Source organism: Pseudanabaena sp. CCNP1317, from assembly GCF_034931345.1.
In the GTDB taxonomy this organism is placed as follows: Bacteria; Cyanobacteriota; Cyanobacteriia; order Pseudanabaenales; family Pseudanabaenaceae; genus Pseudanabaena; species Pseudanabaena galeata.
The window spans coordinates 1-40,958 of the sequence record NZ_JAYGIF010000018.1 but is presented as its reverse complement, the minus strand read 5'-3'; the positions used below and the strand labels follow the sequence as shown (position 1 = coordinate 40,958).

Genomic DNA, 40,958 nt, shown 5'->3' with positions numbered 1-40,958 from the left:
TTATGTGTGAGAATATTAGCTACTTACATTGGTTTAGGAGGATAGTGATTTTAAGCTGAAATCACTATTTTGATAGGTGTAGTGTATCCATTTTTGGTGTTTCTTCACTTTTGATTCAACACTTCTGCTTCTGGGTATTATGTCCTAAGCAAAACTTACATTGCTATAGCCACCTGTATCAGGACAAATCAAAACCCAGATAGTGTGAGGCGGCGCGAAGCGCCGCCTCACACTATCTGGGTTTTATGTCCTAACAAGAATGGCGACAGCTATATATGGAAATCCTATTTTATTTTTGAGATTAAATAGTTTGAGAGAGTGCGTCCCTGCGGGGCGCACTCTCTCAAACTATTTAGGATTGCTATAGCCTGTTTAATGTTGAGAGATCACTGTTAGTTAATGATCTAGATCGGTGATTGTTGTAATTGCAATCTTGATTTTGAGTGTTGGAGATCGTTAATTTTGTATTGTTTGAATCACCAACAGATTTAGCGATTTCCATGATACTTAGTAACTGATGTTACGTAGAACAAAGATCGCCATACTGTTTCTATATCATCTTAAAAGAGGATTTGGAGACCAAATCCCTACATATTGGTTGTAGGGGCTTGGTCTCCAAGCCCGATTCTCAGCGTTCCACGTAACATCAGTTAGTAATGTCCAGAATTGAGATGCGAACTCAGGGGGCTTTTATGACACCTATACAAATAACCAGAACCCAAGAATTACTGAGCGATCGCCAGTTCCAGCTTTTCTTTCAACTTAGTAAAATTCGTGGATGGATGGGAGAACTCTATTTAGAATTAGTGTTATCCGATGAAGAGGTGGAATATATCTATCGCTCAGAAACCGATATCTGCAATTATAAAGATGATCAAAAAGTCCTGAAATCTCCCTATCTAATGCGCTGAAATTATCCATCAAACGAGCCAAAGGAGATTTATAAAAAGGCTGATAACACTTTCACGTTCACACAAGAGTCCATACATTTTTATGAATTAAAAACCAAGCCCAATAAGGGTTGTAAAAGCACAAAATGGCTAAGCCATTTTGTGCTTTGCTATGGGTTACGGTAATTTGAGGTGGAATATACATGATATATTTAGGTGAAAGCATTAAATTTTCTTAAATCAAGGATTTGCTTGCATGACACTCACCACTCTTTTTCCACAATGTCAAGACTTACAAGCGCAGGTTGAAGCGATCTTACAACTTTTGCAACAGGAGCCGAATCTGCGATCGCAGCAGGATGGCAGTATTGTTCAGGCTTCGCTGAGAAAAGCGATCGCACCAACCTTTGAGATTGTATTTGCGGGGGCTTTTAGTGCGGGTAAATCAATGTTGATTAATGCACTGTTAGAGAGGGAATTGCTATACAGTGCTGAAGGACATGCGACGGGGACGGAATGCAAAATTGCCTTTGCGAAAACTGGGGAAGAACGGGTTGTATTAACTTTCTTGAGTGAAGTGGAAGTCCGTGAACAGGTACAAGCACTGTCTCAACTGATTGGACAGGTTGCACCGATGAATATTAATCAACCTGAAGCACTCAAACAGTTGCAAACCTTAGCCCTAAGTGTAATCGAACAAGAAGGTGGTAAGAGCAAATCCAAACGCGCCAAGGATGCAGATGCCTTGAATCTATTGCTTGAAGGATTTACAAATAATCGCGATCGCATTAGTTCGACAGCCAATGCAACCTACTCAATGGAACAGTTTGGTTTTGACAATCTCAAAAAAGCTGCCGACTACGCAAGACGGGGAGCTAATAGCGCTGTTCTCAAACGGGTGGAATATTATTGCAATCATCCCCTTTTACAAGATGGCAATGTGATCATCGACACCCCTGGAATTGATGCACCTGTTAAGAAAGATGCGGCGTTAACTTTTGATAAAATTGAGCATCCCGATACTTCGGCAGTAGTATTTGTACTCAAGACCGCAGCTACTGGCGAAATGACTTCCGAAGAAACAGAACTGAGCGAAAAAATGCAAGGTAATGCGGGAATTCGCGATCGCGTTTTCTATGTATTCAATCGCATTGATGAGACTTGGACAAATGATCAATTGCGTGATCGCCTCAATCACACAATTTCCAGCCAGTTTCGCAATAGTTCAAAAATCTATAAAACCAGTGGATTGCTGGGTTTCTATGGCAGTCAACTCAAAAATACAAGTATTAGCGATCGCTTTGGTTTGGACTCAGTATTTGCTGAAAGTGTTAAATCTGTGGGCGGCGAAGAAGGCACACCACAATTTGTAAATGAATTTAACAGCTATTGTTTAGTTTCTGGCAAACTGGACATTTCTAAGTTTCCAATTCCCTACAGCGTTTTGGAAACCAATGTTAAGAATGAGAAGTATGTACGCTTGCTCAGTCATTCGGGAACAGGACTAATCGAGCAACTGATTAAGGATAGCGGCATTGAAGAGTTTCGCACCGCGATTACCCGCTATTTGACCATTGAGAAGCGTCCATTACTGTTTGCCGATCTAGCTGATGATTTGCAACCAATTTGTATTGCCCTGCGCCAGTCCTATCTCGAAGCATGGCTGAAACTGGAAAGTCAACCTCGCGATATTGAAGCAATCAAGTCTCAAGAATTGCAGAAACTCAGTCAAGATTTGAAACAAATTGGCGATCGCTTGCGCGATCATATTGCTCAAGAAGTAAATGTAGTAGTTGCTAGCGATCGCAATGAACTTTTAGAAGCTGATTATCTGAAGCTAAAAACCAAGATGGTTAGACGTTTAGACGAACTGATTGTCAGTTTCTCTGTTGCCATGGTGCATCAACGCGCCCAAGCTAGCCATCGTCGTAACTCTGTAGTTCCTGTAATGGGGATTTTGACTGAGGGCTTCTATTTCTTGGCAAATGAGCTAGAGGATGTGTTGGTGGAATGCTCTAAAGAAATCATTGCCAACTTCTTCCAAAATATGATTGAACAAATTAAAAAAGCAGACTATTATCGCGAACTCTATCGCTTACTAGGTAATGATGGCGAGACAGAGAGTTATCTCCAAGGTGTGATGGTCAAAGCATCGGAGGCTTTGGTCAATGAGGCTAAAACTGAATGCGATCGCTATGTGCGTGAGCGTCCAGAATTCTATGCAGAGGGCAATGTGGTTTTCTGGCAATTGCAACAAGCTTTACACCAAGCCTGTCGTGGTTACGATTATCAAAGCATGATCGATTCTGAGCCAGCAATTCGTCAGTTTTTAAAATTAGATTTTGAGTACAAAGTCAAAGACACCGTAATTCGCACTTTCCGTCAGACAATTAATCAAACTCTAAATACTCATTTACTCGGTGGCGCAGACAATCAAGCAGATAAAATTTTGCAGCAATACGATCGCGCCCGTGAGTATCTCGCTCAAACTCTTGAGAAAGAAGCTCAATCCAAGGTTGATAATAATCGTCGCTTGCAAGGCGAGGTAAAACAAAATATTGATGCCTATAATGCCGCAGTTTCAAATATTAATCAGTGTTTAGAAGCAATGCAATTGACCCGTAAGAAGTTGCCAATTATCAGTGAGTCTGATCTCCTAATGCCAACAGCGATCGCTGAGACAATTGATACAGAGTCTTCTGTCGTTGATGAAGTGGAAGATACAGAAGTATAGAAAAATTTTAAAAGTGTTGCAATAATAAACAAAAATTTAAAACAACATTTGGAAGCACTTACAGCGTTTTGCCCTTAAGAGCGTGTTTGAGAATTCTCTTATTTAGCGTAAATTTCTGTTTTTACCCCCCTTAATCCCCCCTTGCAAAGGGGGGAAACTCAGATTCTCCCCCTTGTAAAGGGGGAGTTAGAGGGGGTAAAAACTTCTCAAACACGCTTTAAACCCAAACTAAGAAAAAAAGAAAGCGTTGCAAAGCAGCGCTTTCTTTTTTTTCTTGTGGCTCGTTTGATCGGCAATTGCTGTAATAGGTAATACCAAACCACAAAATGGCGTAGCCATTTTGTGGTTTGGTATAAGGATGGGCGGAGTGAATCGCCGCCCATCCTCACCATGATCAATCCTTATTTGATGAAATGACCGCGTATGGATACAGTGTTATTCGATTTAGATGGAACTTTGACTGATCCTAAAATTGGGATTACTACCTGCATTCTATATGCACTAAATCAACTTGGCTACGAATTACCAGAAACAGATCAACTGCTTTGGTGCATTGGCCCCCCATTAACAGTTAGTTTTACGAAGTTACTGCAAACTACAGATAAAGTCTTAATCGATCGCGCCATTACCCTTTATCGCGATCGCTTTGCCACCGTGGGCTTATTTGAAAATGCTCTCTATCCCCAAATCCCTGAAACTCTAAACTCGATTCGTACCGCAGGTTATCAAACCTACATTGCCACATCCAAGCCCCATGTGTTTGCTAAACGGATTATTGAACATTTTGATCTGAATTCTCTATTTGATGGCATTTATGGCAGTGAACTAGATGGCACTCGTAGTGATAAGGCAGAGCTAATCCGCCATATTCTGCTCACTGAAAATCTGATTCCTGCTAAAACAGTGATGATAGGCGATCGCTCCCATGATGCGATCGGGGCGAAGAAAAATCAACTCTTAGCGATCGGTGTGACCTATGGTTATGGCACTGAAGAAGAGCTAAAACTTCATGGTGTCGATTTGATCGCTAACTCTCCTCAGGAGATTACCCAATATTTGTGCTAAACCAAAACGCAAGAGAGAGTGGCGGCGTGAAACGCTGCCACTCTCTCTTGCGTTTTTAACTATATTTATAGATGACGATATGCGATGATTTATAGCGTTATCGCATTTATTCCGAGGTTGTCCTATGCCCAAAGCGATCGCCGAAGCGGATACTTTTCTCAAAAAGAAACTGCTTGGCTCAACCGATTTAGCCGATTCCGAGAAAATCTTTATCAAAAAAGGGAGAACATTTTTTGTTACTGAATATAGTCCCGATCGCAATCAACATCTTTTCCTAACTCTAGCCTCACCCTTTCCAGCACTGGATGGCAAATCCCAACTCCAAAAGGTCTATGCCTACGATCCTCATGTCAAAATTGAAGGGGAGGATGTCAATCAACTCATCAAGTTACCAGTTAAATATTGTTCTCAACTAGACAACGATCAGGCGATTTTTGGACCTGGTTGGCGGCAGTGCAACACTACTAGTAATGCGATGCTAGCCGACTTTGTGCTAAATGGAGCCTTAACAACGATGGCGAAAGCACAGGGATTTCCAGAACCAGAGTCAGTCTATATGCGACTGGTGGGTAAGTTTGGCGATACCACAGACCATGATGCTCAAACATGGGCTTTGAGAGAACTTGGTATTAACTCTTACTTTAGCTATTCTCTTTCAGCAAAAGATGTGTTGCTTTCACTAAAAGCAAATATTCCTGTAGTTGTGGGATTTGCATACAAAGGAAGCGGTCATATTTGCGTAATCGTGGGGCATGATCCTGTTAAAAAAGTCTGGCTTGTTCACGATCCTTATGGGACGCGTCATGGTGCTAGTGATAGTTATGACGTTGGTGTTGGCGGTGCTTATGATCCCTATAGCTATACTGTCATGCAGCAAATTTTTTGGGATGGTGGTGGTGAAGCGGGCTGGGGCAGGATTGTCACCAGTGTTAAGGGTAAACCCACAGGTTTACCTACAGGACTGTAAATAACCTCAGTTTGGGTTACAGCAATTACCGATCAAACGAACCACAAAAAAATTGAAAGCGTAGCAAAGCAACGCTTTCAATTTTTTTGGTTTGGGCTTGAGCGCAAAGCGCTGTAAGAAATAGCGTAGCCATTTCTTAATTTGATGTCAGTTCGACGAAAGCGAAAAATGGTAAGAATCGCTAAGCGATTCTTACCATTTTTCGCCATTTGCGGCGTGCGAAGCACGCCGCAAATGGCTATATCGAACTCACGTTAATTTGGTATTACTCCAGAGTAAAGCTTTTTAGATTTGGTGAGTGCAGAGGAATTGTGATCGCAGTCTCAGTAAACTCGTTTAGTTTACTGCTAATCTTCAATGAGCCTTGATGTTGCTTAACTATAATGTCATGGGTAAGTGAAAGCCCCAATCCAGTCCCTGATCCAGGTGGTTTAGTCGTGAAGAAAGGATCAAGGATTTTAGATTGAATCTGTGGGGGAATACCACAACCATTATCACGAATACAAATTTGTACTGTTTCTCCCACAAGCTGAGTGGAAACTCTCAGGCTGGGCGTATATGCACTGATTGATGTCTCATCTAAAGATAATTGAGCTTGTTTAGACCGCATCGCATCGCAGGCATTATCTATTAAGTTGATAAAAGCTCGCGTTAAAGTATTAGGAATTACATCAACTAGACTTACTTTTGGATCATAGTCGGTATGAATACTGACATTAAAGTTGAAATCCTGTGGTTTTTTGCCATAACAGGCTAGTTTCATCGCTTCATGCAGCAAGCTATTAAGGGGGGTAGGCTGCATCGAAGCAGGTTGGCTACGGGCATGTTCCATCATGCTACTAATGATTTCTGCGGCACGGAGGCTATGGCGATGGATGGTAGAGGCGTTCTCTTGCAAATCGATGATGGTCGTTTCGACAAAAGATGCGGTTTGTGATTCTTGGGATGCAAGAATTGGTTGCAGCGTATCTAACAATTCCTGAATCAGTTCGATAGAGCCTTCAGCATAGTTTTTGACAAAGTTAAGAGGGTTACGGAGTTCATGGGCGATGCCTGCGGTGAGAGTTCCTAATGAAGCCAGCTTTTCTTGAGCAACTATGCGCTCTTGAGCATTTTTAAGTTCATTGGTTCTTTCTTCTACACGCTGTTCGAGGGTTAGTGAGTATTCTTCAAGTTGATGGTTGGCTTGTTCAAGTTCGCTATTCAGTTGGGAGAGTTCCTGTAATAGTTGATCGCGTTCTAGTTCTGCTTGCTTGCGATCGCTGATATCCGCAATAACACCAATAAGTAGTCGATCCGAAATTGAATTGTTCTGGGGAATGATGCCCCAAACGGCAACCCAACGGATCTGCCCGTCTAACCTCTGGATTCTATACTCAATTTGATAGGGGGCTGATGTCTCAAAGGTTCTAGAGATCGCTTGCAGTACCTGATCTCTGTCTTCGGGATAAATCATCGAGATAAATGTATCGCGATCGCCAGAAAAAGTTCCAGCTATAAAGCCAAAGATTTCTTGAGCGCGATCTGACCAGAATAGTTGTCCTGTTTGAAGGTTGCAACTCCAACTACCCATTGTGGCGGCATCTAGAGCTAGTTGTAATCGGGAGCGCTCAGCCTGAAGATTTTCTTCAGCTATTTTGCGATCGCTAATATCGGTATGTGTTCCCAACATCCGCAGAGGTTGTCCAGCCTCATCCCATTCCACAAATTTACCGATAGAGAGAATCCACTTCCATTCACCATTTTTAGTGCGTTGACGAAATTCCACCTTGTAAATACTAATTTCTCCATTGACATAGGCGCGATAAGTGGCTGCCACTCGCTCTATATCATCGGGATGAAGTCGCTCTTTCCACTTAGTATTAGTTTCTGCAAATTCCTCATCAGGACTATATCCCAGCATCGTGGCATATTCAGGGCTAACAATAGCAATTCCAGTCTGTGGGTTCAGGTCATAGAGTCCCTGATTTGCGGCGGTTAGGGCTAGACGTAATCGTTCTTCGCTGTCCTGTAGCAACAATTCGGCTTTTCGCCGTTCAGTCACCTCTCGGTTAATGATCACTACTCCTGTAATCGTGCCATCAATTTCAAAATAGGGAAAGTAGGTGGCATTGACAAAGCGATTACCTGCTTTCTCAAAATAGAACCATTCTCCATAATCGATGGTTTCACCAGCAAGACATCGATCAAACCTTGGTTTAACAACTGTCTTAAATGTATGCTCACCCATGACATCTTGAATCGATATCCCAACCATCTCCTCCCATGTCCGTTCGTTGTGTTCTAAATAGGCTTGATTGAGCAAACGATAGGTATAGTTACGGTCAACTAGTGCTATACCGTCTGGAGCAATCTCTACCATCCGTTGATACTGTCGTAAGATAATTTCAGCTTGTTTGCGATCGGTGATGTCACGCGCTACACCCACCATCCGTAAGCCAATCCCATTCTTGTTCTCAACTACTTTCCCATTCACTGCTACCCAACGCATTTCTCCATCTTGACGATTAATACGGTATTCAATGTTGTAAGGGGATTGTGTGGTAAAACTATGGGAAAGAGCTTGAAATACTTGTTCTTGATCGTCGAGATGAACCAGTTTCAAAAAGGCTTCGCGATCGCCAGGAAATGTTCCAGCAGCGTAGCCAAAAATAGCTTCTGTTTTTGCTGACCAAATCCCTGTTTCGAGATTTGATTCCCAAGTTCCCATCTCAGAAGACTCAAGGGCTAGCTGTAAACGCATTCTCTCTGACTGAAGTTGCGTCTCAGACCGTTTGCGATCGCTAATATCTTGAACGACACCAATCACATACTGCGGTTCTCCAAGAAAGTCTCGCGCCAGAGACACTGCTAAATTAGCCCAAACGATCTCACCATCTTTACGGATATAGCGCTTTTCCATCGTAAAGGTTTGCAACTCTCCTGAGAACAAAAGTTTAGTATTTTCATTGTCCTTTTCTCTATCCTCAGGGTGGGTTATGTCTGCAAAAGATTTTAGTAGCAGTTCGGCTTCTGAGTAACCCATAATGTCGCAATATTTTTGATTGGCTCGCACAAATTTGCCATCAAGGCTATTTTGGGCAATCCCCACAGCAGCTTGTTCAAAGGTAGCCCGAAACCTTTCATTGATTTCTTGTAAAGCCATTTCAGCTTGTTTGCGATCGGTGATATCTTCCGAAATACATACCAAATAATCAGGGTTGCCATGCTCATCAAACATAGGAACTTTGATCGTATGTAAAATTCTTCTGCCAAGCGATCGGCTATCGATAAATTCCTCAGCAATATCCTCTCTCTTACGCCCTTTAAAGGAAGAATGATCTTTTTGCTTAAAGAAATCAGATTGCTCCTTAGGAAAGTAGTCATAAAGAGTCTTCCCAATTGCTTGCTCCTTAGTAAATCCAAACATTCTCTCGCTAGTATTATTCCATAGCATAAATTCGCCAAATCTTTCTTCTCTACCGTTTTTGACAAATAGAGCCACTGGTAAATTTTCGATAATTGCTTCGAGAAAATTGTGGGTTTCTGACAACTCCTGTGTCCGTTTTTGCACTCGATGTTCTAGTTCCTCATTTAGCTTTTGTAAATCTTCAAGTACCTGCATTCTCTCTATTTCGGCGATCGCTCGCGCCCCAAAAATATGTAGCAACATTTCCGCACGGTCTGGGTTGGCTAAGGGTTGGCGATTTAATACACAAAGCAGACCAATCTTTTTCCCTGCGGAATTCTGTAAGGCAACACCAAGATAACTATCGACATCTACTCCCACTAAATTTTGATCATGGGGAAAAGTTTGTTTCACGCTAGAACAGTAATATTTACCTTCGCTTAACGTTAGTTCGCATGGAGTATCAGCAATTTGGTATACAAAATTGGTCTGTAGTTGACGATTGGCATACCATGCAATCGTTTCCAACCTATCTCCAACCTGTTGGGCAAGATAAACATGGGAAACATCGAGGGCGATCGCAATTTGTCGGACTAGCTCAGGAAAGAATTCTTGACCAGTAACCGAGGCAGTGCTATGCATCAATCCTTGGAAAGCTAGTTCTGCTTGCTTGCGATCGGTAATATCCATCGCAATTCCAGCCGTACCAATTGACTCGTTAAAATCGTTGATAACTGGAGACTTAATTGTTTCTATCCATCGATATGTGCCATCCGCAGTAAGGAGATGTTCCTCAACATGTTTTTGTTTCCCTAAATTTATAACCTCGCGATCGTCACGCCTATATGCTTCAGCTAGCTCGTGAGGCCAGATATCCAAGTCAGTCAATCCAATTAATTGAGAAGATGGATAACCACAGGCTTGAGCAAATGGCTCATTAACTGCCAGAAATCGACCATCACGATCCTTGAGCCATGCAATATGAGGGATATTGTTCAGCAGCGATGATAACTGTTGTTCACGTTCTTTAGCTATTTCTTCACTTTTTTTGAGAGCTTGTTCAGCTTGTTTGCGATCGCTAATATCGCGTCCCACAATCAGTACATCATCTTCACCATAGGCAACCACACGACATTCTTCTGCTTGTAAAACACCGTCAACCCAAAGCTCTTGTTCATAAATTTGTATTTCCCTAGTTTGGAGCGCATCATGTACAGCTTTCATCCTTCTCGCTGCCAAATCAGGCGGCAAGGTGTCCTCTACCCTCGTTCCAATTAGTGCTTGAGCATCACCAAGTAATGGAAAGGTTGTGGGTACGATAAAATCAAGGTACATTCCCTTACGGTTAACTCGCATAATCAAGTCGGGTAAAGTATTGATCAGTGCGCGTTGTTGGGCTTCGCCAAGTAGTTGCTTTTCGTTCTGCCGTAGTTGTTGGGTATGTTCTTGAATATGTTGCTCCAAACTACTATGCAGTCTTTCTAATTCGCGCTTAGCTTGTTCTAGTTCTAGTTTTTGGGTGATCAGTTGCCGATCTTGTTGGTAGCGACGCAGGGCTTCTGTAACTGTGAGTTGTAAATCGATCGCATTCCAAGGCTTTGGTAGGAAACGATAGAGATTCACCCGATCTATCAAATTACTAACATCTTCATTGCTTGCTTGACTGGTGAGCATGATTTTTAAGATTTCGGGATGCCGACCATGAAGTTCTATTAAAACTTGCTCGCCACTCATGTCAGGCACTAGCTGATCTACAATCACCAGAGGTATTTCTATACCATTAGCTAATAAATTTTTCACCAGTGTTATTGCCTCAGCCCCACTTTCAGCAATGGCGATCGCATAGTTAGGGAAATATCGCTTTAATTGAGTTCTCATCTCAAGTAGAACACTATACTCATCGTCAACACAAACAATCGTGGGGCTACTCATTAATTATCTCCGATGGGGCTGATTTGGTCTTTGAGAGGTAAAATTCGCAAATTCTTGGGATTGCTGTTCTACTTGTTGTTCTAGGCTTCTGTAGATTTGAGCATATTTAATCGATATAGCTGCTTGGTTGCAAAGCAAATTTAACACTTCAAGATGTTCATCGGTAAATGCGCCCACGATCAAATTATTTTCCAAATATAAAACCCCTAACACTTGTCCTTGATTAATTATAGGACTACAGAAAATACTCTTAGGTTGTTGTTGCTCAATATAGCGATCGCCTGCAAATTGAGAACTTTCCCGCGCATCTCCTAGTACTAGAGGTTCAAAACTCCGCTTGACCCGATTTATGACAGTAGTTGCGACTTCTTCACTGAGTTCTAGAGGAATAGGATGAGTGAATATCTGTGGTGATTGTCCAGATTTTGCCATAGCGACGATCTGTAATTCCTGTTCTGCTTGTAGTAATAAAATACATTTATCAGCACCAGCATTGACGATCATCGTATTTAAAATTGTTGTGAAGAGTTGATCGAGTTGAATTTCTTCAGAAATTGATTGAGATGCTTTGATGAGAGCAGTAAGCGCGATCGCTTGAGAGTTGGTACTGGAGATACGGGTGGATGATGGAGCCGCCAAACTAGAGCAATTGGCTTGCTGAAGTACAAAACTGAGCAGTTGTGGATATTGTGTTTCTAAATCAAGGACTTTGGCGGTCGCACCCCAGCGCACATAGCCATAGTAAGCTTCAGTCATATAAACTTGAGCGATTTTATCTTTTCCCAAATCAAGATAGAACCTAGCGGCAAGCTCATTAGCTAAGGCTTCCTCTTGGATATACTTATGTTCCTTGGCTCCCGTAATGGCGCGATCGTATAAATCTGCTGCTTGACTAGATTTGCCCAATACCCTGAAGTATTCAGCTTCCAATAGCCAAACCTTATGCTGATAATTCATGGGAGCTGATTTGGCGAGTTTGGTAAGACGTTGAAGATCTGCCTTGATTTTAGTGAAATAGATTTTTTTCTGTTGCTTTGACAAGGAGGGATATTGAGCCAATCTGACCAGAGCGGCATAAAAATGGCATAGAGTTTTGACAAAGGTTCCCTCAACCAATTGCTGCATTACTTCAATAATCGCCATCTGCTCCAAGGCAACGGGATAGCGCTGAAATAAAAATGCAATCTGAAGTTTGCGGAAGCTGGTATAAAGTCTCAATTGCTTATCTCTATCACTGATGGTCGTTTCATCAAAAAAGCGACCCACTAGTTTACATGGATCGTCAGTGATGGTGGTGAGGTTAGCGATCGCTTGGCAGTTGACATCAATCAGAGCGGACATAGCCCGTTGCTTAAGTTTCTGCAAAGTCGGACGGGCAGCGATCGCCTCTCTTTGCAAGTCCCCCAAATTTTTGCCCGTTAAATAGTCTTGCAAATAGTAAACAGCAAGGCTGTAGGCGGCATACTCGACATCTCCAACCTCCAGACTGACTTGATAAGCTTCTAACAATAGCGGTAACGTGGTACGTAGAGATTCCTTACGATAGGCGATGAAGCGATTCCAGAGAAAGAGAGTGGGAGCTAGCGCCGCCTTAGAGGAAGTCTTGTGACAGAGAGCGATCGCGGCTTTGCCGATCGCATATCCCGCATCAACGCGATTAAGTTTCTCGCACAGCAAAAACGCATAGATCGTATAGGCCATCGATGATTTAGGGATATTGCCATAACGCAGGTACAGAGCGATTCCTGTAAAGGTGATGAATGGTAAAATCTCAGGCATTTCCCTTTCTGAGGCAGCACCAATGGCATTGAAGAGATGGCAAGCTGCTAATTTGTAGGGATTAGACATCATAGGCAGATCGAGTAAATCCTTGGGCTTTTTGCCGATCATCCGATAAAGGGTGGCAAAAAATCCTAAGATTGTTCGCAATTTCGATAATTTCTGGGGAAGATGTACCCCAAAGATCGGCAAAATTTTACGAGTATAGTCAACGGCTGCTCTGGTCTGATTTTGCGCTACTAGGGCAAGAATCTGAATTTCATGGAACTTGACGCGATCTAAATGATTTTTAGTGTTTTGGAAACTGACTTGCATCAGCGAATTCATCTGGGCGTATGCACCCAAAATATAGGCGACTTCCACCGCAAGTTGATGCAGAGATAGGCTCAGGTCGTAATGGGTGTGCCAAGATTGAGCCGATAGCAGCTTTAACCCTGTATTCAGATAATCCATCGCCGCCTCGTAAGCAGCCGAATTTTTGGCTTTTTCGCCAGCTTGCCTGTTTAATTGCGCTAGTTCCTCCCGCTCTCTTTGACCATAAATGTGGGATATACCCATATTGAGATGATTGACAATCTGGAAGAGGTGTAACTCACGCTCCTCCTTGGATAGGCGTTCCCAAAGCCCTCGACCGATATTTAAGTGGACGATTTCTTTTTGAGATTCGGGAATCAGCGAATAAGCAGCCTGCTGTACTCGATCATGGAGAAAGCGGTAAATCGGAATAGATGGCAATGCATCCCGATCATCAAAATCCAATTCATTATCCAATTCATTTTGAAAAAATTTATAAATTTGATTGAGAGGAATAATTAAGCCATTCTCTAAAGCTTTCCACAGGGCTGTCGCAGTTTGTGAAGGCGATCGCTCAGCAATAATCGCTAATGTCTGCAAATCAAACTCTGCTCCAATACAGGCTGCTAATTTCAGTGCTTCTTGGGTCGCAGGAGGAAGTTTCTGCAACTGGTGCGCCATGAAATCTACAACATTTTCCGTTAGGCTTTGTAGTCTAATTTGGCTAATATCACATTGCCAGCCTTGACTTGTATCTTCACCAGAGATGAACTGGATCATTTTATCTTCATGCAAAGCCTTGAGAAATTGAGTCGTAAAGAACGGATTACCTTGAGCCTTTTGATAGACCAACTCAGTGAGGGGCTGAGCCAGAAGGCGATCGCAACTTAAGGTGTCTGCTACTAATTGATTAATATCTTCCTGAATTAATGGTTGTAAAATAATTGTCTTGACAGTCACTTCCGTCTTGATAATCTCATTCACCGTCAACATCAATGGATGCACCGATGATATTTCGTTATCGCGATAGGCTCCCAAGATCAATAGGTAGCCTGTCTCCTGCATCAAGAGTTGCAATAACTGTAGAGAAGCAGAATCAGCCCACTGCAAGTCATCAAGGAAGATCACTAAAGGATGTTGAGGAGCAGAGAAGACTTGAATAAATTTCTGGAATAATAGATTGAATCGATTTTGAGCAGCATTTCCTGTCAATTTATGAACATTTGGTTGGCTACCAATAATTTTCTCTAGTTCTGGAATCACATCCATCACTACTTGTCCATTTTCACCTAGTGCTTCAAGGATTTTATTTTTCCATACCAGCAATTGAGTGTCGCTTTCGCTCAGCAGTTGCCCAATCAAATCACGGAAAGCTTGTACAAATGCCGAAAAAGGGATATTGCGATTTAATTGATCAAATTTGCCTTTGATGAAGTAGCCGCGTTTACGGACAATTGGTTTATGCACTTCGTTGATCACTGCGGTTTTGCCAACACCAGAAAAACCAGCTACCAACATCAGTTGCGTACTACCTTGGGCAACTTGCTTAAACACATTGAGCAATATCTGAATTTCAAGGCTACGTCCATAGATCTTTTCGGGGATCAAAAAGCGATCGCTGAGATCTCTAGTAGCGATCGCAAAGGGAGCAATGGTTCCAGTTTCCCTAAGCTGCTGAAGAGAAATTTCGAGATCATGCTTCAAACCCAAGGCACTCTGATAGCGCTCCTCTACATTTTTTGCCATGAGTTTCGCCACGATCTGTCCAATGACCAAGGGCAACTCTGGCTTGAGTTCACATACTAGGGGCGCAGGCACAGCTAGATGAAAATGGATCTGTTCCAAGGGATCATCCGATGAACAAGGTAGCTGTCCTGTTAACAATTCAAAAAAAGTCACCCCTAGGGCATAAAAGTCACTGCGGTAATCAATTCCACAGTTCATCCTTCCAGTCTGCTCTGGAGCCATATAAGCAAGGGTTCCTTCCAAAACATTGATGTTGACAATGGTCTGAATCTCATGGGGTAGTCTTGTCGCTAGCTCAAAATCAGTAATCTTTACCTGCTGACTCACAGGATCAATCAAAATATTGCTAGGGTTAATATCCTTATGGATCACCCGCTGTTGATACAGGTCATGGAGAATCGTCGCCAGCTGCATAGCGATCGCCAAAAATCTTCTCAGATTGAGTGGCTGCGTCTTGGCGTAATCAGCAAGTGAGATATATCCCTCATCAGCCATGACAATCACAAACCCATTGCCATAGGTTTCTAAACTGAGCGGCTGGACTATTCCTGCCAAGCTGAGATCTTTGGAAATCGTGTACTGGTTACGCAGTTGCAATAGGTCATCAACTGAGGGGCGATCGCTTCTCAGCATTTTCAAGATTACCGTTAGTCCATCCGCTAGCCTTATGCCTCGATAAACAAGAGTTCGCGCACCCTCAAAAAGTGGCGCAGTTAATTGATAACCATCAATGTGAGGAAGGCGATCGCTGGTGCTGGTTGGACGCATAGATGTTTGCCTATTGTTGTCCCATTGGACAAAGCTTTATATAAATCTCTTAAATCCTTTGAGCAATGCGTAACTTAGCAGAACGCGCTCTAGGGTTTGCTCTAGTTTCCTCATCAGTAGCGATGATGACTTTTTTGGTTAGTACTTGTAAGCGATCGTCCTCGCGAAAAGTATGCTTAACAATTCGATCCTCAAGACTATGAAATGTAATCACAGCAATTTTACCGCTAGTCTTTAACCAATTGGGAGCAATGGCTAACCATTTTTCGAGACTTTCTAATTCTCGATTAACGGCGATTCGCAAAGCTTGAAAAGTTCTGGTGGCGGGATGAATTCTACCGTGACGATAACTGGAGGGAACGCAGGCAGAAATTGCATTAGCGAGTTCCAATGTAGTCTTAAAGGGGCGCTTCTCGACAATTTGACGGGCAATCCGCCGCGACAGTCTTTCTTCACCAAGTTTAAAAAAGATATCAGCAAGTTCTACTTCTTTATAGTGATTGATGATTTCGGCGGCAGTGAGAGTTTGGCGATTATCCATTCGCATATCAAGATCGCCTGACTCTCGGAAACTAAATCCCCGCTCGGCAACATCAAACTGAGTCGAACTCACACCCAGATCCGCTAGAATACCATCAAATTTCAATTCCGATGATGGCTGATATTCACAAAAGTTACCGCGCCAAAAACTAACCCGATCTGCATAATCTTTGAGGGTGTCACTTGCGGCGGCGATCGCCATTTCATCCCGATCAATCCCTACTAAACTTACATTCTCTGCTGCTTGCAAAATTAACGCGCTATGTCCACCACCGCCCACAGTGCAGTCCAGATATACCCCACCTGCAACAATTTCTAAGCCTGCGATCGTGGGTTCGGCAAGCACGGGAACATGATGAAACTGGGCAGTCATATTTTTTGAGGTTTGAATAGATAAACTAGGTGGGGCTTTGTGTCCCTTTTAGGTTTGTAAACTCAGCAATTCTAATTATAAAAATCGGTTTTTTGAAAGCCCGCCAACGGCGGGCTTTCAAAAAACCGATTTTGGTGTTTACAGCGCCTTCGGCGCTGTAAACACCAAAATCGGTTTCATAATGAGAATTGCTGTTGAAAACCAAGCACCTTAATCGCTATCAATATGTATCTTGATAATCGCAATAAGGTAACCAAAGTCATTAATATAGTCTACTGTGCTGTTTATTTGCCGAATTTGTCACCATGAAACATACTCTCTCCGTTGTCGTCCAAGATGAGGCAGGCGTGCTGACCCGCATTGCTAGCTTGTTCGCCCGCCGAGGTTTTAATATCGAGAGCCTTGCGGTTGGGACTGCTGAGCAAGATGGATTTACGCGCATTACGATGGTTGTCTCAGGCGACGATCACACGATTGAGCAAATCACTAAGCAGTTGCATAAACTGATCAATGTGATCACAATTCTTGATTTTACTGATATTCCCTGTGTTGAGCGCGAGTTGATGCTCGTCAAGGTGAACGCCGCCCCGAATGTGCGATCGGAAATTATTGAAATATCCCAAATTTTCCGCGCCCGTATTGTTGATGTAGCTGATGATTTCCTAACGATCGAAGTGGTGGGCGACCCTGGAAAGATGGTGGCGATTTTGAAGATGTTAAACAAGTTTGGCATTCGCGAAATTGCCCGTACTGGTAAAGTTTCGCTGACCCGTGAATCAGGTGTAAATACGGAATATCTCAAAATTTCTAAAAATAGCCTAGGTAGTGCGGTCTCTAATTTCTGATTTTTTAGCGATCGCTATTTGTCACAGTCCTAAGTTATTTCTCGTTAAGGATGTGCGGCGCTAAGCGCCGCACTGCACTAACCAATTAAAACTAAAAAGTTGCACCTCTGCGAGGTGCAACTTTTTTTTGGAGTAGTGATATAGATTAGAGATCGCCTAATGTAAGCGCGATCTCTAATTTTAAAGCCTTGGTTATAACTCTAATAGCTAACTAATGTCAGTTCGATATAGCCATTTGCGGCGTGCTTTGCACGCCGCAAATGGCTATATCGAACTCACGTTAATTAATACTCAATCAACATCCTTCAGATCGTTTATTGGTGATGGCGGGATTGATGATTGGTGTGGATTGCGATCTGCAATCTGTCGATGTGGTTTCTGAAGCTATCGAATTAAATGATGTTGATGTTTTAGTTGTATTGGTTTTGGCTTGATACACACGCTGAGTATGAACGTCTCATTGGGAAGTAATAATATTTGGGCGATCGCCTCTAATCCTATAACGTTACAAATCACTGCCAATGTTAGCTAGAATGTTGCAAGGCTACAATTTATTGGCGATCGCTCCAATTACCAACGCATACGATTATTTTTTATAGAACTCTAAAACGATGACTATTCAACAAATTGAGTCGGCTATATTAGAACTTCCTCCTAGCGAATTTCGCAAAGTTATTGATTGGCTGTTGGATTTAGATTATCAACGTTGGGATAAGGAGTTAGAGAGTGATATTGAGTCGGGGAAGTTAGATTTTTTAGCACAGGAAGCGATCGAGGATTTTGAAAATGGATTTTGCAAGCAAATCTAATGCATTTCACAACCAGACGATTTTGGGAATACTACAAAGCTTTACCTGAGACTATTCAGGAGATTGCCGATCAAAGTTATGAGTTACTAAAAACGAATCCATCGAATCCATCTTTGCACTTAAAGAGAGTTGGGAAGTATTGGTCAGTAAGAATTAGTAAGGAATATCGGGCAGTGGGCATTGAAGTTGAAAAGGGTATTTCTTGGTTTTGGATTGGTACACACGCTGAGTATGAACGTCTCATTGGGAAGTAATAATTTTGGGCGATCGCCTCTAATCACATCACAAATCACTGTCATTATTAGCTAAAATGTTGTGGTGCTACAATTGATTGGCGATCGCTCCAATTAACCAACGCAAACGATTATGTTACAGACAATCCAAGGCATAATCATTTTAAATTTGTATTGTAAAATATACTAAATTAAACTCTAAGTGTATGAATATCAAGCTAGATTTACCTAATCCATTAGATCAAGAGCTGTCTTTGGAAGCTACAAGGCTAAATGTGTCTCTTCCAGATTATATTCTCAAGGTGTTGATGCTGAGACGCGATTGGTTAGAGGAAGTGGAAGATGCTGAAGATCTTGCCGATGCGAGAATTGCTTTACTGGAAGATGGCTTTATCCCTTTGATGGATGTAAAAAGGGAACTAGGAATTAGTTAGATGGCTACGAAGTTGGGTTTAAGCCTTCTGCTTTGCGAGAGATTCGGAAGTTGGATGAGGTTACACGCAAGGCTATTGTTTCAGAAGTTGAGTTGCTTGCGGATAATCCTCGTCCTGATGGTTGTAAGAAGCTAAAGGGAGAAAGTAATTTATATAGAATTCGGGTTTTGAGTGATTATCGTGTTGTTTATGAAATACAGGATCGGCGGTTGATTGTGACTGTGGTTAAGGTTGGTCATCGGCGAGATGTGTATCGATAGCGATCATCTCTAATCCCATAAAGTCAGATCGCTTTACCAGTATTAGCTAAAATGTTGTAGTGCTACAATTGATTGGTGATCGCTCAAATTAACCAGCGCAAACGATTATGTTACAGACAATCCAAGGAATATATCGGAACGGAAAGATCGAATTAGCAGAAGTTCCTCAAGATATCACGGAGAGTCAAGTTTTTGTGACTTTCTTTAAGCCTGAGTCAGTTAGTCTTGCTAGTCAGTTTATGTCGTTTGGGATGTTTTCAGGTTCTCAACAATCGACTGAAGCTGATTTTAGAGATGCTGAGTTTAATGGCAATGTTGACGAGGATTTTGGCTGGGTGTGATTCTCGCAATTATGAAATATATTCTTGATACCCATGCTTTAATCTGGTTTCTGGAAGGTAATCCTCGTTTAGGTTTAACTGCTAAAGAAATTCTTTCGGATTCAAGTAGTGAATTGATTTTACCTGCGATCGCTTTGGCGGAATCAGTATGGATTGTGAGTCGTGGCAAAACTTCGATTCCTTCTGTTGATGCTTTGTTAAAGGTAGTGAAGCAAGATAAACGAGTCGCCATCTATTCACTCGATTCTGAGGTAATTGAGAAAAGTGTCAGCCTCATTTCTATCAATGAGATGCACGATCGTCAAATTGTATCAACTGCCTTGGTAGTAGAGGAGCAAGGAAATCAAGTAGCTCTTTTGAGTTGTGACCAGAATATTTGTGCTGCGAATTTAGCTAGGATTATTTGGTAGTTTGATCGCCATGTGCCTTCTAGGGAAAGAGTCTGTCCTGCTTGATTGGCAAAGTTACCGACTACGGTGATTAGGTCTTGAGCCTTTGGTACTTTTAGCCGCGCTACGGTATAGCCTGTCTCTTCGGAGTGAAAGGTTAGTCGTTCGATGATGCCTTGGAGGTAGTCGATGTTGTCAGGCATAAGCCATAAGGACGGATAAATTATGACCAGTCATCAATAGACAACTCTACAATTTGTCCAAAATCTGATTTGTTACGAGTGATTAAAGTTGCATTGTTTGTCAAGGCGATCGCGGCAATTTTGAGATCCATATTTCCTAGACGGGGATAGGCTTTGCGTAAGCGTTGATGTTCTAGGGCAGATGCGCGGCTAAAAGGGATAATGGCGATCGCTTGGTAATTGATTGCTAGTTGTTGTAATCCTTGATAGGCAAAGATTTGTTCATCTAATGTTTTTGCTTTAGCTAAAAAAGCGAGTCTTCCTCTAATCTGCTCTTCGTAGGTAATGACGGTAACGGCAACATCAGGATCTTCTATCTCTGAAAGTTTGGCTAAGATTCGCTTTCCTTCTTGTCCATTGCGCTGAATCAGGCTGAGATGATCGGTGTCAAAAATATACATGATGCTCTATTCAGCAGTTTTGCGCCATTCTTGTCCGAGACGACTTGCTTCGTCAAAGGTAGGATCGTTTTCAAAGCTACCTGCGACTTTTAACCACCAAGGTGTTTTCTTCTGCACAAATACAGATAGCACCTGTCGCATTTGCGCGAGTTCTATTTCTAATGCGGCAACTCTATTTTCTAGATGTTGTGATTTGTCTTCAAGCTGTGGAGAAAGCATAGAAGTCTTTGGTTTGCTAAGGTTATGGGGCTATTATAGCAAGATGCTTGCAAGTGTAAATTTACGCGATTGCCTAACTAATCGTCCCTAATCGCACAACGTCATAAATCATTGCGAATATTAGCTAAACCAAAATGTTGTTTGGTAATCGCCTGACTAATCGCCACCTCCTGTTCCTTAACCGCAGTCTCGCGCAGAGTCGCCAGACTGCAAGGGAACTTTTGGATATTAGAATGGAAATTTTAATTTAAAATGTTGAGAGCATGGTTAAAAAATAGAATGGAACTAGTAATTCTTTTGTATTGATAAAGATAGACAAATGGAAGTTCAATAATCTATCACCAGTTTAGACTCATTTAATTTTGTAGTATTTCTTCAAGCAATCAGCGTATATTCTAGGAAAGAGTTTTAGGGAATTAATTTGGATAACTACAAGCAACTTATTACTGAAATTGATGCGATTAACCAAGCTTGGCACGCTATGCAAAAGCTATTAACCAAAGAATCACCAATTACAACATCTTTGCGAGATATTAAAGGGCGATTACAGTTAAGGTTGCTGCGTGAATTTTCAGATCGCGTTTATCTCGCTCCAGATCCAGATCCAACTCACCCGTCAGAAGAGCCTCTCTATAGCGTTAAATTACGGATTCCAGTAACTATTAGTATTGAGGGCAATGCTAAAAAGTTTGACGATGCCAAGCATTTGCCAGAGCGAAAAGTTGAAATTTGGTTAAAAAAAGGCTTGGTAACAGAATCAGAATTACGAAATTGGCTCAATATTAGCTAAAAAAATTAAGTTTAGGAATTCAAATAAATGCTAGAATTTTGAAGAAAATTGTTGGGGGTATTTCGATGCAATGGGATTTGGGCAAAATTTGGGGGGATGGTTGGGTTTTTTATGTCCCAACGATTGCAATTTTTTTGGGTGGATGTTGTTGGGAATGGTTCAAGTCATACCAACCTAAAAAGAAAGAGTTTGATGTCTTGGAAGACAATCTAAAAATCCTCAAAGACAATAAGAATGAAGGTATCTCGTTCAAAGATCACGAAAAATGGTTTAAAGAACATCTCTTATCTGAAAAAGCTGATCCAAATGATCACAAATTTCGTTTACAGCAGTACCCAAGAGAGATTGTAGTTATACCACGTACTTCCCTGCGATTTCTTCCACCGATTTTGACAGCGCTCGGTGTTTTGGGGACTTTTTATGGAATGTCTGTAGGTTTGATGGGAGTCAAAATTGATGCTGGCAATGTTGAGAAATCTTTGAATAGTGCCATCACCTTAATTGAAGGCATGAAAACAGCTTTCTTTACTTCATTACTTGGTTTAGGTACTAGCACTATTTTGTCCGCTATTTTGGCGTATACAGACAAATTGAGAAGATATAAATGCTACAACCTTCGTAATCAACTGGACAAGATTGCTGTTTTAGAGACTCCTGAAAGAGCGATGTCTCGCCTTAATTTTGACTCAACAGCAGAGGCGGCAAAACAACTGTCAGGGCTGGCAAGTCAGTTTAATGCAGAGGCAATTGGTGCAGCCGTTGGTAAAGCGATCGCTGAAAAGTTTGATGATATCGTTGAGTTACGTCTAGCACCAACATTTACTCAAATTGCTGACTCACAATTGCGACTAGAAAAGCTTACTAATGATCAACGTGAAGTTCTTGCTAATCTAATTGGCAATATGAGAACAGAGCTAATTGTTCCCGTCACAGAAAGATTAGATCAAAGTTCTAGCCTATTAAATCGTAGTGCGGAAGTTTTAGAATCAGCATCAAATGCTATTCAAGTCTTAAATGAAGATTTAGCAGGAATTGCACTTAGATTGGCGGAGGCTTCAGTAACTCTTGAAGGTTTTCAAAGGCAAACTCTTGTTCAATTAATGCAGTTCGCTAACAGTCTTCAAGATACACTTACTCAATTTCAAACCGCTACCCGTGATGTTTTGGTGGATACAGCTACAGAAATTCGTGAAGGAACCAACGCTATTTTGACTCAAGCGCAAATGACTTTTCAAGAGCAAAATGACATTTTGCGAACAGTAGGACAAGAAACTTCTGGCTTAATGATTAGCGCTAGAAAGTCTTTGGAATCAAGTCTTACTAATATTGATACTCGCTTACAGCAGATGAGTGACACTACACAGCAACAGTTAGAAACTTTTCAAGTTGCCTATCAGCGCAATTTACAAGAGTTTTTTGACCGTCAAAATAATCTACTGGAAGAGTCACTGGGTAAACAACGCGATGGTTTAGCTGGTGTTGTGAATAACTTAAATGTTGTGTTTCAAGAAGAATATCAGCGTAGAAATGAAATTTCAGAAGATTTGTCTCTTAAAGTAAAAGAAATTCAGAATGCCACCACATCTGTATCCCAATTAGTTGACTCAATGGAGGTATCTTATCCCATCAAAATGTCTCAGTTAGAATCAATTTCCCGCATTGTTGGTAGTCAACTTGAACAGTTGGAAATTAGCAATAATAAATTACATGATGGCTACCAAGTATCAATGGAATCTTTAGGGAAAATGCTGCAAGAGATGATTGATGGTGAGCAGAATTTCTTTAAAAAAGCTGATTCATCAATGGCGAAAGTATCTAGTGGTTTGCTAGAGGCTGCCAATGTTTTAGTGGAAGTAAACCGCGAGGCTAGAGGGAAATAGGTTATGGACGATCGCAAATTCCAGTTAGAACTTCCGCAAGAAGAAGAAGAAAATAGTGTCATGCTATCGATCGGTGATTTGATGTCAGGGTTGCTAATGGTGTTTGCCTTGTTGTTTATCATTGTGTTTGTCCAGTATCAGGTTGCTCTAGAAAAATCTAAGGAGTTAGAGAAGAAAATTCAAAAATATGAAGAGGCATTTAAAAATTTGCCTGAATTAGTTCGTAGTCGATTAGAAGACGCTATTGGTAAGGGTTCTTTTGCAGTCGATCCAAAAACAGGCGATTTGCAAATTGGTGATCGCATTCTTTTTGATGAAGATAGCGCAACACTAAATGCAAATGGCAAAATATTTCTGAAACAGTTTATTCCTGCCTATAGCAAGATTATTTTTACATTACCACCAGAATTAGAAAGTCAAGTTACAAGGATTTCTGTTGAGGGATCGACAAGTTCTTCAGGTAGCGATCGTGACAATATGGATCTGAGCTTACGCCGTGCTTCGGCAGTGTATCAATATATTTTTAATGATGCTAGTTTCCCAAGATTTGACACTAAAGATCGCTTGCGTGAAAGAATGCTTGTTGCAGGTAGAGGTGCATTAGATGCTAATAAAACTACAGTTGATCCTAAAGATCGACGTGTTACCTTTCGCTTTCAAGTGCGCCGTCCAAATTTCTTAGAGTCTGAAAAGCCATGAATCTCCGTTTGCAATTAATTCCCAAATCTTCTCCTATTGAGTTGGCTAAATTGGCTGATGACCTTCCACCAAGTTCTCAAAATATCCCAAGAATTGACCAAATTCTTGAAAAAATTAACAACGGACTATCTAATACTCTGTCGGCTGTTGATTGTTTTTGGTGTGTTTTTGACAAAACTTCTTGGGATAATGAGCGATCGCCACAAGAAGCAATTAATTCATCTAAGCAATTATGGGTTGCAGCAACACAGAATAAATTACTTAAATATTATTTATTGAGAGGTTATTTACGTTCTTATCTAGAAAATCAACCATTTTCTTCATCTCTTAAAGAAACTTTCGACAGTTTTGAAAATGCTTTGACTGAAAATGATGTCATTATTAAAGCAATTGCATTAATACCTATGATGGGCATTTCCTCAGTTGTATCTAATTCAGTAAAAGCCCAATGGGGGAAGTATGAAATTATAGGATTTATCCAAGAACATACTGGTTTAGTCACAATTGATTTATCAGAATTTACACTAGAAGTTGCAAAATACTTTTCAATAAAGTCCCAAAATGCTGCATTTAAGTTAGATGTTGAAAATGCCAACATGAGTAGTTGGCTGGTAAAATGCCTCAATCAAGAAACAGATATTCTTGGTAAACAAGCAGAAGCGGTTAAACTAATTTTAAATAAAGTTCGTAAAGAAGATGGAAGTGAATATCCAGAATTTGTCGAATGGCTAAAGCAAAATTATCAAAAAGGTGATCAGGCAAAACATCTCAATGAAGATGCAAGGCGTAAGTTAAGAGATTGGATCGGTGCAGTTAACTTTGCAGATTTTGAAAAACTAGTTGATATCATTTTGTATGGTGAATTTGTTGATGGTAAACTAGTTGTTAATACTAATAAATTTATATCTAAAGGCAATAGTAATCGTAAGTTGAAAAGCCGCAAAGATTTTTGGTCAAATTATAGAGATCGCTTCGAGGATATACGAATTTTTATACCAGAATTATCTAGAGAAAAAACAAGTAATATCCTTCATAACGGGGTAACAATTATTCGACCTGATGAGACTGGACTTATTACAGAGATTTGTATTTTTGATTTTAACAAACTGATTGTTGCTGAGTTTTTTAGGGGCAAAGGGAAAGATAGTGAGATGAGATTATTCCGTGATGAAGAACAAACCAGACAAATATTATTTAATTCTCCAACACTTTGCGTAAAGGATATTCGAGATCTTGGCGGAGAAGAAAAATACCATACTGGAGAGTGGCAGAAAGAATGCGAACGAACTCTGGCAGGGTATGGAATTTATCCTAATGATGGATTGACTGAGTTCACAATTTCTGGAAAAGATAAACGATTTTATAATAGAGATGGAGGGATATTATCGAAAACAAACAAAGTAATCCCTAATCGCAAAGTAATCCCTAACCCAGAACTTATACTTAGAAAGTCACCAAATATGTAAGAGATCTTTTATGGTTAATTTTTTGGAGATCGAGATTTTCTGTTGAGTATGGTGAGATCTAGCGGTAAGTATCCTTAATTGATGTACTGAAAACTCAAATAACGAGTACGCTAAAATTCTGTTTTAATCAACCGTCAAGTTTTGTAGAGCGGTTAGAGACTGATGATTTAGGCGATATCACTACACATCCTCAAAATCAGACCACTCAATCCCCAACTGTTTAATCGCCGCTCGTAAAGTTCCCAACTTTAAATCTCGACCACTCCAATCAGGAATAACAGTCGCTTTTTGCGTAACAGGATTAAACCACTTACGATGGAAACCACCACCACGCCTAGAAAGCTCCTCACATCCCAGTTTAGATAGCTTTTTCGCAACCTCTCTATAATTCATTATGCTGAAATAACAGTTTCTATCAGGGCTGGAGAATCTTGATCGGCAAATAGCAGATTATGAGGTAATTTTTTACCTAGATCATCATAAAGCTCCCGAATAGCCTCAAACGCATCGCGCACATTGACTAACACCTCATCAATAGATTCACCCTCAGTAACTAACTCTGGCAAAAGTGGCGAAGTCACCGTAAAACCACCCTCAGGCTGTGGAGTTAATAATAACGGGATTTTGTAGAGCATAGTCATAACGAGATTTGCCTAAATCTTAATTTGCAAAACTGCTATTAGGTTAGCATTTTAGGCTTGACTAGTAAAAGGCGTTAATTTCCCAAAAACTAAAACATCGCCTACACCAAACTCGTCTCAAGGCGCGATCGCTGAAAACTTAATTTCAACTTTTTGATTGAGAGCGCCAGCAATTTTCTGTAACATTGACAGCGAATGCCCATCATAATCAGCAGCATCAAGCAAGGGCGAATCACTGATTGTTTAGTACCAAAGCGATCGTTGTACAATGTTAGCAGTATCCAAATGCTAATGATTTTTTGTAGGACGGCAAAAATGAATGTGTCCATCTCCATAGACTTTTCCCAACTTAAAACAGTAATCTCGCAATGCAATCTACAAGAAAAGCTGGAATTATTGCAGTTGCTAGAAAAAGACACATTTTCAGTGAGATTCAATAAATTTTTAAGTTCAGTACAAACTAATGAGCTAAGTTTAGAAGATATTACTCAAGAAGTTGAAGCCGTAAGGCAAGCAAATTATCATGCAAGGTAATCCACTTCGCCTTGTTATCGACACGAATATTTGGATTAGCTTTCTCATTGGCAAATCACTTACAGGTCTTAGCCAAGCCATTATTAGCGATCAAGTAATCGTTCTATTTAGCGATGACCTATTTGGCGAATTAATTAAAGTTTTGAAACGTCCAAAATTTAAAAAATACTTTTCAGAAACCGCCATTGAAGATTTAGTCACACTTCTCTATGAAAAAGTTGAATTGATCGAAATTACTCACCATTTTGAAGATTGTCGAGATGCAAAAGATAACTTCCTCTTGGATTTAGCCGTATCAGGTCATGCAAATTACCTAGTCACAGGTGATGCAGATTTGTTGATATTAAACCCTTTTCAAGGTGTAGAAATTATTTCATACCAACATTTTCAGAATCTGATTTTAAAATAACTATTAAGAAGGAACACCAAACTCGTCTCAAGACGCGATCGCTGAAAACTTAATCTCAACCTTCTGATTGAGAGCGCCAGCAATTTTCTGTAACATTGACAGCGAATGCCCATCATTATCAGCATCCTCAAGTAAGGGCGATCGCCGATTGCTTAGTCCCAACGCGATTATTGGGGTTTGATGAGAGGCGATCGTGGTTAGATACAGAAGATTTAGGCGCTCGCTGTATAATAATAGCAGAGATAAAAAGATGAATTCTATTGATTAAAGGAGGAATGGGAATGACAGTGCAGCCTATAAACACCAAAATCAAAAATATTATCAAACTGCGATCGAACCATCCAGCATCGATCAGAGAGATGATTCAAAGTGACTTTGCGAAAAGATTACAAACTCTTGAATTAGGACTACAACAAACTCAAATACGATTACAACAATTTGAAACAAAATATCAATGGTCAACTGAAACATTTATCAATCTTTTTACCAGCGATCAACTACAGCATAGCTTTGACTTTGACGAATGGCTCGGAGAAGCATGGATGTTAGAAAAATTGCAACAAAAAATCGCAATTGTCAAGGGGATTGAATTTGTTGATTGAAGAATATTTTGCCAGAATTAGAAGTTTTCTGAACTGTTTAGCGATCGTGCAGAAATTCGAGCTTGAAACAGAAGCAAGAGCCGAATACATTGGATTTATTAGAGGTGTCGTATATTTCCAAGATCGAACTATCCTGCACATCCGAGAATTTGTGGATGTAGAATTATCAATTGATGGAGGTAAATATTCCTATCAATATATGGATCAAGATGATCAGCTAATCTTCCGTTATGATAATGCCCCCCATCACCAAAAGCTAAATATATCAACATTCCCACACCACAAGCATCAACAACAGGAGAACAACATTGTTCCATCAGAAGCACCATTTCTGGAAGAAATTTGTCAAGAAATTGAACAGATTATAAAACAAAAATATGGGAGCATAGGGTGACATCAAACTTGCTCTCAAGGCGCGATCGCTGACAACTTAATCTCCATCTTTTGATTGAGAACGCCAGCAATTTTATTTTCCGTAACATTGACAGGGAATGTCCATCATTATCAGCATCATCAATTAAGAGCGATCGCTGATTGTTTAGTACCAACGCGATCGTTGGGTTTTGTTTGAGGTTGATGAGAGGCGATAGTGATTAGGTACTAATGATTTAGACGATTCCAACGGTTATAAAACGTGAGTTCGATAGCCATTTGCGTCGTGCGAAGCACGACGCAAATGGCTATCGAACTGGCGTTAAATGAGTTGTAAGATTTTGAGGGTTTTGAGAGTGCGCCCTTTCGGGGCGCACTCTCAAAACCTATTTAGGATTGCTATATTCGATCGCCTGAAGCGTCACATGGCAGAATATCAGCTCCAACTTCTTAGTTGCACATTGCGTATAAACATTTACCATCAATCAACATTTTCTCAAACTCAGGTGCAGGTAATGGGGGGCTAAAGAAATAGCCCTGAACCTGATCGCAATTATTCTCTTTTAAAAACTGAATCTGCTCGGCAGTCTCGACACCTTCAGCGATAACTTGCAATGACAAACTATGGGCAAGATCGATAATGGCTAGGGAAATCGTCGCATCATGGCGATCTGTAGTGATGTCTTGAATAAAACAGCGATCGATCTTCAAGGTATTTACGGGAAAGTGCTTAAGGTAGCTTAAAGACGAATAGCCTGTACCAAAATCGTCGATCGCTACTTTTACGCCAATTGCCTGTAACTGAGAAAGTACCTGAATTGTAAATTCAGCATTTTGCATGATGATACTTTCTGTAAGCTCAAGTTCTAAGTGTTCTGGATCAATCCCAGTGTCTTGTAAGACCTTACCAATTAATTCTATTAGATTATTATCTGGACGAAAATGTTGACCAGATAGATTAACTGCCACAAATCCATAATCTATGTCTGCCTTACGCCACGCTTGCATTTGCTCACAAACTGAATAAAGAATTACTTCAGTCAAACGGAGCATTAGACCTGTTTGCTCAGCAACGGGAATAAACTTGCTTGGCATAATAATTCCTAAATCTGGATGTTGCCATCTGGCTAGGGCTTCCGCACCGACAATTTGACCAGATTGGAGATCCACGAGAGGCTGATAGAAAACCCGCAGTTCATTGCGATCAATGGCGCGATGCAGGCTATTGGCTAACGCCATGTATTCTGAAGACTGTACATTCAGATCTGAACTGTAGAATTTATAGCTATTCCTGCCATGGCTTTTAGCGTAATACATTGCTAATTCAGCATTTTTGATTAATCCCTCAGCATCCTGATGGTCTTCAGGAAAAATGGTGATGCCAATACTACTAGTAATAAAAACCTCATGTCCATACAAATTGTAAGGACGACTTAAGAGATCCAATATTTTTTGGGTTTCCAGTTTAATACTGACTGGATCTTTGACATCAGAGATGATCAGTGCAAATTCATCACCCTGTATCCTTGCGACCATATCGCATGGGGCTGCATAACGTCTTAGACGTTCGGCGATCGCTTTAAATAATTGATCGCCAATATCATTGCCAAGTGTGTTGTTGATGATATTAAAATTGTCCATATCCAGAAACAACAAGGCTAGAGCCTTGTTATTGATCTTGGCGTGTAATACAGCTTGGCTTAATGATTCATGAAAAAGGATGCGATTTGGTAGTTGAGTCAAACCATCATGGTGAGACAAGTATTCAAATCTTTCCCCCACAGCTTTGATTTCATCATAGTAATGCTCTCTAACGGAGTTGTACTTTTGCAATCGTGAGGCGATCGCCCCTAACAATTCCGCAGAAGTAAATGGCTTAGTAAGATAGTCATCTGCGCCTAGTTGCATCGCTTGACGCATATCCGCTTTTTCGGTCATAGCCGTTAAAAATATAAACGGAATCATTGATGTTTTTGGCTCTTGGCGCAGCGCAACTAGGGTTCCATAACCATCCAGTTCGGGCATTGCGATGTCACAGATAATCAAATTTGGTAAATAGGTTTTGGCGATTTGGACACCAACAACTCCATTCTCTGCGCCCAGTACATCAAAACCTTCGTAGGAGAGAGTCTCCATGATTTCTTCGCGCAAAGCTTCTACATCTTCGATGACTAGAATTGTGGTCATAATTGTATCTATTCCTTTAGGTAAGGTAGTTTTACCTTTACAGTTGTTCCCTTGTTTTCAACACTATTAAGTTGAATTGTTCCCCCAAGAATGTCCACTGAATTTTTGATAATTGCCATCCCCAATCCAGTTCCTACAATCATACCAACATTGTGGGCGCGATAAAAATGGTCAAAAATCTTTTCTTGATCGATTTGAGGGATACCAATCCCATGATCTTGAAACTCCAACAAAAGTTTTGATACGCGATCATTGGTTGACGAGATTGTAAACTTGACTTCACTGGCATTAGGCGAATATTTAATTGCATTGGACAATAAATTGGAAATGATTTGCCTGAAGAATTTAGGGTCAATTCTTACTTTGGTAGGAATATTTATATTTTTAAAAATAACTTGATGTTTACCATTTCCTAGCAACTTAGTTTGTTCAATAATTTCTAGACAGAAATCTTCAAGATTGATCTCTTCTAACTGTAACTCAAATCTTCCTGATTCAGTTTTGCCGATGATTAATACCTCTTCTAAAAGGTTAGTCATGCCTTTAACTTCACGTTGGATTTTATCAATTCTCTCTAGTTTTTTCTCGTCTGACATTTTATGACCATAATTTCGCAGTAAATCACTTGCCGTCTGAATCGTAGCTAGGGGTGTGCGAAATTCATGGGAGGCTCTAGAAATAAATTGGGATTTGAGTTCATTTAGCTCTTTCTCCTTTAGCAAAGCTCTTTCTAGTTGACTGAGACTTTGTTCTAGTTGCTGGGTGCGATCGGCAACTTGTCTTTCTAGATTTTTATTAAGGTCTTGGACTCTTTCAAATAACTTTACCTGTTGAATGGCGATCGCTACATGATTAGCTAACTGTCTTAGCAAATCAATTTCAAATTCCTCCCATTGACGTGGTGCAAAGCATTGATGGGCAATTAATAATCCCCATAACGTATCACCAAAGGCAATAGAAACTACAATATTTGCTTTTACTTGAAAACATTGCAAAAGGTCTTTATGACAGGGGGTTAAATCTTCAAGATCCACATCATTTATACTTGAAATTGATCGATTTTGATATTTCTGTATATTCTCTTGATTAAAGCAGGCATCATTAATTGTTTTTCCAAGAATAGATAATGCTGGATCATTAATTGCTTCCACCACAAATGCACCACTCCAATCTTCTTTAAATTGGTAAATAACCACACGATCAATGCGTAATAATTCTTGGGCTTCTTTAACAGTAATGGCAAGAATTTGATCAAGATTTAATTCGCATTGAATTTTAAGTAAAATTGCATTCAATAAGCGTTCTCTTTCACCTTGATAACGTAGTTGAGTCTCCACTTTCTTACGCTCGGTAATGTCGTAATAACTACTCAAATACATCCGTTTGCCTTTGTAGGCCATTAACCTTGTAGAAACTAAGACATCTTTAAATGTGCCATCACGATGACAAATGCGAGTTTCGACCGTCATCGCTTGCCCAGTTTCCTGTAAATGTTGCAATCGTTGCAAAGCTTTGTCATGTTCAGCGCGATCGGGATAGAGGAAAGTTGTAAAATCATGGCTGGCATTTGCTTCCGTAAAGGTATATCCAGTAAGATTTTCCATGCCAGCATTGAAAATCGCAAAATAGCCTGAATCATCACTAAAGGTAATCCCTTCTTTGATCGATGTTAGAACTGTCCGTAACCGCTCTTCACTTTCAAGGAGTCTTTGGGTAGATTTAACTTGATCGGTAATGTCGGTTTGAATGCCAATGTAGTTAGTGAGGTCGCCATGATCGTTAAATACTGGCGCAATGTACAAATCATTCCAAAATGGTGTGCCATCTTTACGATAGTTAAGTAAGACAGCATGACATTCTCGCTTTTCTTTAATTGCGTTGTGTAAATCTAAAAGTCCGATCTGATTGCGATCGCCTCCTTGCAAAAAGCGACAGTCCCGTCCTAGCACCTCAGCCGCACTGTAACCTGTAATCCTCTCAAAGCTAGGATTCACATAAATCATCGGATTATTGGGCTGAGTCGCATCGGTAATGACGATTCCGTTAGAGCTTGCCGCGATCGCTCGTTCACGTAATTGTAGAGATTTTTCCACCCGCTTCCGTTCTGAAATGTCTCGCAATGAGGCGACCACATAAACTCTACGATCTTCATCCATGGTCTCAGACACACGCATTTCCGCCGAGGTGGTACGACCTCGGTTGAGAATGTCGATATCTGTGCTTTCGCCTGCTACTACAGGTAGTCCAAAAGTCTCACCGATAATATCGTCAGATTTACAGCCAAACAGGATTTCAGCAGACTGATTGACGTAGCGGACAATACCTTCATGATCAACTACCACAAAGGCATCAGAGACTTCACTTACTAAATGGCTGAATTTTTTTTGGTTAAATTCTTTAATCTTTGATTTGGATAATTCTAGGGACGTAATGTCTTGGCAAGTACCAACAATTTGTTGGGAATGATCGTTGCTATCAATCCTTAGGGATAGCGAAATCGATAACAGTCTATTTGTCACCAAATCAAGTTGTGTTGAAAACACAGCAACTTGCTGTGTTTTCAAGCATTGAATAACATGCTCATTTAACAACTGAGCAAATTCTAATGGTAAACATTCTTTTGGCTGCAAGCCAAATATATCAACGGTTTGATCGATGCTCCGTTCCCCGAAAATGAGATGAACAAAGATAAGATTGGCATTCACAAATCGCAATGTCAATGATTGATGATCTTGTTCCTTTCCATCTGATACTTGCAAGTTTGACTCTATAGCCAAAACAAAAATACCGCATTGAACATAATCTAGGATATTTTGCATAGTCTCGCTTTGCCTCTACCAAATACCAAGGGTTCTGCGATCTAATTAAAGAGATGCTTCTCTGTGGTGTAGTTTCGTTGCACTCCAGAAAAATATCTTTTTATCTTACTTCGACACCCTAACCTAAAACATAGCAACTATGCTTAAGGCTTCTTGGCTCAACTATAATTGCGATCGCTATACCTTTACATTAATTATTTATGAATTTAACGCTCTCCGTTCCTTCCATCGGTTGCGCTAGTTGTATCGAAACTATTACCAAAGCAATCCAAACTGTTGATACCTCGGCAATAGTTACAGGTGACGCTGCAACTAAGTCTTTAGATATCGAGAGTCAATTAACTGAAGTCAAAATTCGCGAACTAATTGCGATCGCAGGTCACAAAGTCGCTTAAAAGTGGAAGCCGTGAGAATCACGGCTTCTACTTTTAAAGATCACAATACTCGCCTCTAGGTACATTAAAATCCCCAGACTTACCGCCACTCTTGTGGATCAACCTTGTATTTGAGATAATCATCGTTTTTTCGAGCGCCTTAGCCATATCGTAAAGGGTTAAAGCTGCGATCGTGGCAGCAGTCATCGCTTCCATTTCCACCCCAGTTTCCGCCTTAGTTTTGACCTCAGCTTCTATCTGATAGCCAGGAATATTTTCATCTAGCATAATTCTGACATCGACACTAGTTAGATTCACAGGATGACACATGGGGATCAAACTAGCGGTTTGTTTCGCAGCCATAATTCCTGCTAGTTTTGCCGTGCCTAACACATCTCCCTTTTTTACATTCCCTGCTTGGATTGCGTCCAACGTTGTTGTTTTCATAGATATCTCGCAAACAGCGATCGCCCGTCTTACCGTTTGCGGTTTATGCGTCACATCCACCATCTGAGCGTTACCACTTTGATCAAGATGAGCGAGTGACTGAAGAATATCCGTATCCATAAAAACTTTGCCGAAATTAGCTCAATAATATAAAAAACAAAACAAGAATCTAAAGAATTTAGCAGCAATTCTCTTCGTAAAAATCGTTTTTTTTGAAAGCTCACCTAGGACGAGCCTTCAAAAAGGTCTAATTATTTGTAGGATGCATTAGTGCAACTTAACGCATCAATTTCTTAAAAATCATGGGTTACGCTATCGCTAACCCATCCTACAGTTAATTTCAACAACTTACTTAAGAACCATTTAGCGATAAAAAGACTCTTTACCTAGTACAAAAGTTTACCCGAATTATGACTGAGACTGTAAAGATTGAGATTTATGCCAATAATCTTGATGAAACTCAAGCGATCGCCACCAAACTAGCTCAAATCGTGACCGCAGGGACAATTATTCTGCTCGAAGGTAATCTTGGCAGTGGCAAAACCACTTTTATGCAAGCCTTTGGTCGCGCCCTTGGGATTAGCACCACGATCACTAGTCCAACATTTACCCTAATTGATGAATATACGGAAGGTCGCCTGCCACTTTATCACATTGATCTTTATCGACTAGAGCCTCCTCAAGTTCCCAGCTTGCATTTAGAAGAATATTGGCGCGGCGAAGATTTTCCCCTTGGTGTAGTAGCGATCGAATGGGCTAGTAAACTACTTGTCATTCCACCACAGCATCTCAAGATTAATCTCGCAATACCATTGCAAGCATCTCCAATGCGATCGCCTGAGAAGCAATCCCCCAACCTTGAGCGATCTCCAGACGAGGACGAAGAATTTTTGGAGGATTTACCCGAAGAGCGCTTAATTCAACTCATTGCCCAAGGTTCAGCCTATGTTGCCCTGCTCAATCAGGCAGACTTTAGTAACTTTCAGCGCCTACGGCGCTGAAAGTTATACCAAAACACAAAATAGCTAAGCTATTTTGTGTTTTTAAAACCCTTACTGGGTTTGGTTTTTAATTCACAAAAGCGTGGCAACACTTGCGTGAATTGGTATTACTAGTCTTTATCTAGGGAGTCTGACTTATCAGTAGTTTCACCACTACTCTTTACTTCATCTTGAAATCCACGCAAAGCTTGTCCTACACTGCGACCAATTTCAGGGATACGCTTTGCCCCAAAAATTGCCACACCCACAAGCGAAATCACAATTACCTCAGGCCAGCCAATTCCAAACATTTCTCTTAGATCTCCTCAAATGCATCTGCTATGCTTTTATTCTCTATGTAAATGTCAAATAAACGTACCTAAAAATAATGGATTCAACCATTACTTGGACACTTGGCAGCACCGAACCAGATGCTGAAGCCAATCTCGCCCGCATTGCCCAATGGTGGACATCTCTTGCGGGGCAAGAAATTATCTGGCAACAACGCCCCTTAACCGAAAATAGCGATCGCAATGCGATCAACTGGAATAAGCAAGCTCTCGACGAAACCTTTGCAATTCAAACACCAAGCCTCCGAGGTATTACCCTCTATTGGTATAAGCCCAATAGCCCCGACGAACGCAATATCTCCGTCGGTTATTTTCAACTCAATTTATTTACTCAACAGTTAGACATCCTGCCATCTTCAGGTCGCAGCTATCAACTCCGCATCACCCTCCCCAAAATCGTCTACCAAAAAATTCAAATCTCCGATCCGCAGTTTGGTAGCATCATTCAACCTAATGGTGATGCAGTATTACTATTTCGTGATGAAAAACAACGATTAGAAATTCAAGTTGATTTAAGCGCCGTAAATGTCGATTTACTTAAACAAAAGCTTTCATCTTGAAATAATTAAGAATCTATAGCTATAGCCACCTGTAAACCCAAATATTGTGAGGCGGCGCTTCGAGCCGCCTCACAATATTTGGGTTTGGGTATTACGTCCTAACAAGAATGGCGACAGCTATAAATGAAATTTATTGACTAATGTTACGTGGATAGAATTCCTACGATCATCTAAGTCTAGGGCTTGCCCTGTGGCATAGCCCCTACAAAAATCTACAAAAATCTAAATTATTGGAGTAGGGGCAATCCCCCCGTGGTTGCCCTGTCGTGCTAGCAACAAGAGATTCATCATCTGAGTTCCACGTAACATCAGTTATTGAAAGGTAGATCAAGATTCAAAATCTTTGTCTAGATCCTTCCGCAGGGCAACCCTATAAACATTAATAAAGGTAAGACATGTTTTTATAAAATCTAGCCTATGATTTGTGCATATTTGGCAAACAAACTTGGCTAAGGGTAAATCTATGACACCTCAAGAACTCCCACCTCCGATTAGTCCTCGTCAGATGGATATGCTTCGGGCTGTAGCCGCAATGGCATGGGCTGATGGCAAGCTGGAGCCTGATGAAATTCGGCTAATGCTTGATGAATTTGCAATGTTATTTGCCAAGACCGATGCAGAACGTAATGCGCTGAAAACCCGTCTCAAAGATTATTTAGGACAAAATATTCCCCTAGAAGAAGTCGTCCCCAACATTAAAAGTATAGAGGATCGCAAAATGACCCTCAGGCTTGGCTACCAAGTGATCCAATCTAGTCGGCGCAATCCTGATGAACCCATGATCAACCTTGATGAAGCCGCAGCTTATCAAAGACTTGTTCGGATACTAGACCTTCCGCCCGAAGTTGTCGCTGACATTGAAGCTTCGATCCCCCCTACCGAAGAAACTCATCCCAACGGAATTATTCAATCTCTTGCCTCAAGGCTACACAAGTTACTTGGGAATGCAAGTTAATACTGATGTTACGTGGAAGCAATTCCTGCGATTTCGGAAGTCTGGGGCTGGCACGGGGGCGCAGCCCTACAGAATCTAAATTATTGAGGTAGGGGCAATCCCCCCGTGGTTGCCCTGCTTCTCTAGCAGCAAGCAATTCATCATCTGAGTTCCACGTAACATCAGTTAATATTTAGATACGTGGAATAATGAGATTGGGGCTTGGAGATCAGTATCTTTACAAATATGTTAATAAAAACGTAAGTTTGACGAAAGCGAAAAATGGTAAGAATAGCTAAGCTATTCTTACCATTTTTCGCCATTTACGGCGAGCGAAGCTCGCCGTAAATGGCTATATCGAACTCACGTCACGTTAACAAAAGAATCGGGTTTTAATGGCGCAGCTTTGCCGCTAAGAACTGATTCTTTTATTTTTGCGGATTACTTAGTTGCAAATTGCTTTAGATTTTGGGAATAAATTAATTACAATAACTAAGTCATTATGCTGATTAGCAATACCTATCGCCACAAACTCGGATAGAGTGATTACTTACAGAAAAATTTTAAGAGCTACGAGCAGCCACTATGCGGGATGGAACTGATCTTCAGCAAAAAATTATGTCTGCCCCATTCTTTGTGGGGCTACCTGATGAATCCGTAATTAGGGCAACAGCGCACATGGTCACGCGCAGTCATCCAGCCGATCAAGTAATTTTGCTAGAAAATGATTGGGGTAACTCAGTCTATTTCATCTTGGAAGGCTGGGCAAAAATTCGCACCTACAATCTGGATGGTAAAGAAATAACGCTAAATATTCTCGGATTTGGCGAGATGTTTGGTGAAATGGCTCCCCTCGATCAAGTGCCGCGATCGACTGACGTGATTACCCTCACCCCCACAACTATCGGCAGCCTGCCAGCTTCAGATTTTGTACATTTGATTGAAACAGAACCAACCGCAGGCATACATTTAGCAAGGCTCATGGCAAAGCGCCTCCGCCAAGTTAATCGACGTTTACGCTTGCGGGAAGCTGATAGCACTTCTCGCGTTGCCGATGTCCTGCTCTTTCTGGCTGAAGGTCAAGGTACAAAAGTCAGTGGTGGCTTAGAAATCCCCAATTTGCCCCATCGAGAACTTAGTAGTCTAAGTGGTTTAGCTAGAGAGACAGTAACTCGCGTACTGGGCAAGCTAGAGCGCAAAAATTTAATTCAGCGTATTCCCGATCGCGATGTGTTGTGTATCCTCAACCCTGAAGGCTTAGAATCATTGATGGTTTAAATCAAGTGGTTTAAATCACAATATGGCGCGAATCAGCACCTTTTGATCTGTTATTATTAGGCTCGTTATTTGGTAGGTAAGAAGTATAAATGCTGAATCCAGTTGATTTCAGCGGTAGACCGTTTCATTTTGTAGGTATTGGCGGGATCGGGATGTCGGCGATCGCCTATATCTTAGCGAAGCAAGGATTTACGGTATCTGGCTCAGATCTTAGTAGCAATCGCATCACTCAAAAGCTACAGGATCTTGGTGTAAAGACATTTCAAGGGCATCATGCAGACAACATCGATCTAGCAAATGCTCCTCAAGTGGTCTGTTCGACTGCGATCAACCAACAAAATCCCGAATTTCAGGTGGCTCTGGCTAATCGCTTGCCAATTTTGCATCGTTCTGATTTATTAGCCGCTTTGATCGAGCAATTTCAAGCGATCTCGGTTGCAGGAACGCATGGCAAAACGACAACCAGTAGCTTAGTAGGATTTTTACTGCTCAAGGGAGGAATAGATCCCAGTATTATCATTGGCGGTGAAGTTAGCGCTTGGCAAGGCAACGCCCGTTTAGGCAATGGCAAATATCTAGTTGCTGAGGCTGATGAATCCGATGGCACGTTGGTGAAATTCTTGTCTCACATTGGCATCATTACCAACATTGAGTTAGACCATCCTGATCATTACCACAACCTTGAACAGGTCATTGAAATTTTTCAGACTTTTGCAAAACGTTGTGAAGTTGTCGTTGGTTCTATTGATTGCCCCACGGTGAAGGAGCATATTCGTTTAGATCTAACCTATAGTTTGAGTGATCCTTTGGCTGACTATACGGTAAATGATGTGCAGTACAGCCCTTCAGATACCCAAGCCTTAGTGATCGAACGGGGCAAACCTTTAGGGCAAATTTCGTTAGGACTCCTTGGTAAACATAACCTTAGTAATGCTCTAGCAGCGATCGCAGTGGCGCGTTATGTGGGCGTTGAGTGGCAAGCGATCGCTGATGCTTTACCTGATTTTGTGGGTGCTAGTCGCCGCTTTGAGATTAAAGGTGTGCAGAACGGGATTACTTTTGTCGATGACTACGCTCATCACCCTAGTGAAATTATTGCCACGCTTGCCTCAGCCAGACAACAAAATACTACTAGTCGGGTAGTTGCCATCTTTCAGCCCCATCGTTATAGCCGCACTCATCGATTTTTATCAGAGTTTAGCCATTCCTTTACCGATGCTGACATGGTGATTGTCACTGATATCTATGCCGCCAGTGAACCCAACGATGGCAAGATTACAGGCTCACAAGTTGCTGAAGCGATCGCCTCTGTGCGAGATCAAGTACATTACTTGCCAACCCTCAAAGATATCCAAGCATTTTTAGTAAAAAGACTACAATCTGGAGATCTCGCCGTATTTCTTGGGGCTGGCAATCTCAATCAGGCGATCGCGCCCACAATGAAAGAAATAGAGGAATTGCCAAGCGATTCCTCTATCAATTAGTTTTACTCCCAAGCCAATGTCACTCGATCTTCACACCCAAACTCCAATTCGCTCGAACGTATCTCTGGCAGGGCTAACTTCGATGCGTGTCGGTGGCGCGGCTGAATACTTCATTTCACCGCGCACATCTTTAGAGCTTGCCGATAGTTTGGTATGGGCAAGCTCTAGAAATTTACCGATCACGATTATTGGCGCAGGGAGCAATCTCTTAATTAGCGATCAAGGTTTATCAGGTTTAGTCATCTGCACTCGCCACCTACGCGGGATTGAGTTTGATGAGCAATCTGGACAGGTTACAGCCGCTTCTGGTGAACCTGTAGCCCGTTTAGCCATGCAAGCGGCTAGTCGTGGTTGGTCAGGTTTTGAATGGGCGGTTGGCATCCCCGGAACGGTAGGCGGATTAGTGGTGATGAATGCGGGAGCGCAGGGCGGTTGTGCGGCGGATTGTGTGGTATCAGTACAGACTGTTAACTTGACTGGTGAACCTAAGCTAATTTATCCCCAAGACTTAGATTTCAGTTATCGTACCTCTGCTTTACAAGCATCATCACAACTAGTCACAGAGGCAACTTTCAAATTGCAGACTGGTGGTGATCCAGATGCGATCGCTGCTGACACTGAGGCAAAGCTCAAAGTGAGGCATACTACGCAGCCCTATCACTTGCCTAACTGCGGTAGTGTTTTTCGTAATCCTTTACCTCAATTTGCAGCAAGACTCATCCAAGACGCTGGACTGAAAGGCTATCAAATCGGCAATGCTCAAGTTTCAGAACTACATGCCAATTTCATCGTCAATCTTGGTAACGCAAAAGCCAACGATATTTTCAGTCTCATAGAACACATTAAAACAGTAATTAGCGATCGCTATGGGGTTGTACTGGAAACCGAAGTTAAAATGATCGGCTATTTCTAAATGTTCAGGGCTTCCCAGCGATCGCATTTATCTATAGATAGATTTAAGATTTAACTATTTACATTACGCAATACTTCAATGTAATCTAGATGGATAGGCTTAGGCTTATATATAAAATTTCATAACTTATTCATTCCCAAAAGGATTATTTGCAATCATGACAACAGCAGTACAAAGACGTGAAAACACGTCACTGTGGGATCAGTTTTGCAATTGGATCACCAGCACCGAAAACCGCCTCTATGTAGGTTGGTTCGGCGTAATCATGATCCCTTGCTTACTCTCCGCCACCATTTGCTTCATCATCGCCTTCATCGCCGCACCTCCAGTCGATATCGACGGAATCCGCGAACCAGTAGCAGGCAGCTTGCTATTCGGAAACAACATGATTTCTGGCGCAGTTGTTCCTTCTTCTAACGCGATTGGCTTGCACTTCTACCCCATTTGGGAAGCAGATAGCCTTGACGAATGGCTATACAACGGTGGTCCTTACCAATTGGTAGTATTCCACTTCTTGCTCGGCATTTTCTGCTACATGGGACGTGAATGGGAATTGTCTTACCGCCTCGGTATGCGTCCTTGGATCGCAG

Annotated in this window: 38 protein-coding genes and 4 pseudogenes; 28 read left to right on the top strand and 14 right to left on the bottom strand. The window is 41.2% G+C overall.

Going from position 1 to position 40,958, the window contains the following annotated elements:
• Positions 1–692: 692 nt before the first annotated feature.
• From VB775_RS08115 to VB775_RS08100, 4 genes are all read left to right on the top strand, one after another.
• The gene (locus tag VB775_RS08115; RefSeq protein ID WP_323216723.1) at positions 693–911 is read left to right on the top strand and encodes a hypothetical protein; all 219 of its coding nucleotides are present in this window, start codon (positions 693–695) and stop codon (positions 909–911) included.
• A 235-nt stretch (positions 912–1,146) separates the two neighbouring features.
• Positions 1,147–3,624: a dynamin family protein gene (locus VB775_RS08110; protein ID WP_281006121.1), complete on the top strand. Its 2,478-nt coding sequence runs from the start codon at positions 1,147–1,149 to the stop codon at positions 3,622–3,624.
• Between the two features lie 423 nt (positions 3,625–4,047).
• Positions 4,048–4,689, top strand: coding sequence for an HAD family hydrolase (locus tag VB775_RS08105; protein ID WP_281006120.1), 642 nt, complete (start codon positions 4,048–4,050; stop codon positions 4,687–4,689).
• Between the two features lie 124 nt (positions 4,690–4,813).
• Positions 4,814–5,656, top strand: a complete 843-nt coding sequence (locus VB775_RS08100; RefSeq protein WP_281006119.1) for a C39 family peptidase — start codon at positions 4,814–4,816, stop codon at positions 5,654–5,656.
• 265 nt (positions 5,657–5,921) lie between these two features.
• Here VB775_RS08100 and VB775_RS08095 read toward each other — a convergent pair whose 3' ends face one another.
• The 3 genes from VB775_RS08095 to rsmH are packed head-to-tail and all read right to left on the bottom strand — an operon-like array spanning position 5,922 to position 16,476.
• On the bottom strand, positions 5,922–10,976 hold the full coding sequence (locus VB775_RS08095; RefSeq protein ID WP_281006118.1) for a PAS domain S-box protein: 5,055 nt from the start codon (positions 10,974–10,976) through the stop codon (positions 5,922–5,924).
• Positions 10,977–10,979: 3 nt separating this feature from the next.
• Positions 10,980–15,563 (bottom strand): ATP-binding protein, encoded by a 4,584-nt coding sequence (locus VB775_RS08090; RefSeq protein ID WP_281006117.1) that lies wholly within the window; start codon positions 15,561–15,563, stop codon positions 10,980–10,982.
• Between the two features lie 49 nt (positions 15,564–15,612).
• Entirely contained in the window at positions 15,613–16,476 is an 864-nt protein-coding gene (gene rsmH, locus VB775_RS08085) for a 16S rRNA (cytosine(1402)-N(4))-methyltransferase RsmH (protein ID WP_281006116.1), read from the bottom strand.
• A gap of 305 nt (positions 16,477–16,781) precedes the next feature.
• On the opposite strand from rsmH, the gene ilvN reads away from it, so the two are divergent.
• The 8 genes and pseudogenes from ilvN (at position 16,782) to VB775_RS08045 (ending at position 19,808) form a co-directional block, all read left to right on the top strand.
• Complete coding sequence (gene ilvN / locus VB775_RS08080) at positions 16,782–17,321, top strand: acetolactate synthase small subunit (protein ID WP_281006115.1); 540 nt, start codon at positions 16,782–16,784, stop codon at positions 17,319–17,321.
• A 214-nt stretch (positions 17,322–17,535) separates the two neighbouring features.
• Positions 17,536–17,703: a hypothetical protein gene (locus tag VB775_RS08075; protein ID WP_281006114.1), complete on the top strand. Its 168-nt coding sequence runs from the start codon at positions 17,536–17,538 to the stop codon at positions 17,701–17,703.
• Between the two features lie 229 nt (positions 17,704–17,932).
• Positions 17,933–18,130 carry a hypothetical protein gene (locus VB775_RS08070; protein ID WP_281006113.1) on the top strand — a complete coding sequence of 66 codons (198 nt, stop codon included), beginning with the start codon at positions 17,933–17,935 and terminating at the stop codon, positions 18,128–18,130.
• The gene (locus VB775_RS08065) at positions 18,130–18,384 is read left to right on the top strand and encodes a hypothetical protein (RefSeq protein WP_281006112.1); all 255 of its coding nucleotides are present in this window, start codon (positions 18,130–18,132) and stop codon (positions 18,382–18,384) included. Before VB775_RS08070 ends, VB775_RS08065 begins: the two co-directional genes overlap by 1 nt.
• A 185-nt stretch (positions 18,385–18,569) precedes the next feature.
• A complete protein-coding gene (locus VB775_RS08060; protein ID WP_281006111.1) occupies positions 18,570–18,797 on the top strand; it encodes a hypothetical protein in 228 nt (75 codons plus the stop codon).
• 23 nt (positions 18,798–18,820) lie between these two features.
• Positions 18,821–19,057 (top strand): annotated as a pseudogene (locus VB775_RS08055) (type II toxin-antitoxin system RelE family toxin); the annotation flags it as partial.
• 107 nt (positions 19,058–19,164) lie between these two features.
• Positions 19,165–19,398, top strand: coding sequence for a hypothetical protein (locus tag VB775_RS08050; RefSeq protein ID WP_281006110.1), 234 nt, complete (start codon positions 19,165–19,167; stop codon positions 19,396–19,398).
• On the top strand, positions 19,395–19,808 hold the full coding sequence (locus VB775_RS08045; protein ID WP_281006109.1) for a type II toxin-antitoxin system VapC family toxin: 414 nt from the start codon (positions 19,395–19,397) through the stop codon (positions 19,806–19,808). The genes VB775_RS08050 and VB775_RS08045 overlap by 4 nt, the downstream gene beginning before the upstream one ends.
• Here the strand turns inward: VB775_RS08045 and VB775_RS08040 are convergent.
• The 3 genes and pseudogenes from VB775_RS08040 to VB775_RS08030 form a co-directional block, all read right to left on the bottom strand.
• Positions 19,808–19,990 (bottom strand): annotated as a pseudogene (locus tag VB775_RS08040) (hypothetical protein); the annotation flags it as partial. The gene VB775_RS08045 and the pseudogene VB775_RS08040 overlap by 1 nt on opposite strands.
• 20 nt (positions 19,991–20,010) lie before the next feature.
• Complete coding sequence (locus VB775_RS08035) at positions 20,011–20,430, bottom strand: type II toxin-antitoxin system VapC family toxin (RefSeq protein ID WP_281006107.1); 420 nt, start codon at positions 20,428–20,430, stop codon at positions 20,011–20,013.
• A gap of 6 nt (positions 20,431–20,436) precedes the next feature.
• Complete coding sequence (locus VB775_RS08030) at positions 20,437–20,649, bottom strand: hypothetical protein (protein ID WP_281006106.1); 213 nt, start codon at positions 20,647–20,649, stop codon at positions 20,437–20,439.
• Between the two features lie 421 nt (positions 20,650–21,070).
• Between VB775_RS08030 and VB775_RS08025 the strand changes: the two genes are divergently transcribed.
• The 4 genes from VB775_RS08025 (at position 21,071) to VB775_RS08010 (ending at position 25,484) form a co-directional block, all read left to right on the top strand.
• The gene (locus tag VB775_RS08025; protein WP_281006105.1) at positions 21,071–21,439 is read left to right on the top strand and encodes a hypothetical protein; all 369 of its coding nucleotides are present in this window, start codon (positions 21,071–21,073) and stop codon (positions 21,437–21,439) included.
• Positions 21,440–21,636: 197 nt separating this feature from the next.
• Positions 21,637–23,319 (top strand): hypothetical protein, encoded by a 1,683-nt coding sequence (locus VB775_RS08020; protein ID WP_323216722.1) that lies wholly within the window; start codon positions 21,637–21,639, stop codon positions 23,317–23,319.
• A gap of 3 nt (positions 23,320–23,322) precedes the next feature.
• A complete protein-coding gene (locus VB775_RS08015; protein WP_281006103.1) occupies positions 23,323–24,018 on the top strand; it encodes an OmpA family protein in 696 nt (231 codons plus the stop codon).
• Complete coding sequence (locus tag VB775_RS08010) at positions 24,015–25,484, top strand: EH signature domain-containing protein (RefSeq protein WP_281006102.1); 1,470 nt, start codon at positions 24,015–24,017, stop codon at positions 25,482–25,484. Before VB775_RS08015 ends, VB775_RS08010 begins: the two co-directional genes overlap by 4 nt.
• A 180-nt stretch (positions 25,485–25,664) precedes the next feature.
• Here VB775_RS08010 and VB775_RS08005 read toward each other — a convergent pair whose 3' ends face one another.
• From VB775_RS08005 to VB775_RS07995, 3 genes are all read right to left on the bottom strand, one after another.
• Positions 25,665–25,877: a type II toxin-antitoxin system HicA family toxin gene (locus tag VB775_RS08005; protein WP_281006101.1), complete on the bottom strand. Its 213-nt coding sequence runs from the start codon at positions 25,875–25,877 to the stop codon at positions 25,665–25,667.
• Entirely contained in the window at positions 25,877–26,119 is a 243-nt protein-coding gene (locus VB775_RS08000) for a type II toxin-antitoxin system HicB family antitoxin (protein ID WP_323260528.1), read from the bottom strand. Before VB775_RS08000 ends, VB775_RS08005 begins: the two co-directional genes overlap by 1 nt.
• Positions 26,120–26,226: 107 nt before the next feature.
• Positions 26,227–26,454 carry a hypothetical protein gene (locus tag VB775_RS07995; protein WP_281006099.1) on the bottom strand — a complete coding sequence of 76 codons (228 nt, stop codon included), beginning with the start codon at positions 26,452–26,454 and terminating at the stop codon, positions 26,227–26,229.
• On the opposite strand from VB775_RS07995, the gene vap15 reads away from it, so the two are divergent.
• Positions 26,441–26,659 (top strand): type II toxin-antitoxin system VapB15 family antitoxin, encoded by a 219-nt coding sequence (vap15, locus tag VB775_RS07990; RefSeq protein ID WP_281006098.1) that lies wholly within the window; start codon positions 26,441–26,443, stop codon positions 26,657–26,659. The genes VB775_RS07995 and vap15 overlap by 14 nt on opposite strands.
• The gene (locus VB775_RS07985; RefSeq protein WP_281006097.1) at positions 26,649–27,068 is read left to right on the top strand and encodes a putative toxin-antitoxin system toxin component, PIN family; all 420 of its coding nucleotides are present in this window, start codon (positions 26,649–26,651) and stop codon (positions 27,066–27,068) included. Before vap15 ends, VB775_RS07985 begins: the two co-directional genes overlap by 11 nt.
• 27 nt (positions 27,069–27,095) lie before the next feature.
• Here the strand turns inward: VB775_RS07985 and VB775_RS07980 are convergent.
• Positions 27,096–27,231: pseudogene (locus VB775_RS07980) on the bottom strand (transcriptional regulator); the annotation flags it as partial.
• A 118-nt stretch (positions 27,232–27,349) separates the two neighbouring features.
• Between VB775_RS07980 and VB775_RS07975 the strand changes: the two are divergent.
• Positions 27,350–27,670 carry a hypothetical protein gene (locus VB775_RS07975; protein WP_281006095.1) on the top strand — a complete coding sequence of 107 codons (321 nt, stop codon included), beginning with the start codon at positions 27,350–27,352 and terminating at the stop codon, positions 27,668–27,670.
• Entirely contained in the window at positions 27,660–28,064 is a 405-nt protein-coding gene (locus tag VB775_RS07970) for a toxin-antitoxin system TumE family protein (RefSeq protein WP_281006094.1), read from the top strand. The genes VB775_RS07975 and VB775_RS07970 overlap by 11 nt, the downstream gene beginning before the upstream one ends.
• 428 nt (positions 28,065–28,492) lie before the next feature.
• Here VB775_RS07970 and VB775_RS07965 read toward each other — a convergent pair whose 3' ends face one another.
• Both VB775_RS07965 and VB775_RS07960 read right to left on the bottom strand, forming a co-directional pair.
• Positions 28,493–30,229 carry an EAL domain-containing protein gene (locus tag VB775_RS07965; RefSeq protein ID WP_281006093.1) on the bottom strand — a complete coding sequence of 579 codons (1,737 nt, stop codon included), beginning with the start codon at positions 30,227–30,229 and terminating at the stop codon, positions 28,493–28,495.
• 8 nt (positions 30,230–30,237) lie between these two features.
• Complete coding sequence (locus VB775_RS07960) at positions 30,238–33,048, bottom strand: PAS domain S-box protein (RefSeq protein WP_281006092.1); 2,811 nt, start codon at positions 33,046–33,048, stop codon at positions 30,238–30,240.
• 200 nt (positions 33,049–33,248) lie between these two features.
• On the opposite strand from VB775_RS07960, the gene VB775_RS07955 reads away from it, so the two are divergent.
• A complete protein-coding gene (locus VB775_RS07955; RefSeq protein WP_281006091.1) occupies positions 33,249–33,443 on the top strand; it encodes a heavy-metal-associated domain-containing protein in 195 nt (64 codons plus the stop codon).
• 33 nt (positions 33,444–33,476) lie between these two features.
• Here the strand turns inward: VB775_RS07955 and moaC are convergent, their stop codons facing one another.
• The gene (moaC, locus tag VB775_RS07950) at positions 33,477–33,989 is read right to left on the bottom strand and encodes a cyclic pyranopterin monophosphate synthase MoaC (protein ID WP_281006090.1); all 513 of its coding nucleotides are present in this window, start codon (positions 33,987–33,989) and stop codon (positions 33,477–33,479) included.
• 290 nt (positions 33,990–34,279) lie between these two features.
• Between moaC and tsaE the strand changes: the two genes are divergently transcribed.
• Positions 34,280–34,870: a tRNA (adenosine(37)-N6)-threonylcarbamoyltransferase complex ATPase subunit type 1 TsaE gene (gene tsaE, locus VB775_RS07945; protein ID WP_281006089.1), complete on the top strand. Its 591-nt coding sequence runs from the start codon at positions 34,280–34,282 to the stop codon at positions 34,868–34,870.
• A 110-nt stretch (positions 34,871–34,980) separates the two neighbouring features.
• On the opposite strand, the gene tatA is transcribed toward tsaE, so the two are convergent.
• Positions 34,981–35,160, bottom strand: coding sequence for a twin-arginine translocase TatA/TatE family subunit (gene tatA, locus VB775_RS07940; RefSeq protein WP_281006088.1), 180 nt, complete (start codon positions 35,158–35,160; stop codon positions 34,981–34,983).
• Positions 35,161–35,237: 77 nt separating this feature from the next.
• On the opposite strand from tatA, the gene VB775_RS07935 reads away from it, so the two are divergent.
• The 6 genes and pseudogenes from VB775_RS07935 to VB775_RS07910 all read left to right on the top strand — a co-directional run.
• Complete coding sequence (locus VB775_RS07935; RefSeq protein ID WP_281006087.1) at positions 35,238–35,759, top strand: hypothetical protein; 522 nt, start codon at positions 35,238–35,240, stop codon at positions 35,757–35,759.
• Between the two features lie 463 nt (positions 35,760–36,222).
• Positions 36,223–36,714: a TerB family tellurite resistance protein gene (locus tag VB775_RS07930; RefSeq protein ID WP_281006086.1), complete on the top strand. Its 492-nt coding sequence runs from the start codon at positions 36,223–36,225 to the stop codon at positions 36,712–36,714.
• Positions 36,715–37,278: 564 nt separating this feature from the next.
• Positions 37,279–37,971 (top strand): Crp/Fnr family transcriptional regulator, encoded by a 693-nt coding sequence (locus VB775_RS07925; RefSeq protein WP_281006085.1) that lies wholly within the window; start codon positions 37,279–37,281, stop codon positions 37,969–37,971.
• Positions 37,972–38,060: 89 nt separating this feature from the next.
• A complete protein-coding gene (gene murC / locus VB775_RS07920; protein ID WP_281006084.1) occupies positions 38,061–39,455 on the top strand; it encodes a UDP-N-acetylmuramate--L-alanine ligase in 1,395 nt (464 codons plus the stop codon).
• Between the two features lie 16 nt (positions 39,456–39,471).
• Positions 39,472–40,368 carry a UDP-N-acetylmuramate dehydrogenase gene (gene murB, locus VB775_RS07915; RefSeq protein WP_281006083.1) on the top strand — a complete coding sequence of 299 codons (897 nt, stop codon included), beginning with the start codon at positions 39,472–39,474 and terminating at the stop codon, positions 40,366–40,368.
• 157 nt (positions 40,369–40,525) lie between these two features.
• A pseudogene (locus VB775_RS07910) lies at positions 40,526–40,958 on the top strand (photosystem II q(b) protein); the annotation flags it as partial.

Excerpts from the sequence above, each read along its gene's own strand:
- VB775_RS08115 (WP_323216723.1), top strand. The coding sequence starts at position 693 with ATGACACCTATACAAATAACCAGAACCCAAGAATTACTGAGCGATCGC.
- VB775_RS08110 (WP_281006121.1), top strand. The coding sequence starts at position 1,147 with ATGACACTCACCACTCTTTTTCCACAATGTCAAGACTTACAAGCGCAG.
- VB775_RS08105 (WP_281006120.1), top strand. The coding sequence starts at position 4,048 with ATGGATACAGTGTTATTCGATTTAGATGGAACTTTGACTGATCCTAAA.
- VB775_RS08100 (WP_281006119.1), top strand. The coding sequence starts at position 4,814 with ATGCCCAAAGCGATCGCCGAAGCGGATACTTTTCTCAAAAAGAAACTG.
- VB775_RS08095 (WP_281006118.1), bottom strand. The coding sequence starts at position 10,976 with ATGAGTAGCCCCACGATTGTTTGTGTTGACGATGAGTATAGTGTTCTA.
- VB775_RS08090 (WP_281006117.1), bottom strand. The coding sequence starts at position 15,563 with ATGCGTCCAACCAGCACCAGCGATCGCCTTCCTCACATTGATGGTTAT.
- rsmH (WP_281006116.1), bottom strand. The coding sequence starts at position 16,476 with ATGACTGCCCAGTTTCATCATGTTCCCGTGCTTGCCGAACCCACGATC.
- ilvN (WP_281006115.1), top strand. The coding sequence starts at position 16,782 with ATGAAACATACTCTCTCCGTTGTCGTCCAAGATGAGGCAGGCGTGCTG.
- VB775_RS08075 (WP_281006114.1), top strand. The coding sequence starts at position 17,536 with ATGTCAGTTCGATATAGCCATTTGCGGCGTGCTTTGCACGCCGCAAAT.
- VB775_RS08070 (WP_281006113.1), top strand. The coding sequence starts at position 17,933 with ATGACTATTCAACAAATTGAGTCGGCTATATTAGAACTTCCTCCTAGC.
- VB775_RS08065 (WP_281006112.1), top strand. The coding sequence starts at position 18,130 with ATGCATTTCACAACCAGACGATTTTGGGAATACTACAAAGCTTTACCT.
- VB775_RS08060 (WP_281006111.1), top strand. The coding sequence starts at position 18,570 with ATGAATATCAAGCTAGATTTACCTAATCCATTAGATCAAGAGCTGTCT.
- VB775_RS08050 (WP_281006110.1), top strand. The coding sequence starts at position 19,165 with ATGTTACAGACAATCCAAGGAATATATCGGAACGGAAAGATCGAATTA.
- VB775_RS08035 (WP_281006107.1), bottom strand. The coding sequence starts at position 20,430 with ATGTATATTTTTGACACCGATCATCTCAGCCTGATTCAGCGCAATGGA.
- VB775_RS08030 (WP_281006106.1), bottom strand. The coding sequence starts at position 20,649 with ATGCTTTCTCCACAGCTTGAAGACAAATCACAACATCTAGAAAATAGA.
- VB775_RS08015 (WP_281006103.1), top strand. The coding sequence starts at position 23,323 with ATGGACGATCGCAAATTCCAGTTAGAACTTCCGCAAGAAGAAGAAGAA.
- VB775_RS08010 (WP_281006102.1), top strand. The coding sequence starts at position 24,015 with ATGAATCTCCGTTTGCAATTAATTCCCAAATCTTCTCCTATTGAGTTG.
- VB775_RS08005 (WP_281006101.1), bottom strand. The coding sequence starts at position 25,877 with ATGAATTATAGAGAGGTTGCGAAAAAGCTATCTAAACTGGGATGTGAG.
- VB775_RS08000 (WP_323260528.1), bottom strand. The coding sequence starts at position 26,119 with ATGCTCTACAAAATCCCGTTATTATTAACTCCACAGCCTGAGGGTGGT.
- vap15 (WP_281006098.1), top strand. The coding sequence starts at position 26,441 with ATGAATGTGTCCATCTCCATAGACTTTTCCCAACTTAAAACAGTAATC.
- VB775_RS07995 (WP_281006099.1), bottom strand. The coding sequence starts at position 26,454 with ATGGACACATTCATTTTTGCCGTCCTACAAAAAATCATTAGCATTTGG.
- VB775_RS07985 (WP_281006097.1), top strand. The coding sequence starts at position 26,649 with ATGCAAGGTAATCCACTTCGCCTTGTTATCGACACGAATATTTGGATT.
- VB775_RS07975 (WP_281006095.1), top strand. The coding sequence starts at position 27,350 with ATGACAGTGCAGCCTATAAACACCAAAATCAAAAATATTATCAAACTG.
- VB775_RS07965 (WP_281006093.1), bottom strand. The coding sequence starts at position 30,229 with ATGACCACAATTCTAGTCATCGAAGATGTAGAAGCTTTGCGCGAAGAA.
- VB775_RS07960 (WP_281006092.1), bottom strand. The coding sequence starts at position 33,048 with ATGCAAAATATCCTAGATTATGTTCAATGCGGTATTTTTGTTTTGGCT.
- VB775_RS07955 (WP_281006091.1), top strand. The coding sequence starts at position 33,249 with ATGAATTTAACGCTCTCCGTTCCTTCCATCGGTTGCGCTAGTTGTATC.
- moaC (WP_281006090.1), bottom strand. The coding sequence starts at position 33,989 with ATGGATACGGATATTCTTCAGTCACTCGCTCATCTTGATCAAAGTGGT.
- tsaE (WP_281006089.1), top strand. The coding sequence starts at position 34,280 with ATGACTGAGACTGTAAAGATTGAGATTTATGCCAATAATCTTGATGAA.
- tatA (WP_281006088.1), bottom strand. The coding sequence starts at position 35,160 with ATGTTTGGAATTGGCTGGCCTGAGGTAATTGTGATTTCGCTTGTGGGT.
- VB775_RS07935 (WP_281006087.1), top strand. The coding sequence starts at position 35,238 with ATGGATTCAACCATTACTTGGACACTTGGCAGCACCGAACCAGATGCT.
- VB775_RS07930 (WP_281006086.1), top strand. The coding sequence starts at position 36,223 with ATGACACCTCAAGAACTCCCACCTCCGATTAGTCCTCGTCAGATGGAT.
- VB775_RS07925 (WP_281006085.1), top strand. The coding sequence starts at position 37,279 with ATGCGGGATGGAACTGATCTTCAGCAAAAAATTATGTCTGCCCCATTC.
- murC (WP_281006084.1), top strand. The coding sequence starts at position 38,061 with ATGCTGAATCCAGTTGATTTCAGCGGTAGACCGTTTCATTTTGTAGGT.
- murB (WP_281006083.1), top strand. The coding sequence starts at position 39,472 with ATGTCACTCGATCTTCACACCCAAACTCCAATTCGCTCGAACGTATCT.